This window comes from Kitasatospora sp. NPDC093550 (assembly GCF_044764985.1).
In the GTDB taxonomy this organism is placed as follows: Bacteria; Actinomycetota; Actinomycetes; order Streptomycetales; family Streptomycetaceae; genus Kitasatospora.
The window spans coordinates 171,769-227,497 of the sequence record NZ_JBIWJF010000002.1 but is presented as its reverse complement, the minus strand read 5'-3'; the positions used below and the strand labels follow the sequence as shown (position 1 = coordinate 227,497).

Annotated in this window: 51 protein-coding genes and 1 pseudogene (2 of these 52 running past the window's edge); 28 read left to right on the top strand and 24 right to left on the bottom strand. The window is 74.0% G+C overall.

The features are described from left to right. On the bottom strand, positions 1-71 hold the 5' portion of the coding sequence (locus tag ACIRD3_RS04200) for a bifunctional cytochrome P450/NADPH--P450 reductase (protein WP_402211320.1). 3,112 nt of this gene lie to the left of the window's left edge; the window shows 71 of its 3,183 coding nt (coding positions 1-71); its start codon is at positions 69-71; the stop codon falls past the left edge of the window. A 167-nt stretch (positions 72-238) separates the two neighbouring features. Between ACIRD3_RS04200 and ACIRD3_RS04195 the strand changes: the two genes are divergently transcribed. Together ACIRD3_RS04195 and ACIRD3_RS04190 are read left to right on the top strand one after the other, a co-directional pair. Beyond that, positions 239-901 carry a helix-turn-helix transcriptional regulator gene (locus ACIRD3_RS04195; RefSeq protein ID WP_402211317.1) on the top strand — a complete coding sequence of 221 codons (663 nt, stop codon included), beginning with the start codon at positions 239-241 and terminating at the stop codon, positions 899-901. A 136-nt stretch (positions 902-1,037) separates the two neighbouring features. Next, positions 1,038-2,126 carry a methyltransferase gene (locus tag ACIRD3_RS04190; RefSeq protein WP_402211314.1) on the top strand — a complete coding sequence of 363 codons (1,089 nt, stop codon included), beginning with the start codon at positions 1,038-1,040 and terminating at the stop codon, positions 2,124-2,126. A gap of 158 nt (positions 2,127-2,284) precedes the next feature. On the opposite strand, the gene ACIRD3_RS04185 is transcribed toward ACIRD3_RS04190, so the two are convergent. Next, a complete protein-coding gene (locus ACIRD3_RS04185) occupies positions 2,285-3,136 on the bottom strand; it encodes an SAM-dependent methyltransferase (RefSeq protein WP_402211311.1) in 852 nt (283 codons plus the stop codon). On the opposite strand from ACIRD3_RS04185, the gene ACIRD3_RS04180 reads away from it, so the two are divergent. The 4 genes from ACIRD3_RS04180 (at position 3,135) to ACIRD3_RS04165 (ending at position 7,376) form a co-directional block, all read left to right on the top strand. Then, positions 3,135-3,602, top strand: coding sequence for a MarR family transcriptional regulator (locus tag ACIRD3_RS04180; RefSeq protein WP_402211308.1), 468 nt, complete (start codon positions 3,135-3,137; stop codon positions 3,600-3,602). The two genes, ACIRD3_RS04185 and ACIRD3_RS04180, sit on opposite strands and share 2 nt — an antisense overlap. A 201-nt stretch (positions 3,603-3,803) precedes the next feature. Then, positions 3,804-4,505: a hypothetical protein gene (locus ACIRD3_RS04175; RefSeq protein WP_402211305.1), complete on the top strand. Its 702-nt coding sequence runs from the start codon at positions 3,804-3,806 to the stop codon at positions 4,503-4,505. Positions 4,506-4,737: 232 nt separating this feature from the next. Then, positions 4,738-5,952 (top strand): PP2C family protein-serine/threonine phosphatase, encoded by a 1,215-nt coding sequence (locus ACIRD3_RS04170; RefSeq protein ID WP_402211303.1) that lies wholly within the window; start codon positions 4,738-4,740, stop codon positions 5,950-5,952. Beyond that, positions 5,949-7,376, top strand: coding sequence for a phytoene desaturase family protein (locus ACIRD3_RS04165; protein WP_402211300.1), 1,428 nt, complete (start codon positions 5,949-5,951; stop codon positions 7,374-7,376). Before ACIRD3_RS04170 ends, ACIRD3_RS04165 begins: the two co-directional genes overlap by 4 nt. A 16-nt stretch (positions 7,377-7,392) precedes the next feature. On the opposite strand, the gene ACIRD3_RS04160 is transcribed toward ACIRD3_RS04165, so the two are convergent. From ACIRD3_RS04160 to ACIRD3_RS04140, 5 genes and pseudogenes are all read right to left on the bottom strand, one after another. After that, positions 7,393-8,070 carry a response regulator gene (locus ACIRD3_RS04160; protein WP_402211297.1) on the bottom strand — a complete coding sequence of 226 codons (678 nt, stop codon included), beginning with the start codon at positions 8,068-8,070 and terminating at the stop codon, positions 7,393-7,395. Continuing rightward, positions 8,067-9,379 (bottom strand): annotated as a pseudogene (locus tag ACIRD3_RS04155) (sensor histidine kinase). Before ACIRD3_RS04155 ends, ACIRD3_RS04160 begins: the two are co-directional and overlap by 4 nt. A 128-nt stretch (positions 9,380-9,507) precedes the next feature. Further along, entirely contained in the window at positions 9,508-10,356 is an 849-nt protein-coding gene (locus ACIRD3_RS04150) for an ABC transporter permease (protein WP_402211294.1), read from the bottom strand. Then, positions 10,353-11,318, bottom strand: a complete 966-nt coding sequence (locus tag ACIRD3_RS04145) for an ATP-binding cassette domain-containing protein (protein ID WP_402211291.1) — start codon at positions 11,316-11,318, stop codon at positions 10,353-10,355. The genes ACIRD3_RS04150 and ACIRD3_RS04145 overlap by 4 nt, the downstream gene beginning before the upstream one ends. 160 nt (positions 11,319-11,478) lie before the next feature. Then, the gene (locus ACIRD3_RS04140) at positions 11,479-11,883 is read right to left on the bottom strand and encodes a cupin domain-containing protein (protein ID WP_402211289.1); all 405 of its coding nucleotides are present in this window, start codon (positions 11,881-11,883) and stop codon (positions 11,479-11,481) included. A gap of 164 nt (positions 11,884-12,047) precedes the next feature. Between ACIRD3_RS04140 and ACIRD3_RS04135 the strand changes: the two genes are divergently transcribed. Then, positions 12,048-12,716 (top strand): TetR/AcrR family transcriptional regulator, encoded by a 669-nt coding sequence (locus ACIRD3_RS04135; protein ID WP_402211286.1) that lies wholly within the window; start codon positions 12,048-12,050, stop codon positions 12,714-12,716. Positions 12,717-12,838: 122 nt separating this feature from the next. Next, entirely contained in the window at positions 12,839-14,071 is a 1,233-nt protein-coding gene (locus ACIRD3_RS04130) for a serine hydrolase domain-containing protein (RefSeq protein WP_402211283.1), read from the top strand. Between the two features lie 88 nt (positions 14,072-14,159). On the opposite strand, the gene ACIRD3_RS04125 is transcribed toward ACIRD3_RS04130, so the two are convergent. The 3 genes from ACIRD3_RS04125 to ACIRD3_RS04115 form a co-directional block, all read right to left on the bottom strand. Beyond that, positions 14,160-15,131, bottom strand: coding sequence for a hypothetical protein (locus ACIRD3_RS04125; RefSeq protein WP_402211280.1), 972 nt, complete (start codon positions 15,129-15,131; stop codon positions 14,160-14,162). Between the two features lie 101 nt (positions 15,132-15,232). Beyond that, on the bottom strand, positions 15,233-15,610 hold the full coding sequence (locus ACIRD3_RS04120) for a hypothetical protein (RefSeq protein ID WP_350628471.1): 378 nt from the start codon (positions 15,608-15,610) through the stop codon (positions 15,233-15,235). 364 nt (positions 15,611-15,974) lie between these two features. Further along, positions 15,975-16,652 (bottom strand): TetR family transcriptional regulator, encoded by a 678-nt coding sequence (locus ACIRD3_RS04115; RefSeq protein ID WP_402211276.1) that lies wholly within the window; start codon positions 16,650-16,652, stop codon positions 15,975-15,977. An 80-nt stretch (positions 16,653-16,732) separates the two neighbouring features. On the opposite strand from ACIRD3_RS04115, the gene ACIRD3_RS04110 reads away from it, so the two are divergent. From ACIRD3_RS04110 to ACIRD3_RS04095, 4 genes are all read left to right on the top strand, one after another. Further along, a complete protein-coding gene (locus ACIRD3_RS04110; protein WP_402211273.1) occupies positions 16,733-17,617 on the top strand; it encodes an SDR family NAD(P)-dependent oxidoreductase in 885 nt (294 codons plus the stop codon). A gap of 178 nt (positions 17,618-17,795) precedes the next feature. Beyond that, on the top strand, positions 17,796-18,632 hold the full coding sequence (locus ACIRD3_RS04105; protein ID WP_402211270.1) for a PIG-L family deacetylase: 837 nt from the start codon (positions 17,796-17,798) through the stop codon (positions 18,630-18,632). A gap of 204 nt (positions 18,633-18,836) precedes the next feature. Beyond that, complete coding sequence (locus ACIRD3_RS04100) at positions 18,837-20,435, top strand: restriction endonuclease fold toxin-2 domain-containing protein (RefSeq protein ID WP_402211268.1); 1,599 nt, start codon at positions 18,837-18,839, stop codon at positions 20,433-20,435. 95 nt (positions 20,436-20,530) lie between these two features. Further along, complete coding sequence (locus ACIRD3_RS04095; protein WP_402211265.1) at positions 20,531-20,905, top strand: hypothetical protein; 375 nt, start codon at positions 20,531-20,533, stop codon at positions 20,903-20,905. Between the two features lie 59 nt (positions 20,906-20,964). On the opposite strand, the gene ACIRD3_RS04090 is transcribed toward ACIRD3_RS04095, so the two are convergent. After that, positions 20,965-22,512: a long-chain fatty acid--CoA ligase gene (locus ACIRD3_RS04090; protein WP_402211262.1), complete on the bottom strand. Its 1,548-nt coding sequence runs from the start codon at positions 22,510-22,512 to the stop codon at positions 20,965-20,967. 366 nt (positions 22,513-22,878) lie between these two features. Next, positions 22,879-23,727: an SDR family NAD(P)-dependent oxidoreductase gene (locus tag ACIRD3_RS04085; protein WP_402211259.1), complete on the bottom strand. Its 849-nt coding sequence runs from the start codon at positions 23,725-23,727 to the stop codon at positions 22,879-22,881. Positions 23,728-23,831: 104 nt separating this feature from the next. Here ACIRD3_RS04085 and ACIRD3_RS04080 point away from each other — a divergent pair, with 104 nt between their 5' ends. The 6 genes from ACIRD3_RS04080 (at position 23,832) to ACIRD3_RS04055 (ending at position 31,074) form a co-directional block, all read left to right on the top strand. Continuing rightward, complete coding sequence (locus ACIRD3_RS04080) at positions 23,832-24,437, top strand: CGNR zinc finger domain-containing protein (protein WP_402211256.1); 606 nt, start codon at positions 23,832-23,834, stop codon at positions 24,435-24,437. Between the two features lie 223 nt (positions 24,438-24,660). Further along, positions 24,661-25,278, top strand: coding sequence for a hypothetical protein (locus ACIRD3_RS04075; RefSeq protein ID WP_402211254.1), 618 nt, complete (start codon positions 24,661-24,663; stop codon positions 25,276-25,278). Between the two features lie 38 nt (positions 25,279-25,316). Further along, the gene (locus tag ACIRD3_RS04070; protein WP_402211251.1) at positions 25,317-25,604 is read left to right on the top strand and encodes a hypothetical protein; all 288 of its coding nucleotides are present in this window, start codon (positions 25,317-25,319) and stop codon (positions 25,602-25,604) included. 336 nt (positions 25,605-25,940) lie between these two features. Then, entirely contained in the window at positions 25,941-26,348 is a 408-nt protein-coding gene (locus ACIRD3_RS04065) for a hypothetical protein (protein WP_402211248.1), read from the top strand. Next, positions 26,348-27,805: a lanthionine synthetase C family protein gene (locus ACIRD3_RS04060; protein WP_402211245.1), complete on the top strand. Its 1,458-nt coding sequence runs from the start codon at positions 26,348-26,350 to the stop codon at positions 27,803-27,805. The genes ACIRD3_RS04065 and ACIRD3_RS04060 overlap by 1 nt, the downstream gene beginning before the upstream one ends. 74 nt (positions 27,806-27,879) lie before the next feature. Continuing rightward, positions 27,880-31,074 carry a lantibiotic dehydratase gene (locus ACIRD3_RS04055; protein ID WP_402211242.1) on the top strand — a complete coding sequence of 1,065 codons (3,195 nt, stop codon included), beginning with the start codon at positions 27,880-27,882 and terminating at the stop codon, positions 31,072-31,074. 76 nt (positions 31,075-31,150) lie between these two features. On the opposite strand, the gene ACIRD3_RS04050 is transcribed toward ACIRD3_RS04055, so the two are convergent. After that, positions 31,151-31,576, bottom strand: coding sequence for a hypothetical protein (locus ACIRD3_RS04050; protein WP_402211239.1), 426 nt, complete (start codon positions 31,574-31,576; stop codon positions 31,151-31,153). 147 nt (positions 31,577-31,723) lie between these two features. Between ACIRD3_RS04050 and ACIRD3_RS04045 the strand changes: the two genes are divergently transcribed. Beyond that, positions 31,724-31,927, top strand: coding sequence for a hypothetical protein (locus ACIRD3_RS04045; RefSeq protein ID WP_402211237.1), 204 nt, complete (start codon positions 31,724-31,726; stop codon positions 31,925-31,927). 194 nt (positions 31,928-32,121) lie between these two features. Here ACIRD3_RS04045 and ACIRD3_RS04040 read toward each other — a convergent pair whose 3' ends face one another. Together ACIRD3_RS04040 and ACIRD3_RS04035 are read right to left on the bottom strand one after the other, a co-directional pair. Next, entirely contained in the window at positions 32,122-34,605 is a 2,484-nt protein-coding gene (locus ACIRD3_RS04040; RefSeq protein WP_402211234.1) for an FtsX-like permease family protein, read from the bottom strand. Then, positions 34,602-35,336 carry an ABC transporter ATP-binding protein gene (locus ACIRD3_RS04035; protein ID WP_402211232.1) on the bottom strand — a complete coding sequence of 245 codons (735 nt, stop codon included), beginning with the start codon at positions 35,334-35,336 and terminating at the stop codon, positions 34,602-34,604. The genes ACIRD3_RS04040 and ACIRD3_RS04035 overlap by 4 nt, the downstream gene beginning before the upstream one ends. Positions 35,337-35,422: 86 nt before the next feature. Here ACIRD3_RS04035 and ACIRD3_RS04030 point away from each other — a divergent pair, with 86 nt between their 5' ends. Continuing rightward, a complete protein-coding gene (locus tag ACIRD3_RS04030) occupies positions 35,423-36,040 on the top strand; it encodes a DNA-binding response regulator (protein WP_402211230.1) in 618 nt (205 codons plus the stop codon). 153 nt (positions 36,041-36,193) lie between these two features. On the opposite strand, the gene ACIRD3_RS04025 is transcribed toward ACIRD3_RS04030, so the two are convergent. Further along, positions 36,194-38,392: a histidine kinase gene (locus ACIRD3_RS04025; RefSeq protein WP_402211227.1), complete on the bottom strand. Its 2,199-nt coding sequence runs from the start codon at positions 38,390-38,392 to the stop codon at positions 36,194-36,196. A 126-nt stretch (positions 38,393-38,518) separates the two neighbouring features. On the opposite strand from ACIRD3_RS04025, the gene ACIRD3_RS04020 reads away from it, so the two are divergent. Next, the gene (locus ACIRD3_RS04020) at positions 38,519-39,184 is read left to right on the top strand and encodes a hypothetical protein (protein WP_402211224.1); all 666 of its coding nucleotides are present in this window, start codon (positions 38,519-38,521) and stop codon (positions 39,182-39,184) included. Between the two features lie 99 nt (positions 39,185-39,283). Here ACIRD3_RS04020 and ACIRD3_RS04015 read toward each other — a convergent pair whose 3' ends face one another. The 6 genes from ACIRD3_RS04015 to ACIRD3_RS03990 form a co-directional block, all read right to left on the bottom strand. Then, positions 39,284-39,880, bottom strand: a complete 597-nt coding sequence (locus ACIRD3_RS04015) for a hypothetical protein (RefSeq protein ID WP_402211221.1) — start codon at positions 39,878-39,880, stop codon at positions 39,284-39,286. Positions 39,881-39,984: 104 nt separating this feature from the next. Next, positions 39,985-40,467: a hypothetical protein gene (locus tag ACIRD3_RS04010; protein WP_402211218.1), complete on the bottom strand. Its 483-nt coding sequence runs from the start codon at positions 40,465-40,467 to the stop codon at positions 39,985-39,987. A gap of 30 nt (positions 40,468-40,497) precedes the next feature. Continuing rightward, complete coding sequence (locus ACIRD3_RS04005; RefSeq protein WP_402211216.1) at positions 40,498-40,890, bottom strand: hypothetical protein; 393 nt, start codon at positions 40,888-40,890, stop codon at positions 40,498-40,500. A gap of 101 nt (positions 40,891-40,991) precedes the next feature. Then, complete coding sequence (locus ACIRD3_RS04000) at positions 40,992-42,563, bottom strand: hypothetical protein (protein WP_402211213.1); 1,572 nt, start codon at positions 42,561-42,563, stop codon at positions 40,992-40,994. Between the two features lie 236 nt (positions 42,564-42,799). Next, positions 42,800-43,525: a class I SAM-dependent methyltransferase gene (locus ACIRD3_RS03995; protein WP_402211210.1), complete on the bottom strand. Its 726-nt coding sequence runs from the start codon at positions 43,523-43,525 to the stop codon at positions 42,800-42,802. 560 nt (positions 43,526-44,085) lie between these two features. Continuing rightward, a complete protein-coding gene (locus tag ACIRD3_RS03990; RefSeq protein WP_402211207.1) occupies positions 44,086-45,108 on the bottom strand; it encodes a CehA/McbA family metallohydrolase in 1,023 nt (340 codons plus the stop codon). Between the two features lie 891 nt (positions 45,109-45,999). Here ACIRD3_RS03990 and ACIRD3_RS03985 point away from each other — a divergent pair. The 4 genes from ACIRD3_RS03985 to ACIRD3_RS03970 are packed head-to-tail and all read left to right on the top strand — an operon-like array spanning position 46,000 to position 49,977. Next, on the top strand, positions 46,000-47,046 hold the full coding sequence (locus ACIRD3_RS03985) for a glycosyltransferase family 1 protein (RefSeq protein WP_402211205.1): 1,047 nt from the start codon (positions 46,000-46,002) through the stop codon (positions 47,044-47,046). Continuing rightward, positions 47,043-48,107 carry a glycosyltransferase family 4 protein gene (locus ACIRD3_RS03980; protein WP_402211203.1) on the top strand — a complete coding sequence of 355 codons (1,065 nt, stop codon included), beginning with the start codon at positions 47,043-47,045 and terminating at the stop codon, positions 48,105-48,107. Before ACIRD3_RS03985 ends, ACIRD3_RS03980 begins: the two co-directional genes overlap by 4 nt. After that, complete coding sequence (locus tag ACIRD3_RS03975) at positions 48,104-49,135, top strand: glycosyltransferase (RefSeq protein ID WP_402211200.1); 1,032 nt, start codon at positions 48,104-48,106, stop codon at positions 49,133-49,135. The genes ACIRD3_RS03980 and ACIRD3_RS03975 overlap by 4 nt, the downstream gene beginning before the upstream one ends. Next, positions 49,132-49,977 carry a glycosyltransferase family 2 protein gene (locus tag ACIRD3_RS03970; RefSeq protein WP_402211197.1) on the top strand — a complete coding sequence of 282 codons (846 nt, stop codon included), beginning with the start codon at positions 49,132-49,134 and terminating at the stop codon, positions 49,975-49,977. The genes ACIRD3_RS03975 and ACIRD3_RS03970 overlap by 4 nt, the downstream gene beginning before the upstream one ends. A gap of 261 nt (positions 49,978-50,238) precedes the next feature. Here ACIRD3_RS03970 and ACIRD3_RS03965 read toward each other — a convergent pair whose 3' ends face one another. Continuing rightward, the gene (locus tag ACIRD3_RS03965) at positions 50,239-50,934 is read right to left on the bottom strand and encodes a sirohydrochlorin chelatase (protein ID WP_402211195.1); all 696 of its coding nucleotides are present in this window, start codon (positions 50,932-50,934) and stop codon (positions 50,239-50,241) included. Next, positions 50,934-52,058, bottom strand: a complete 1,125-nt coding sequence (locus ACIRD3_RS03960; protein WP_402211943.1) for a uroporphyrinogen-III synthase — start codon at positions 52,056-52,058, stop codon at positions 50,934-50,936. Before ACIRD3_RS03960 ends, ACIRD3_RS03965 begins: the two co-directional genes overlap by 1 nt. A 203-nt stretch (positions 52,059-52,261) precedes the next feature. Between ACIRD3_RS03960 and ACIRD3_RS03955 the strand changes: the two genes are divergently transcribed. The 3 genes in view from ACIRD3_RS03955 to nirB are tightly spaced (at most 31 nt apart) and all read left to right on the top strand, a layout consistent with a single transcriptional unit that may run on beyond the window. After that, entirely contained in the window at positions 52,262-54,376 is a 2,115-nt protein-coding gene (locus ACIRD3_RS03955) for a molybdopterin oxidoreductase family protein (RefSeq protein WP_402211192.1), read from the top strand. A 31-nt stretch (positions 54,377-54,407) separates the two neighbouring features. Then, complete coding sequence (locus ACIRD3_RS03950; protein WP_402211189.1) at positions 54,408-55,619, top strand: NAD(P)/FAD-dependent oxidoreductase; 1,212 nt, start codon at positions 54,408-54,410, stop codon at positions 55,617-55,619. Continuing rightward, positions 55,616-55,729 carry the 5' end (the start) of a nitrite reductase large subunit NirB gene (gene nirB, locus ACIRD3_RS03945; protein WP_402211186.1) on the top strand. The gene runs 2,490 nt beyond the window's last position, so the window shows 114 of its 2,604 coding nt (coding positions 1-114); the start codon lies at positions 55,616-55,618; its stop codon lies beyond the right edge, outside the window. Before ACIRD3_RS03950 ends, nirB begins: the two co-directional genes overlap by 4 nt.

The following is a 55,729-nucleotide window of genomic DNA, read 5'->3' as shown; positions in this document are numbered from 1 at the left end:
ACGGCTCCGGCTCCCTGCTCGGCGACGGCGGCCCCGGCCCTCGCGGCCCCGGTCATGGTGGTCTCGGTCATCGTGGGTCCCTCCCGCAGCTGAAGTTTCGGCTCCCCCCACTCTGTGCCCACCGGGAGGGAGGCCCGGCCGTGATCACTACATGATTGTGTAGTACGCGGAGCGTCCCCGGTCTTGCCCACGGACCGTCAGTTCTGGCTGCGCGGACGCCACGGGAGGAGAGGACACCATGGAAGCGACCGAGGGCTGCGGTCCGGTGCCGGGGAACGCCCAGGACGCGGCGGTGGTCTGGCGCAACCGGGCGCTGCGGCTGATGGACCACGTGCCGCTGCCGATAGCGGTGGTCGAGTTCGGCGGCCGGACCCTGATCGTCAACCGCGCGATGGCCGCCGAGTTCGGCCTGCTGCCGGGCCAGTTCCGCGACCGGAAGATCCTGGAGTTCTTCACCCTGCGGGACAGCGACACCCTGCAGGCGCTCGCCGAGGCCGTCCGGCTGCACCGCCGCTCGCAGTACCCGGCCCGGGTCTCCTGGCAGCCCGCCCACGGCGGCGAACGGTACGGCGTGATGACCGTCGACCTGGTCGCCGACACCCCCGAGCAGACCCCGAACCTGCTGCTCTCGCTGCGCAGCGTGGAGGCCGCCGGGGAGGAGCCGCCGCCGGGCCCTCGGGTCGAGGTCAGCCCGGTGGAGGCCCGGATCCTCGCCGCGGCGGCCCGGGGTGCCACCACCGCGCAGATCGCCCGGGAGATCGGCCTCACCGCGGACGGCGTCAACTACCACCTGGCCAGGCTCTCCCGGCGCTGGCGGGTGCCCAACCGCACCGCCCTGGTCGCCCGCGCCTACGCCACCGGGGTGCTGGCGGCCGGCACCTGGCCGCCGGAGCCGACCTGACCCGGGGAGCGCCGGGCCCGGAATCCGGCCGGATCCGGTGGCGAAACAGCCCGAAAGGGTGACGCTGTGCTTCGGCCCGGCTACCCCTGGGCAGCCTCCCCGGGCGAACGCACTGACCGAGGAGGAGGAGGACGGCATGCGCCAGGACGAGGACCGGACCGCCGGCGACCGGGTGGAGGACGGGCGGACGGTGGACGGGCGGACGGAGGCCGAGCGGGAGGACGCCCTCCGGCGCTCCGCCGCCTTCCTGATCGACGAAGCCCTCGGCTTCCTCTTCCCCGCCGCGCTGCGCGCCGCCGCCGACGTCGGGGTGGCCGACCACCTCGCGGACGGCCCGCGCACGCCCGCCGAACTCGCCGCCGCGACCGGCACGGACGCCCGCAACCTGCACCGGGTGCTGCGACTGCTCGCCACCCGGGGCGTCGTCACGGAGGACGGACAGGGCCGCTTCGCGCTGGCCGAGGCCGGGCAGGCCCTGCGCACCGGCGTCCCGTACTCCGCCCGGGCGGCCGTACGGATGCTCACCGACATCACCATGTGGCGGCCCGCCGGGGAGTTGACGCACTGTCTGACCGAGGGCACCACGGCCTTCGAGAACCTCTTCGGCATGCCGTTCTTCGACCACTTCGCCAAGGACGAGCGGACGGCCGACGTCTTCCACGTCGGCATGGCGGCGATGTCCGACCCGGAGAACGCGCCCATCGCGGCCGCGTACGCGTTCCCGTCGACCGGCACGGTGGTGGACGTCGGCGGTGGCCACGGCGGCCTGCTGCTGGAGGTGCTGCGCCGCAACCCGGGCCTGCAGGGCGTCCTCTACGACCACGGGCACGTCCTGGCCGGGCACGTGCTGGGCGCGCACGAGGAGGTCGCGGGCCGCTGGTCGCCGGAGGAGGGAGACTTCTTCGCCTCGGTGCCCTCCGGCGACGTCCACCTGCTCAAGCGGATCACGCACGACTGGGACGACGACGAGTGCGTGACCCTGCTCGCGCACTGCCGCCGTGCGCTGCGGCCGGGCGGCCGGGTGCTGGTCCTGGACGCCGTGGTGCCGTCCGGGAACGCGCCGCACCAGGCCAAGGCGCTGGACCTGATGATGATGGCCTCGCTGACCGGCCGTGAGCGCACCGAGGCCGATTTCGCGGAGCTCTTCGCCCGGGCCGGCCTGCGGCTGTCCCGGGTGATCCCCACGCCGACGGTGCTGTCGGTGGTCGAGGCGGTCGCGGCCTGAGCGGCCCCGGTCCTGCCGGACTCCCTCACTCGGGCGGCGTGCAGCGCAGCGCCGCCCAGAGGTCGAGCCGGTCCTGGCGCAACGAGTGGTCGCGCGCACCAGCCGGGAACGGCCGGACTGGACGATCGACCAGCGCATGGACATGCCGCAGCGGGGCGCTACGGGCGCCGGACGGCCTCGATGAAGCCCCGGGTGGTGGCGCGGGACAGCGGGCGGCCGTAGGTCTCGGCGATCCGGTCCAGGGTGGTGAGTTCGGAGGTCCAGCCGTGCCGGTCGAGCCACCCGTGGGTGTCGGGGCCGAGGCCGCCGCGCCACAGGTCGGTGATGTGGGCGAGGGACGGGTCCTGCGGGGCGGCGGCCGGGTCGCCGCCCTTCTCCAGCAGCAGGCGGCTGCCGGGGGCCGCGAGGTCGGCGACGGCCGTGAGCAGCCCGGCGGCCTCCTCGGCGGTGAGGTAGACCAGCAGGCCCTCGGCCAGCCAGGCCGAGGGCCGCGCCGGATCGAAGCCGGCCTCGACCAGCCGGGCGGGCCAGTCCGGGTCGCGCAGGTCGGCGGGCAGGGTACTGCGGTCGCTGCTCGGGCGGGCGCCGAGGCCGTCCAGGACCTGGTCCTTGAAGGCCAGCACGGGAGCCAGGTCGAGTTCGAAGACCCGGGTGCCGGCCGGCCAGTCCAGCCGGTAGGCCCGGGTGTCGAGGCCGGCCGCGAGCAGCACCACCTGCTCGGCGCCGGCGGCGAGGAGGCGGTCGTCGTAGAAGCGGGTTCGCAGGATGCCGTGCGCGACCAGGGACTTGGCGAGGGCGCTGCCCCGGTCCGCGGCGGGCGCCGGCAGGTCGGCGGCCGCGACGAACGCGGCGGCGTACGGGTCGACGAAGAGCGGCTCCGGGCGGGCGCTCTCGTGGGCCCGCACCCGGGCCACGGACAGGGCGGTGCGGGAGACCGGGCTGAGCGGTTCGGAGGTCGAGCCGGAGGCCTGGTCGGAGGTCGGTCCTGAGGCCTGGTCGGAGGTCGTCATGTCGGCAATCTACATCGCCACCGATGCATCGGTGAAGATGTATTCTGCGGTCATGGACGGCGTGCGACTCCTCAGACTCGGCAAGCGGCTGACCGACCTCGGCCGCACGATGATCACCGACCCGGCATCCGCGCGCTACACCGCCGGAGAGATCGCCGTGGTCTCCGACGTGTACCGCCACCCCGGCACCTCCGCGCAGGAGATCCGGGTGCGCACCGGCTTCGCCCAGAGCCACGTCTCCGCCTCCGTCGCCCGGCTGCGCGAGGCCGGCGTGCTCGACGCCACCGCCGACCCGGCCGACGGCCGGCGCACCCTGCTGACCGTCTCCGACCGCGCCCGCGGCGCCATCCGCGCCCGGGTCGCCCAGCCCGCGGAGCCGGTCATCGCGACGGCCGTCCCGGACCCGGCCCAGGCCCGCCGGGTCGCCGAGCTGCTCGACGAACTCGCCACCCTCCTGCTCCCCTGACCGCTCCGCCCCACCCCCGCCCGGCCGACGCTCCTTCACAACTCCGCTACAAAGCAGCCGCGTTGTTCCCCCGGGCGTCACGTCGCTGGAATCATCCCGACTAGGCCCTCTCTTTCGGATCTTGTCGTGCGCCCGGCAAGATCCGAAAGAGAGGGCCAAGGCACCGGGGAGGTGTCCGGGACCCGATCGACGGGGGTGGGGATGAACACGCGGATCAGGGAGGCCGTCAGGCCGCCCGGCAGGGCCCGACGGGCCGCCGTGGGGGTCGCCCGGGCGCTGACGCCGCTGCTGGTGCTCCTCGCGGGGCTGGCCACCACGGTGCTCGGCTTCAGCTGGTACGTCGACGCCTACCACCGGGTGGGCGCCCACCGCGTCGCCCCGGCCTGCGGCACTCCGGCGGCCACGCCCGGCACGGACTGCGTGTGGCACGAGACAGGCCGGGTGACGGCGCGGAAGACGGCCGGCGGCAGCGACTCCACCGACTACCACCTGACCGTCGCGCGCGAGACCGCACCCGAGGACACCTACCAGGTCGACCCGGACCTCTACTACGAGACGAAGGTCGGCGCGGATCTGGACCTGACCGTCTTCCGGAACCGGGTGGCCGAGCTCTCCTACCGCGGGCACAGCTCCGACAACCCCATCACGCCCTGGCTGACCTCCGTCGAGGTGGCCCTGCTGGTCGGTCTGGGGTCGGCGCTCACCACCAGCGGTCTGGTCTGGCCGCGGGTCGGCCCGCGGGTGAGCCCGCTCGCGCTCGGCTCCATCGTCACCTTCCTCTCCGCGATGGGCTGCCTCTTCCTCATCGGCATGCAGTGGCCGCTCGCGATCACCCTCGGCGTCCCGGTCGTCGGCTGGCTGGTCCTGACCGCCGTGAACGTCAGCGACACCCTGGACGGCTGACGGCTCCCGGGCCGGTCGGAGCGGCCCCCGGCCGGAAGCGGGGCCCTCCGGGCGCCCGACCCCGCGCGCTGATCCGACACGATCCGAAAGAGAGGGCCTAGCCTGGGGCGCGACGGCTCCGCCCCACGGCTTCGCACCTGGCGCGGGGGTGGAGACCAGGAACGCGACGTCCACGACCGCCGCGCCCTGCGGAGGGCCCCGCGCGACGTCGGGCCGAGGAGGGACGGCACGGGTGGGTTCCGAGCGACGTCGGGCCGGGCGGGGGCGGTTGCGGTCGGGGCGGTTCCCGGAACGGTGGCGCCCGGGGGCCGGCTCGGGATCCGTCGGCGCGACCCAGCCGTCCCTGCCGCTGCTGGTCCGGTACGGCCACCGCTCCTGGCTGGTGCCCACGGCGCTGCTCGGCGCGGTGGTGGGCGTGGCCGCCGCGACGCCCACCACCTTCTCGTCCGTCAGCTGGCTGGCCCTGGTGCCGGTGGTCGCCGCCGGGCTCTGCGGCCCGCCGCTCACCGCCGTGTTCGCGGGCGTCGCGATCGCCGGGTACCCCGTGCTGGACAGCATCTGGGCCAAGGACCAGGGCATCGAGGACTACCTGCTGGTGATCGCCGGCTCCGCGCTCGCCGTCCCGCTGAGCGTCAACCGCGCCCGGGCCGCCGCCTACGTCCACCGGCTGCAGGGCACCGCCGAGACCACCCGGCAGGTGGTGCTGCGTCCGGTGCCGCCGGGCTGGGGCGGGGTGGACTCGGCGGCACGTTACCTGGCGGCGGACGTGGAGGCCCGGGTGGGCGGCGACTTCTACGACGTGCTGTCCACCCCGTACGGCGCCCGGGTCATCCTCGGCGACGTCCAGGGCAAGGGTCTGCCGGCCGTCTCCACCGCGGCGGCCCTGGTCGGCTGCTTCCGGGAGGCCGCCTACCACCAGGAGGACCTGGCGACCGTCGCGTCCTGGCTGGAGGAGCGGCTGCACCGGCAGAACCTGCTGTCCGTCCGGCTGGGCGCGCAGGAGGAGCGGTTCACCACGGCCGTCGTGATCTCCTTCCCGAGGAAAGCGCCGGGGGAGATCGAGGTGGTCAACTTCGGCCACGACAGCCCGTACGTCCTCGGCCCCGGCGGCGTACGGCAGTTGCCGCCGGGCCACGGTGCGCCGATCGGCCTCGCCCACCTGGCGGGCGGTCTGCCGCCCGTCCTGCGGGTACCCCTGGGCGCGGACGAGACCGTCCTGATCGTCTCCGACGGGGTGACCGAGGCCCGCGACCGGCAGGGCGGGTTCTTCCCGCTCGGCGCCCACCTCGCCGGGCTGGTCGGCGTGCCCGGGGCGGGCGACCCGGAGCGCCTGGTGGACGAGGTCGCCGCCGCCGTCATGCGGCACACCGGCGGCCGCCTCGGCGACGACACCGCGCTGCTCGCCGTCCGCCGGCCCGCCGGATCACGGGCGGGAGCCGGCGCATGACCGATGCCGTCGTGGTCGGCTCCGGGCCCAACGGCCTGGCCGCCGCCGTCACGCTCGCCGGGCACGGACTCGCCGTCACGGTCCTGGAGGCCGCCGAGGAGATCGGCGGCGGCACCCGCAGCGGCGAGGCGACCCTGCCCGGCCTGCTGCACGACCACTGCTCGGCCGTCCACCCCTTCGGCGTGGCCTCCCCGCTGCTGCGCTCCCCCGACCTCGCCCGGCACGGACTGCGGTGGGCCTGGCCCGAGGTCGACCTGGCCCACCCGCTGGACGGCGGCGACGCGGCCGTGGCGACGCGCTCCCTCCGGGACACCGCCCGCGCGCTCGGGCCCGACGCCGACGCCTGGCTGCGGGTGTTCACCCGGCCGAGCTCGGACTTCGACGCCCTGGCCGAGGACGCCCTGCGCCCGCTGCCGCACCTGCCCCGGCACCCGCTGCCGCTCGCCCGCTTCGGCCTGCGGGCCGTCCGGCCCGCCACCCTGCTCGCCCGGCACTGGCGCACCGACCGGGCCCGGGCGCTGTTCGCCGGGGCGGCCGCGCACGCCTTCCAGCCGCTGGACCGGCCGCTCACCTCGGCCGTCGGCCTGCTGCTCCTCGCGGCCGCGCACCACCGCGGCTGGCCGGTCGCCCGGGGCGGCTCCGGCCGGATCGCCGCCGCCCTCGCGAGCCGGCTCACCGAACTCGGCGGACGCGTCGAGACCGGCCACGAGGTGCGCTCGCTGGCCGAGCTGCGGCCCTGCCCGCTCGTCCTGCTGGACCTCTCCCCCGGCGCGGCCGCGGACCTCTGCGGCGAGGAGCTGCCCCCGCGCGTCCGGCGCGCCTACCGGCGCTGGCGGTACGGGCCGGCGGCGTTCCGGATGGACTTCGCCGTCCAGGACGGCGTCCCCTGGCGCCACCCGGACTGCCGCCGGGCCGGCACCCTCCACCTCGGCGGCACCCTGGAGGAGATCGCGCACGCCGAACGCGAGGCCGCCCTCGGCCGGCTGCCCGAGCGCCCCTTCGTCCTGGTGGCGCAGCAGTACCTCGCCGACCCCGGCCGCTCGCGCGGCGACGTCCACCCCGTGTACGCCTACGCGCACGTGCCGCACGGCTACGACGGGGACGCCTCCGGGCCGGTCCTCGCCCAGCTCGAACGCTTCGCCCCCGGCTTCCGGGAGCGGGTGCTGGCCACGGCCGTCACCCCGACCCTCCGCCTGGCCGACCGGAACGCGAACCTCGTCGGCGGCGACATCTGCACGGGCGCCAACACCCCGCTGCAGACCGTGCTGCGCCCGCGCGCCGCCCTCGATCCGTACGCCACCGGCATCCCCGGGGTCTACCTGTGCTCGGCCGCCACCCCGCCCGGTGCGGGCGTCCACGGCCTGTGCGGGGTGCACGCGGCCCGCTCCGCCCTGCGGCACCTGGGGATCATGCCAGTGGGCTGAGCGGTCGGGCTCCGGCTCAGACCGGCGGCTGCGGGCGGGTCAGGCCGCGGTCGTAGGCGAAGATCACCGCCTGCACCCGGTCCCGGGCGCCGATCTTCGCCAGCACCCGGCTGACGTGCGTCTTGACGGTCGACTCCGCGAGCACCAGGCGCTGGGCGATCTCGCCGTTGGTCCAGCCCCGGGCGACGGCGACCAGGATCTCCCGCTCCCGTTCGGTCAGGGCCTCCAGCCGGGGGTCGGCGACGGGCTCCGCGCCGGGCGGGCGGACCGGCAGCCGGTGGGCGTACGCGTCGAGCAGGCGCCGGGTGATGGCGGGGGCGACGACGGCGTCCCCCTCGGCGACGGAGCGGATGCCGGAGAGCAGGTCCTCGGGGCGGGCGTCCTTGAGCAGGAAACCGCTGGCCCCGGCGCGCAGCGCGGCGTGGGCGTACTCGTCGAGGTCGAAGGTGGTGAGCACGAGGATCCGGGAGCGGCCGCCGGAGGCGACGATCCGGCGGGTCGCCTCGATGCCGTCCATGCCGGGCATCCGGATGTCCATCAGCACCACGTCCGGCCGCAGGTCGGCGGTCAGCCGGACGGCCTCCGTCCCGTGCGCGGCCTCGCCGACGACCTCGGTGTCGGGCTGGCTCTCCAGCAGCATGCGGAAGCCGTAGCGCTGCAGTGGCTGGTCGTCCACGATGAGGACGGTGGTCACGTCGGGCCGCCTGTCGGGTCGGGGGTGAGGTCGAGTACGGCCTCCACGGTCCATCCTGCCCCGGGGCCCGGGCCCGCGGTCACGGTGCCCCCGTACAGGGCCGCGCGTTCGCGGATACCGGTGAGGCCCTGGCCCTCGCCGCCGGGGTGGGCGGGCGGCCGGGCGCCGGGGGGCGGGCCGCTGTCCCGGACGCGGACCCGCAGCCGGTCGGGGTCGGCGCTCAGGGTGACGTGGGCGCGGGTGTCCGGGCCGGCGTGCTTGAGGGTGTTGGTGAGCGACTCCTGGACGATCCGGTAGGCCATCAGCTGCATGCCGCGGTCCAGGCGGTCCAGGTCCCCGGCGGCCGTGTACACCACCTGCGGCCCGGCGGCGCGGAACCGGGCGCAGAGCCCGTCGAGGTCGGCGATGCCCGGTTGCGGGGTGAACTCGGCGGCCTCGTCGCCCTGTTCGCGCAGCACGCCGAGCATCCGGCGCAGCTCGCCGAGGGCCTGGCGGCTGGTGTCGCCGATCAGCAGCAGGGCCTCCCGGCCACGTTCGGGGGCGGCCTGGGCCGCGTACGCGCCGCCGTCGGCGAGGGTGACGATGACGGACAGGTTGTGGCCGATGATGTCGTGCATCTCGCGGGCCACCCGGGTGCGCTCGGTGACCGCGGCCAGCCGGCTGCGCTGGTCCCGTTCGATCTCCAGCCGGGCCGCGCGTTCCCGCAGTCCGGCCAGCTGGGCGCGCCGGATGCGCACCGCGATGCCCAGGGCGACGGCCGCCGTGGCGGCGCTGAACAGGAAGAACAGCGCGTCCCCGACCGGCAGCCCGCCGCCGGAGACGGCGGCCGCGACCACGGCGACGGCCCGACCATCGCCGCGCAGGACCAGGCCAGGTGCCGCAGCCGGCCGTGCAGGGCCAGGCTGTAGAGGGCCACCAGCAGGGCGACGTCGGCGCGCAGGCCGACGTTCATCGACCACTGCAGGACGAACACCGCCATGATCGCGGCGAAGGACGCCGCGGGTCGGCGCCGCCGCCACAGCAGCGGGACGACCAGGCCCGCCTGCAGCGCCAGCGTGGCGGGCAGCGGCAGCCGGGTGAGGACGATCCGGTGCTCGCGCGCACCGCCCTCGCCGTGCCCGGGGACGAGGTCGGGCAGGCAGAACAGCAGGACGACGGCGGCGACCACGGCGACGTCCAGCACCCAGGGGTGGTCGCGGTCCGCCTCCCGGATCCGCTGGCCGATCCGGGCCAGCCGGGCGAACAGCGGGTGGCCGGACAGCGTCTCGGCCCCGGTGAACGGACCCGTGGCGGTGGCGTGGTCGCTCACCGGTGGCACCTCCCTGCTCGGCCATGTCGATCGGCTGTTTCCGGGATCACCGGTGTGTCCCGAGCACGTGCGTGCGGCGCCGGTCCGCCCGGCGCCGCACCCCGAGTGTCTCAGGCCTCCCGCCCGGCTCAGGCGTCGCTGCGCGTGAGGCGTACGGCGGCTCCCGCCAGGGCGAGCACCGTCCAGCCGAGGAAGACCAGCAGCCCGGCCGTCGGCGACAGCGTGCCGCTGTCGTGCTGGAGGGCGAACATCGCCTGGCCCGCGTGGCTGGGCAGGTAGGGCGAGATGTGGTCCTGCCAGGAGCTGGGCAGCAGGGCGGTCAGCCCGGGGATCAGCATCAGCGTGGCGACCAGGACGGCGATGCCGCCGGCCACCGAGCGCAGCAGCGCGCCGAGCGCGACGCCGATCACGCCGACCAGCGCCAGGTAGAGGCCGGCGCCGAACAGACCGCGCACCACCCCGGCGTCGGAGAGGCCCATCGCCGCCCGGGTGCCGGCCAGGATGCGGCTGTCGGCGAGGAAGGTGACGAACGCGCCGGCGGTGCCGAGCACCAGGGCGATCAGGCCGAACACCGCGGCCTTGGACCACAGCACCGGCAGCCGGCGGGGGACGGCGGCCAGCGTGGAGCGGATCATGCCGGTCGAGTACTCGCCGGCGGCGACCAGCACGCCGAGGACGCCGAGCGCCAGCTGGGCGAAGTTGGTGCCGAACAGCGACAGGCTCAGCGCGCCCGCGGCCGCGAAGTCGCGGTCCATCGGACGGCCTTCGGAGAGCCGCGACTTGAACTGGAACGCGGCGATCAGGCCGAAGCCGATCAGGAACAGCAGGGCCAGGCCCAGGGTGATCCAGCTGGAGCGCAGCGACCACAGCTTGGCCCACTCGGAGCGCAGCACGCGCAGCGCCGTCACCTTGTAGGCGGGGCGGTCGGGCCGGGGGCCGGCGGGCGCGGCGGTCGGGCTCGGTGCGGTCACGCTCATGCCGCGCTCCTCGGGGTGTCGGTGCCCTCGGCGGCGGTGATGCCGTCCGCGGTGGTGGTGGTGCCGTGGTACTCGACGGCGTCGCGGGTCAGGTCCATGAACGCCTCCTCCAGGGAGACCGTCCGGGGGGTGAGCTCGAAGAGGGCGATGCCCTGCTCGGCGGCGGCGAGGCCGATCTCGCGGGCGGTGCGCCCGGTGACCAGGAGCTCCTCCGAGCCCGCCCGGCCGGTGATCTCCACCCCCGGTCCGGCCAGCGCGGCGCGCAGCCGGGACGGATCGGCGCTGGCGACCTTGACCACGTCGCCGCCGGCCTGGCGGACCAGCTCCTGCACGGTGGTGTCGGCCAGCAGCCGGCCCCGTCCGACCACGATCAGGTGGTCGGCGACCAGGGCCATCTCGCTCATCAGGTGCGAGGAGACGAAGACGGTGCGCCCCTCGGCGGCGAGCCCCGTGAGGAGGTTGCGGATCCACAGGACGCCCTCGGGGTCGAGGCCGTTGACCGGCTCGTCCAGCATCACCGTGGCCGGGTCGCCCAGCAGCGCCGAGGCGATGCCGAGCCGCTGGCCCATGCCGAGCGAGAACGCCCCGGCGCGCTTGCGGGCCACCGACTGCAGTCCGGTCAGCTCGATGACCTCCTCGACCCGGCGGCGCGGGATGCCGTGGGTGTGGGCCTGGGCCATCAGGTGGTGGAAGGCGGAGCGGCCCGGGTGGATCGACTTGGCCTCCAGCAGCGCGCCGACCTCCTGCAGCGGAGCGCCGTGCTCGGCGTAGCGGCGGCCGTTGACCCGGACGGTGCCGCTGGTGGGGGCGTCCAGTCCGACGATCATCCGCATCGTGGTCGACTTGCCCGCGCCGTTGGGCCCGAGGAAGCCCGTCACCGTGCCCGGCCGGACCGTGAAGTCCAGCCGGTCCACGGCGGTCTTCTCGCCGTACCGCTTGGTCAGCTGGTGCGCCTCGATCATCGGTCATCCCTGTGGTCCGGGGCGCCGGGCCGTCCCGGCCGCCCTCGGTCTCCACGCTAGGGGCGGGTGCGGCCCGATCCGTGGTACCGGGGGCCGATCATCGACGCGTCCGTAGTACCGCGGTACCACGCGGCGCTGCGGCGACGGGCCGGTCGGGCGGTCAGCCGGCCTCGGTGCGGCGCTCCAGCCGGGTGCCGGCGCGCAGGGTGATCGACATCAGGTCGCTCGGCGCGTCGAGCTCCAGCCGGTGCCAGCGGCCGCGGGGCACCACCACGGCGGTGCCGGCCGCCAGCCGCACCGTCTCCTCCGGCTGGTCGGGGCCGGTGGGGCGGAAGTGCACGCGGACACCGCCGGCCAGGCAGCACACCGCCTCCTCGGCCTCGGGGTGCATCTCCCAGTGGTCGGCGTGGACGTCGGCGTCGGTCTCCACGTGGAAGGTGGCGATCTGCCAGGCGCCGCGCTCGCCTCCGGTCATCCGGCGCCCGGTGGCCCGCACCTCACCGTCGGGGCGGATGTGCAGGGCCGAGGCGAACAGGTCGACCGCGGCGATCGGAGTCGTCGTCATGAGCGGGTTCCTTCCAGGTGCTTCTCCGCCGGGGCGGCGGGGTCGGTGGAGCTTCCGGGGCGATGGGCGACGGTCGGGTCAGGGCGACCCCGTGCATTTTTGTACATGTAAGGAAAGTACCCCCGGAGGGCCGCCGCTGTCGAGGCCCGGGGGATGATGGGGGCATGCAGCAGCCCTCCGCACCGCGCAAGGCCACCGGCCGACCTCCCCGCATCTCCCGGGAGGAGGTCGTCGGCGCGGCCCGCCGGATCGTGACCGAGGAGGGCGTCGGGAAACTGACCATGCGCCGCCTGGCCGGCGAGGTCGGCAGCACGCCGATGGCGCTCTACCACCACGTCCGCAACAAGGAGGAGCTGCTCCTGCTGCTGCTGGACGACCACGCCGCGCAGGCGCTGCGGCCCCGCGAGCTGCCCACCGAGCCGCGCGAGCGGGTCGTCGCCGCCTCGGCCGCGATCCACGGGGCGCTGGTCGACTGCCCCTGGATCGTCGAGGTGCTGACCGCCGACGACCTGCTGTCCACCCACGCCCTCTGGTTCGTCGAGCAGATCGTCGACGGCCTGGTCCGGTGCGGGCTGTCGCTCGACCAGGCCGTCCGGGGCTACCGCGCGATCTGGTACTACACCGCCGGCGAGATCGTGGTCCGGGTGGCGGCCGCCCGCCGCCGCGGCGCCGACGACCGCCCGACCCACCGCGCGCAGGTCTTCGCCGGACTCGACCCGGCCGAGCTGCCCCGGCTCGCGGAAGTCGGCGAGCACTGGGAGCGACTGACCGCCGAGGACACCTACCGGGACGGGCTGCGCTCCCTGGTGGACGGACTGCTCAGCAGCCGATGAGCCGGCACCGCCGCCCGTCGGTTCGCCGCACCCGCCCGTGCGGGCGGGCCCGACGGGTGATGTTGGGGCGGGTCGGTGGCCGCCGTCCGGGTGCCGGAGCGGGCCCGGCCGATACTCCGGCCATGAGACCCTCCCGCCGGACCTCCCTGCTGCGCCTCGCCGCGGCCACCGCGCTCCTCGCCCTCTGCTCCCCGGTCACCACCGCCGGTGCCACGGCCGACGCCACCGAGCCACACCGCCGGCCCTGCGTCGGCTCCCCGCGGCCCGAGCGCGGTCCGGCGCTCGACGTGCTGCGGATCGCCGAGCAGGCCAAGACCGAACTGGACCTCGAATCCGTGATCCTGAAGGTCACCGTCGACGGCCGCGAGCTCCTCACCACCGCGCTCGGCGAGTCGATGACGGAGGTCCCGGCCCGGCCCGACATGCACTTCCGCAACGGCAACATCGCGATCAGCTACATGGGCACGGCGCTGCTGCGGCTGGTCGACCAGGGCAGGGTCGGCCTCGACGACCCGATCGGGCGGTGGCTGCCCGGCCTGCCCGACGACTACGGCCGGCGGATGACGCTGCGGATGCTCGGCGCCTCCACCACCGGCCTGGTGGACTACGTCAAGGTGCCCGGCTTCCAAGAGGCCGTCTACGCCGACCCGTTCCGTCAGTGGACGGCCGAGGAACTGGTCGCGCTCTCCACCGGTCGGGACCTGCTGTACGAGCCGGGCACCGACTGGAGCTACTCGCACGCCAACTTCGTCCTGCTCGGTGCCGCGCTGGAGAGGATCAGCGGCGAGCCGCTGGAGGTCCTGCTCCAGCGGGAGGTCCTCGGACCGCTCGGCCTGCGCGAGACCGCCGACAGCCACACCCCCGACATCCCGGCGCCCGTCCTGCACGCCTTCACCGCCGAGCGCGGCACGTACGAGGAATCCACCTTCTGGAACCCCTCGTGGACCACCGCCCCCGGCGCGGTGGAGACCACCGACATCTGCGACCTGGCCCGCTCCGCCGTCGGCATCGGCGCCGGCGAGCTGCTCTCCCCGGCCGGCTACCAGCAGTTGCTGAACCCGGGGACGGTGGGGCTCGGCACGCCGACGAAGGAGTGCCCGGCGGACATCTGCCTCGCGCAGACCGAGGCCACCCACTACGGCATGGGCGTCCTCGTGGTGGGCGGTTGGATCTCCCAACACCCGCTGTTCTTCGGCTACTCCGCCTCCCAGGACTACCTGCCCTGCGAGCACCTGGCCATCGCCGTCGCCACCACCAACGGCCCGAACGCCCCCGGGGGGCACAGCGCCCACGTCATCGCCCAGCGGATCGCCGCCGCCCTCAGCCCGGACCACCCGATCCCCGACTTCGGCTGAGGCCCGACTTCGGCTGGGGCCCCGTTCCGTGACGGCCGCCCCTCGGCCCCGGTCCCTCCAGGACCGGGGCCGACCGTCCTCACCGGCGTCAGGCCTTGCCCTGCTCCCGGAGGATCCGCTCCGCCGCCCGGACCCGGTCCTCGATCCGCTGCCGGTAGGCGGCCAGCGCCGGGCCGTGGCTCTCGATGTACCGGGTGTCGTAGGCCGACTGCACGGCCAGCGCGATGCCGACCAGGTTGGTCGACAGCTTGCACGCCACGTCGTCGGAGGCCTGCCGCAGCTCCCGCGGCGAGTGCTCGACGGACACCACGCCGTTCACCTCGGCCGTCCTCGGCAGCAACGTGGTGTCGGCGAGGACGTCCTGCGGCGTCGGATAGCGGTAGCCCTTGCCCTGCATGCACGCGCTCCACGCGGCGAAGGCGGCGCGGACCCGCGGATCGCCGGTGGCGACCTCGGGACCGTGGTCCGGCAGGGCCCGCGGATCCGGCAGCGGCAGCGCGCCGCCGGCGCCCCGGGTGCTCTCCCCCTTGCAGCCACCGTCCGGAACGGCCTTGCCGGCGTACGCGGGCACCGCCTTCCCCGTCGGGTCCACCCCGTGCTCCACCGCCAGCGTCTCCGGCGAGGGCGGCGCGGCCGCGGTCGCGGTCGCCGGCGAGGCCGGTACGGACTGCGCGGGAACCCGGTCGTACCCGCTCACGGCGGCCCGCTCCGGGTCGAAGAAGCCGTACAGCGGGGCGTGCGTGCGGTCGTACCGCAGCGCCTGCTCGTCGAAGCCGATGAGGTCGGAGGCCACCGGCGGCAGTCCGTACGCCCGCATGCACGTCTCGTTCAGGGCGTTCGCCGCCGCCTGCAGGGTGGTGACCTGCTGCGGGGTCACCAGATAGCGGTCGATCGGCCGGGCGATCTGCTCGACCGCCGTGATGGTCGCGACCGGGCCGGCGGCGGGCGCCGCCGTACCGCCGCCGGCGGCCGGTCCGCAGCCCGTCGCGGCCGCCGCCGACACCGCGACCGACACCGCCAGGGCCAGCAGCCCGGCCGCGCGTCGGGTCGTTCCGCGCATTGCGCTCATGGTGAACCGTCCCTGGGAACGGCGGCGGGCGCCGGCGTCGTGCCCGGCGCCCGCCGCGGTGAGACCGGGCGTGTGGCTCAGGACCAGATGACTCAGGACCAGATGTTGACCGAGTACGTGGTCGAGTTCATGTCGATGTAGGGCGTGATGCTCCACGGGTTGAAGCGCGCACCGGTGTCACGGCCGCCGCTGGTGTAGTAGTTGGTGTAACCGGTGTTCACGCCCGAGCCCACGGCGGAGGTGCCGGTCATCCAGACGCTGAGCGTCTGGGAGCCGCTGCCCGTGAAGCCGAAACACCGGACGGCGTGGTAGTTGTTCGGGCCGCCCGAGTAGACGGTCACCCCACGGCCCTGGGCGGCACCGCAGTCGATGGGCTTGACCTCGGCGCTGGCCGGCGCGGCGAGCGCGACGGTCCCTGCGAGGATGCCGCCGGCGACGGCGCTGACGACGAGCTTCCGGCTGATCTTCACGCGCGTTCTCCCTTGATCCGCTGTCCTGGAAAGTCCTGGAAGGCTGTTCATCGCAGGCCGGGCCTGCCGGAGGTGCGGTGGTACGGGGTCGGCGCCGCGGTGTGCTTCCCACCGGCGGTCTCCGGCCCGCAATCAGGGAATCGCATCGCCGAAGCCCTGGCGAGCGCGGTCCAGCGATCGTGAAGACCGGCTCCACGGGCCGTCCGGCCGATCGCCCGGGATCCCCGAGAGGTACCGCCCTGACCAGCGGTGGTCCGCTCCCGGCGCGGTCCTGAGCGTGGCGGGGTCGTGAGGGCGGCAGGCCCGTGATCGGGGCGGGCTCGGCAGGACGGCAGGCCCGTCAGGGCTCGGTCGTGGGGGCAGGTCAGCCCTGGGCGGGATCCGTCCCCGCGACCAGACCGGTGATCGTCGCGGTCAGGATGCGGGCCAGCCGGGGTTCGACCTCGATGACGGCGTGGCCGAGGCGGGGGTCGCTGCGGTAGAGGGCTGCGACCTCCGCGCCCGGGTTGGCGATCTGCCACAGCGCCCCGGCCAATGAGACGGCCGTGGCGATCAGGTCGATCACGCCCTCGTCACTCAGGGTGGGCAACTGCTCCCGGACGGCCTCGGTGATCGGTTCGCGGGCGGCGAGCGTGGCGAGCTTGAAGTCGCGCACCGCGTCGAGTGAGACGTTGCGTTCGAGGTTGAGCGGGGCGTGGGCGAGCAGGTCGCAGAACAGTCCGCGGGCGGCGAGGGTACCGGCGAAGGCCCGCGCCACGGCGGTCGGGCCAGGGTCCGGGGCGTCCCGCAGCCGCTCGGCCAGCGCACCCGACCACTCCTGCCAGCCCTCCGCGGTCAGCCGCAGGAAGATCTCCTCGCGCGTCTCGAAGTAGCGCAGCAGCGCCGACTTGTGCATCCCGACGGCGGCGGCGATGTCGGTCAGGGAGACGTCCCTGATGCCGCGTTCCCGGCCCAGCGCCCGGGCCGCCTCCAGGATCGAGGCCTCGCGCTGCCGCTTGGCCTCGGGCGACCGAGCCCGCCGGAACTCCGCTGCTGCTTCCACCCGCCCATCGTAGAGCAACACCGTTGCCGTATTACCGCAACACCGTTGCGCTATTACCGCAACGGTGTTTTACTAACGGCATGGAACAGACGTGGTTCATCACCGGTAGCTCCCGCGGCTTCGGCCGCACCCTCGTCCGCGCCGCCCTGGAGGCCGGCGACCGGGTCGCCGCGACCGCCCGACGGCCCGAGCAACTCGCCGACCTCGTCGAGGAGTTCGGCGACCGAGTCCGCCCGATCGCCCTCGACGTCACCGACCCCGCGGCCGCCCGTACGGCCCTCGCCGAGGCGCAGGCCCACTTCGGCCGGATCGACGTGCTGGTGAACAACGCCGGCTACGCCAACGTCTCGCCGATCGAGACCACCGAGGACGCCGACTTCCGCGCCCAGTTCGAGACCAACTTCTGGGGCGTCTACAACGTCACCAAGGCCGCTCTCCCGCTGCTGCGCGAGCAGAAGGGCGGCCTGGTCATGCAGTTCTCCTCGATGGGCGGGCGGGTCGGCGGCTCGCCGGGCATCGCCTCCTACCAGGCCGCCAAGTTCGCCATCGACGGGTTCAGCCGCGTCCTGCGGGCCGAGACCGCCCCCTTCGGGGTGAAGGTGCTGGTCGTCGAGCCCAGCGGCTTCCGCACCGACTGGGCCGGGTCCTCCATGACCGTCCACGACGTCCCGGAGGCGTACGACGAGACGGTCGGCGCCGTCCACCGGCTGCTGCGGCAGAACAGCGAGGGTGCCGGCGCGGCCGGTGACCCCGTCCGCGCCGCCGAGATCCTGGTCCGAATGGCCAAGCGGCAGGACGTCCCGCACCACCTGCCGCTCGGCGTCAACGCGGCCGAGGGCTCCATCGCGATGGACCGCCGGCTGCTGGCGGAGGACACCAGGTGGCGCGAGGTCTCCCGTTCGGCCGACTTCGCCGAGGCCTACCCCGTCCCCTTCCCGCCGGACACCGCGGAGGCCACGGACTGATCCCGCCCGGGGCGAAGGGCGCGAAACGGCCCGGCCCCCGAGCCCGACGCCCCGGATTCGGCGGAATTCCCCGAGCCCTCCCCTGGTTAACCCCCGGTCACCCCGATAATGCGGGGCGGTTGTCCACCGCCGTACCGCAGACTCGTTGCGAGCACTTACAGACCGGAGGATGGTTTTCATGGTTGACCGGCCGTTGACGCTGATGGCGGTGCACGCCCACCCCGACGACGAGGCCAGCGGAACCGGGGGTGTCCTGGCGCGGTACGCGGCCGAGGGCATCCGCACGGTCCTGGTGACGTGTACCGACGGCGGTTGCGGTGACGGGCCCGGGGGCGTCAAGCCCGGCGACCCGGGGCACGACCCGGCGGCCGTCGCCGCGATGCGCCGGCAGGAGCTGGAGGCCAGCTGCGAGGTGCTGAAGGTCGGTCACCTGGAGCTGCTGGAGTACGCCGACTCCGGAATGATGGGCTGGCCGACCAACGAAGCCCCGGGCTCCTTCTGGCAGACGCCCGTCGAGGAGGGCGCCGCCCGGCTCGCCGAACTGATGCGCCACTACCGGCCCGACGTGGTGGTCACCTACGACGAGAACGGGTTCTACGGCCACCCCGACCACATCCAGGCGCACCGCATCACCATGGCCGCGCTGACGATGACCGACCTGGCGCCCAAGGTCTACTGGACGACCGCGCCGCACTCGATGGTGCGGAAGTTCGGGGAGGTCATGCGGGAGTTCGGCGAGGACTTCGAGGAGGCGGAGCCGGCCGAGGCCGGCGACGACCTGCCCGGGATCGGCCTGCCCGACGAGGAGATCTCCACCTGGGTGGACACCACCCAGTTCAGCGACCAGAAGTTCGACGCCCTGGCCGCGCACGCCAGCCAGGGGGAGAACATCTTCTTCCTGCGGATGGGCAAGGAGCGGTTCACCGACCTGTGGGGCGTGGAGACCTTCGTCCGGGTCCAGGACTCCACCGGCGCGGCGCTGCCCGAGACCGACCTCTTCGCCGGACTGCGCTGACCCCCGGCGCTCCCCCACCGCCCACAGCCTCGATGCGGAGGACCCGCGCCGAGGGTGTGAGCACCGGGAGGAGCGCGTTCACCGGTCCTGACCCGTGCGGCACCGGAGCCCGCCCCGGCTCCGGTGCCTGCTCCGTTCCGAGGGCCTGTCACTGTCGGTGCCGCTTGCTACCGTGGCTGTGTCAGGACATTTCGGGGGTACGCCATGACGGACTTTCACGTCAAACCGACCGACATGCTGCTGTCGTCCGCCGGGTTCACCGACTTGCAGGGCGCCGCCGCCCAGATCTACCGCAGCCTGGTGTTCGCCACGGACGGCACCGCCGGCATGGCGGGAGACGACGAGGCGGGCAAGAAGTTCGCCGCCGGCTACGACCCCGCGGCGCAGAAGCTCGTCGACGCGATGGCCAGGGTGGTCGGCCAGCTCGGTGGCACCGCCAACGGCCTCTACACGATGGCGATCAGCTACCTCACGACCGACGCCGACATCGCCGCCTCGATGATGGCCCCGCAGAAGCTCCCGGAGTCGGCCAACCCGCAGTGCGACGAAGAGGTCGCGAAGGCCAAGCTCCACTCCGCGGCCGGCCACAACGACAGCGGCGCCATCCACGACCTGCTCAAGGAGTTCTGGCCGCAGGGCGATCCCAGCAAGCTGCGGCAGGCGGCCGCCGACTGGAAGAACTTCGCCCAACTGGTCAGCAAGCTCGGCGCCGAGGGCGACAAGCGGGTGCTGCGCGTCACCGCCTCCAGCACCTCCGGCGCCGTCACCTCCTTCGCGCAGAACTGGGCGAAGGTGCACGACGGCTGCGCCACCGAGGGCCCGCTGCTGAACAGCATCACCAACGCCGCGTACAAGCTCGGCCAGGCCTGCGAGTCGTACGCCCAGCACGTCGAGAACCTGCGCGACGAGCTGGAGGACCTCGCGATCGCGGCCGGCATCGTCGCCGGGGCGGGCATCCTGCTGACGGTCTTCACGCTCGGCGGATCCGACGTGGCGGCGGCCGGCGGCGAGGCGGCGATCGTCGCCGAGGCCGGCACCGCGGCGGCCGCCATGACCGCCGCCGTCGAGGGCAGCGCCGAACTCGCCGTGCTGGCCGAGGCGGCGGCCGTGGTGGACACCGCGGCGGCGAACCTGATCCCGGTGGGTGCGGCGGTGACGGCCGCCACGGCCACCACCGCCGTCGTCCTGGCCGGCGCGACCGACGCCGCCGCGGCTCCCGGGCCCAAGCCCCCGCCGTTCACCGTCACCCCCGGCATGCCGCCGCTGCCCCGCGATCCCAACAGCCCCTTCCCGGTGCTGTCCCCGCAGGACCAGGCCGCCGTCCGGGCCTGGATGACGCAGATGGAGCAGGGCGGCCGGACCTTCCCGGCGCTCGGCCCCTCCGCCAAGGGCGACCCCAAGATCGACGCCCGCCGGGGCTACCAGGTCCGGGTGGCCGGGTCGACGGAGTACCGGCTGTACACCACGGTGACCGACCCGGAGACGGGCCGCGAGCTCGGCATGGACGCCGATGGCGTCCGCCCCGAGGACGGCGCGGCGATCGACGCCAAGTACATCGGCCAGCAGAAGAGTTGCAAGTCCCCGTTCCGGCTGGACAACGCGGACGGCGTCTTCGACTTCGTGTACGAGAACACGATGGACGGCGAGGCGAAGAAGCTCGACAAGTACGCCTCGGCGCTGAACGACCCGCGCAACAAGGTCGACCACCTGGAGCTGATCACCAACGACGGCAAGGCCAGCGGCTACTTCCAGGCGCTGATGACCGCCAAGGGCGTCACCGGCAACGTCCGCGTCGTACCGTGACGGTGACGCTGTCCGAGTCCGCGTCCGCGTCCTTGTCCGAGTCCGTGTCCGGTGCGAGACCGGATCCGCACCACCGAGAGAAGCGAGAACACCCCGTGGGAGCCACCTTCTACGTCAGCGCCGACCGTGAGCAGGCCGGACCGTGGACCTTCACCGGCGAACAGCTGAAGGACTGCGTCCGCCGCCACTGGCCGGACGCCACGGTGAGCGGCGCCTTCGAGAACTTCCTGGAGATCCACGCCGAGGTCGAACCCGGCCGGTGGGCGGAGGTCTCGTACAACCTGCGGCACGCCGCCTTCTCCTTCGAGGACCGGGCACCGCACTCCGCGCCGCTCACCGTCATCTACCAGGCGCTGCACGAACTCGCGCCCACCGTCCCGGTGGTGTGGTGGGTCGACTACGACGCCGAACTCGAACCCCTCGACCTGGCCGGCGGCCGGGAGGCGTTCATCGACAGCTTCCCGGCCTAGGAAGTACCGACGGGTGGCGTGGGGCAGGGGGCCGGCTCCCACGCCTCCCGGTCCGCCGGTCAGCTGAGTTCGCGCTTGAGGATCTTCCCGGTGGCCGTCATCGGCAGCGTCTCGACGATCTCCACGATGCGCGGGTACTTGTGGCCGGCCATCTCCTCCCGGCCCCAGGCGACCAGTTCGTCCGGGGTGGCCTCGGCGCCGGGGTTCAGGATGACGAACGCCTTGACCTCTTCGCCGTGGCTCTCGTGCGGCACCCCGACGACCGCGGCCAGGCTGATCGCGGGGTGCGTCATCAGCACCTCCTCGACCTCGCGCGGGTACACGTTGAAGCCACCCCGGATGATCATGTCCTTGGCGCGGTCGACGATGTAGTAGAAGCCGTCCCCGTCCCGGCGGGCGAGGTCGCCGGTGCGGAACCAGCCGTCCCTGATCGCGGCGGCGGTGGCCTCGGGCCGGTTGTAGTAGCCCTTCATGACGACGTGGCCCTTGACCGCGATCTCACCGACGGCGCCGGGCTCGGTCACCTCCGACCAGTCCTCGTTGATCAGCTTCACCTCGACGCCCCAGATCGGCACGCCGATCGAGCCGGGGCGCGGCTCGCGGCCGGGGTCGGAGAAGGTCACCACCGGCGAGGTCTCGGAGAGGCCGTAGCCCTCCAGGATCCGGATGTGCAGCCGCTCCTCCAGCCGCGTCAGGAGCTCCACCGGCAGCGGGGCACCGCCGGACACGCCGATCCGCAGGTTGCGGGCGATCCGGTCGACGTCGACCGCGTCGGTGAGCGCGCCCTGCAGGGCCCACCACATGGTCGGGACACCGGCGAAGAAGGTGATCTCCTCGGTGTCCATCAGCCGCACCACCTCCTCCGCGTCGAAGCGCGGCACCAGGTGGAGGGTCGCCGCCGTCGAGAAGCCGGTGTGCATCTGGACGGTGGAACCGAAGGTGTGGAACAGCGGCAGGCAGAGCACGTGGCTGTCGGTGCCCGGCGTGCTCCGGAACATCCGGTTGCACGCCATCACGTTCATCACCGTGTTCACGTGGGAGAGTTCGGCGCCCTTGGGCTGGCCGGTGGTGCCCGAGGTGTACAGGATGACGGCCGTGTCGGTCGCCTCGGTGGTCACCGGGTCGAAGACCGGCGCCTGGTCGGCGAGCGCCGAGCCCAGGGTCTCCGCCCCCTCGATCGACGCGGGCGCGGCCGGGTCGGCGGTGATCAGGAAGAAGTCCTCGCAGGTCTTCACCTCGTCGAAGGCCTTCCGGCCCTCCTCCCCGATGGGTAGGGCCGGCGTCCCCTCGAAGCAGAAGTACGCCCGCACCTCGGCGTCGCGCAGGTGGTAGGCCACCTCGCGCGCCTTCAGCAGGATGTTGAGCGGGACGACGACCCCGCCGGCCTTGAGGATCCCGTAGTAGACGATCGGGAACTGCGGCAGGTTGGGACAGCTCAGCGCCACCCGGTCGCCGGGCCGTATCCCGCGCTCCACGAGCAGGTTGGCCACCTGGTTCGCGGCGGCGTCCACCTGGGCGTAGGTGAGCCGCGTCGAACCGAGGACCAGCGCGTCGCGGTCCGGGAACGTACGGGCGGAATCCTCCAGCAGGACCGACAGGTTCAGCATGGGCGCCTTCCGATGACGGGGTCCGGGCCGGGCCGAGGGGCCGGCACCGCGACATCATCGTCCCCGGAGCGGATCACGGCTAGGCCCTGGTCCGGGATTCTGCCGTACGCAGTCGATCGGGGCCGCCTCCGCGCCGCACACTGCCACCACCCCGAACACGGGGACCTGGCGATGACGGCCGACGTCGCCGTCGTCCGGACCGCCCGGCGGTCACGCCGGTGGCCCGGTGCACCGCGAGGTACACCGGGCCACCGGGCCCCGAACAACCATGGGGCGGCAGATCCTCGCCGGCATCGGCATCGGCATCGGCTTCGGCATCCGCACCGCCGCCGGCCTCAGCGCCTCGGCTCCCGGGAGGACTTGCGGTTACGCGTCGACGGCGTCGGTCACGCGCCGCCAGCTGTCCAGCTCGGCGATGCGTGCCTCCCATGCGGCGCGCATGCCCGTGGCACCGGAGGTGCCGAGGGCCAGGCGCAGCGGGGGGTTGGGGCTGTCGACCGCGGTCCGGATGCCTGCGGCGATCCGCGCCGCGGAGGAGAACGCGGATGCCGGCAGCTCTCCGATGCCCTTCTGAACCTCACGAACGGTCTGGTCGTAGTCGGTCAGTCCGTCCGCGACATCGAGGTTGGCCAGGAAGGGGGTTGCGGTCAGCCCGGGCTGGATGAGGGTGACCTTGATGCCGAGCGGCGCGACCTCGGCCGCCAGCGCGTCCGACAGCCCTTCGACCGCGTGCTTGGTCGCGGCCAGCAGCCCCACGCCGGGGTGGGCGGACTGCCCGTAGACGGACGAGCCCTGGAGGATGTGCCCGGATCGCTGGGCGCGGAGCACCGGCAACGTCGCGCGGAGCACGTTGAGCACGCCGAAGACGTTGGTGTCGAACACCGCGCGAATCTGGGCGTCGGAGGCCTCCTCGACAGCTCCGAACAGTCCGTAGCCGGCGTTGTTGGCCACCACGTCGATGCGTCCGAACCGTGCGAGCGTGCGCTCCACCGCGTCCCGGACGGCCTGTTCGTCGCGCACGTCCGCCTGGATGGGGAGGAGGCGCTCGCCGTGCGCTTCGGTCAGTTCGGCCAGGGAGGCGGTGTCGCGGGCGAGGGCCGCGACGGCGTCGCCGCTCTCGAGCGCCTGGAGCGCCAGTTCGCGGCCGATGCCGGACGTCGCGCCGGTGATCAGCCATGTGCGGGGGTGGGTCTGCCGGTTTGATGTTCCATTCATGTTGCGACCGTAACGAGTTAGCAAGCAACGCGTCAAGCACGCGGGCGCCCCAGGTTGCCCGTTAGGCGGGTTAGTGCCTCTTCCTGTTGAGGTAGGGTGAGGGCATGAGCAATGCGGCAGCCGGATCTCCCAGACTCAGCCCGCGCACCGTCACACCGGCGGTGGAGACCGTGCTCGCGTTCGTCAACACGCGCGCGGACGGGTCCGGTCGGCGGGAGCTGTTCGCGGACGGGAACTCGTTCGCCGCGTGGGTGGCGGAGCACGGCGAGTTCGGCGGCGAAACCGTGGCGACCGATGCCGATGCCGCGGTCGCGCGCGAGCTGCGCGACGCCCTGGTGACCGTGCTGCTCGCGCACTCGGGCGACGACGAGGGCCAGGGCGAGCCGCTGCAGCGTGCCGAGCGGCACCTGCGGCGCGCGGGTTCGCTCTACCCGCTGGCGCCGGTGGTGACGGCCGGTGGTGTCGAGCTGGCGTCGCCGCAGGCGGGGGTGGAGCGTGTGTTCGGGACCGTCCTGGCCGCGGTGACGACCTTCGCCCAGAGCAGCGACTGGGGGCGCGTCAAGGCGTGCCGGAACCCCCCGTGCCATTTCGGTTTCTTCGACCGCACCCGCAACGGGGCAGGGCTGTACTGCAGTCCCGGCTGCGGCTCCCAGGTGTCCATGCGCAACTACCGCCAGCGGCAGCGCCAGGGAAGTCAGCCCCCCGAGTGAGGACGCGCGCTTCCCGGCGGGCCTGGGACCCGCTGGGGCCGATGTCGCCGGACCTCTCCCACGCGGCCTGAGTCCGCGTGCCCGGGCGGGTGCCGCCGGCGGTTTCGTGGCCGGGCGATCGTCCGTCGACACCCCGCGGAGCTGCGGCTATCGTGAAAACAACGGGACAAGGACGCACGCATGCGCTCCTCGCATGGTCGGAGCGATCCCAGGAGGCGGCGGCATGAACCGCCTGCACGCGCTGTGGTGCCTGCGCAGGATGAACGCCACTCAGAAGTCCACGGAAGGGGACGCGGCAGCGGACAGGGCCACGATCGACAGGGCCGCGATCGACAGGGCCGCCGCTGACGCGGTCGCCGCGCGGGAGGCCGAGCAGGAGCGGGTGAAGCTGGCCTACAAGGTGGCCATGGACCTGTTCACCGCCCAGGACCGCACGGTCGGAAACCTTCGGACGAGGGCGACCGGAATCTTCGCGACCGCGGCCTTCGTGGTCACCTTCTCGTCGTCCGTCCACCTGGTCGGGAGCCGCGACTCGAACGAGTTCCCGCTCTGGGCGGCCGTCTCCCTGCTCTGCGTCGTCCTGGTGCAGGGCTGCTTCGTCATGATGGTGCTCTGGCCGCGGACCTTCCGTTTCGGCCACAGCGTGCTCCGTGTGTTGGACCCGCGGCCGGGTGCGGCGGACACCTCTCCCGTGGACCGGGAGCTGGTGCGGCAACTGGTGGACACCCTGCAGGAGAACAAGGCACAGATCATCAGGCTGGCCAGGTACTACCAGTGCGCCGTCCTTCTGCTGCTGGCCGAGGTCTCCCTCGTCCTCGCGGCGGTGATCTCCCAACTGTGACTGTTCGTGACTGTGACTGTTCGTGATGGGAGCGGGAAATGCCAGGTCCGCAGGGGAACGGTGGCGAACACGAGTGGCCCACGGTCGTGTACCGGGGAGGAGCACAGGGGCGGCAGATCCTGCGCGTGAACCTGCCCGAGGGCGCCGACGCCGCGGTGGTCGGCACGATCCTGACCCGGCACGGCATCGCCTACCTGAACGTCGCGGACATTCCCGGTGAGGAGCCGGCCGCACAGGTCGAGCTGGTCGGCGGCGACGACGTGGCGGACCGGGCCGTGGTCGCCCTGCGGGCCGACCTCGCGGGCCGCGGGGACGCCGCCGACTGACGAAGGCGGCGGGGGGAGAGCCCCGGGTGGCCTCCCCTCAGGAGCCGCCAGGCGACGGCTCGTGACGGCGGTCTTACGGCGGCGGCGTCAGGGCCCAGCCGGCCGACACCCGGATCGGCGTCCTGACCACGGACGGCACGCTGGTGGTCGAGGACGGCAACCTGTGGGCGCCCTGGACGGTCGAGGACCACGGCGTCGAGGACTGTGGATACGGAGCGTCACAATGTCACGGACAGTCGCCTCCTGCGGTGGCGTCACCCGTTTGCGGCCATCCGTCGCGGTGCCATAGTGGAAACGAGTGACCATACTCGGCAACCGGTCCCAGAGGGTTGCGCCATGAACGACAGGCAAGTAGACGCCAGAATCAGCGACGACCAGTTCGACCTGGACATCCGGGTCAAGGTGGTCACCAAGGCGGTCGACGGGTTCGCCGCCGAGGCGGGCGAGACGGCCAGTTGCGCCAGCACCTGCGGGGACGAGTGCACCAACAGCTGCGCCAGCACCTGCGGTGAGGAGTGTACCGTCGTCAGCCTGCCCGCGGGCGGCGCCGTCGGCGAGACCGAGACCTGCTCGACCTGCGGCTCGTGCACCTCGGAGTGCGACACGGTCCCCGTCCGGTTCTTCGAGGACCACTACGTCCTGGAGGTCAGCCAGGTCCGTGCCGACGGCATCACCCGCAAGGTCGCCGGGGAACACGTCATCCGCCGCGTCGAGCGGGAGTCCCGGCCGTCCCGGGACGGCTGATGGCCGTAGCGGCGCGGCGGGCGGCCGCCTGGGAGCCGGCGGTCCGGGACGCGCGGACCGCGGCACGGGTCCGCGCCGCGGCCGCGGACGTCCTGTCCCGGCTGCGCGATCCCGACACCGCGGAGGCTGCGGGCCGCAACGGTGCGCGCCGGGAACGGCCGCGGTGGACGCCGTACGGCACCGCGCAGGGCACCGGCGGCCTCGCGCTGGCCTTCGGGCACCTCGACCGCTGCCTGCCCGGCCAGGGCTGGGACCTGGTGGCCCACCGTCACCTCGCCCGCGCCGTGGAGGGCACCGCGCGCGACCCCGTCACGGGCGTCGGGCTCTTCTCCGGGCTCGCCGGGGTGGCGTTCACCACCGCCTACCTGGCCGACGGCCGGGGCCGGTACCGCACGCTGCTCGGCGACCTCGACGACAGCCTGTACGCGCGGATCCCCCATCGGCTCCCCGCCGTCGACGGACGGGGACTGGCCGTCGGCACCTTCGACGTCGTGTCCGGCTGGACCGGCGTGGCCGCTCACCTCCTCGCCCGGCCGCCCGGACCGGACCGGGACCGCGCCCTGGACTCCCTGCTCGGCTGGCTGGTCGACCTGTGCCGGGGCTGTCCGGACCCCGACGGGATGCCCGCCTGGCACACCCCGCACGCCCTGATCGCCGACGAGGGCATGCGCGCGAGGTACCCCGGCGCGGTCGCCAACTGCGGCCTCGCGCACGGCATCGCCGGTCCCCTCGCGCTGCTCTCCATCGCCCTCTCCGACGCCCGGGGTCCGGCGGTGCCGGGACACACCGAGGCGATCCGCCGGGCCGCGTCCTGGCTCGCCGCCCGGCACGTCGCGGACGCCCGGGGCGGCGGCTACCCGTCGGTCGCCGCGTACCCGGCAGTGGCCGCGTACCCGTCGGCGCTCGCGGACCCGTCTGCTCGCGCGGACCCGTCTGCTCTCGCGGACCCGGCGCTCGCGGAGCCCTCGGCCGCGGACACCCCGGCTGCCGCGCCCCGTGAACCTGCTCCCGCTCCGACACCGGCCCGCGACGCCTGGTGCTACGGCAGCCCGGGTGTCGCCCGCGCGCTGTGGCTGGCCGGCACCGCCCTGGGCGACCGCGCCCTCACCGCCGCGGCCACCGCCGCCCTACGGGCCGCACTCGCACGCCCGATCGCGTGGCGCCGCATCGACTCGCCCGGTTTCTGCCACGGCGTCGCGGGCCTGCTCCAGGTCACGCTCCGCTTCGCCGCCGACACCGGGGACGAGGCGATCGGCGCCGCGGCGCAGCGCCTCGTCGACCAGTTGCTCGGCGAGTACCGGCCCCGATCCCCCTTCGGCTACCGCAGCGTCGAACCCGACGGCACCCGCGCGGACCGGGTCGGCCTCCTGGAGGGCACCCCCGGGATCGCCCTCGCCCTGCTGGCCGCCGCCACCCCCGAACCGCCCTCCTGGGACCGGTTCCTCCTGCTCTCGTGACCGCCCACCCGTCGCCATGACCACGCACCCGCTGCCAGGCCTCCACCCACCCCCGTGACCACCCACCCGTCGCCATGACCACCGACGCCTCCTCCCCCACCCCGGGCGCCAGACGCCGACCGTCCACGGGAGCGCCGAGCCGCTACCGTGCCCTCGACTTCGTCATGATCCGCACCCCGATCCTGCCCGTCAGCCGCTACCCCGCGCCCGACACCCCCGCGCCCGACACCCCCGGGCCCGAACCCGCCACCGCGCGCGTACGGGCCGACGACCTGGCGCGGTGCGCCGTCACCGTCTCCTCGCTGCCGCTGGCGGCCGCGCTGCGGCGCCCGCCGACCACCGAACGCGATCGGCGACGGCTCGAGGCGAGCCTGCTCCGCTACCTCGTCCGGCTCAGCACCCGTCCCACCCCGTTCGGGCTCAACGCGGGCGCCGCCCTGGGGCGGTGGGGACCGGACACCGACGTCCGACTCGCCGACGACCGGTCGCCCGAGGTCCACGCCCGGCTCGACATGCACGCCCTGCTGCACTTCGTCACCGCCCTCGAATCGACCCCGCCGATCCGCCGGGCGACCCGGGTCATCACCAACCCGGCCGTGCTGCACCGGGCCGGCCGGGTCACCCTCAGCGGTGTCGAGGCACCGCGGACGGCGACCGGCGGCGAGAACGTCACCCTGCGCGCCACCGGCGCCGTCCTGCGCGCCCTCGCCCTCGCCCGCACCCCCATCAGCCACGCCGACCTCGCCGTCGAGCTGCTGCGAACCGTCCCCGGGGCGACCCCCGACAAGGTCGACGAGCTGCTCCACCGGCTGTGGCGGCACGCCTTCCTCCTGACGGACCTCCACCCGCCGCTGACCCACCTCGACCCCTGCGGCCACGTCCTCGACCACCTCGGCCGGATCCCCGCGGCCGCCGCCGCCCACGCCGACCTGGCCGCACTGCTCGCCGCCATCCAGGACTGGCAGAAGCAGCCCCCCGACGCCGGTGCCGACACCTTCCCGGAGCTGGCCGACCACGCCTGCCGCGTCACCGGCCTCGACACGGACACCCCCCTGCAGGTGGACACGGCCCTGCCCCTCGCGGTCGGGACGGTGTCCCACCGCGTCGCGGACGCCGCCGTCCAGGCCGCCGACCTGCTGCTGCGCCTCACCCCCTTCCCGGACGGGCCGCCGCACATCACCGCGTACCGGCGCGCGTTCGAAGCCCGGTACGGAACCGACCGCGACGTTCCCCTCCTCGAACTCCTCGACCCCGTCACCGGCCTCGGCACCCCGTCCCCGACCGCGACGATCGCCTCCCTCGACACCGACCGGTCCGACACCCTGCTGCGCCTCGCCACCGAAGCGCTCCACGACCACCTGACCGCCGTCGACCTCGACCCGGACACCCTCGACCGGCTCACCCTCCGGAACGTCGCCCCCACCCGGCTGCCCCTCTCGCTCGACCTCTACGCCATGGTCGCCGCCCCGTCGGCCGCCGCCGTCGACGCGGGCGACTTCCGGCTCGTGGTCGGCGCCAACATCGGCGCGGGAGCCGCAGGACGCAACCTCGGCCGCTTCGCCGGCATGCTCCCGGGCGCCGTCCCCGCCCTCGCCGAAGTCGCCGCCGCGGAAGGGGCCCTGGACCCCGGACGCGTCCTCGCCGAACTCGTCTACCTCCCCGAGAAGACCCGCTCCGCCAACGTCGTCGTGCGCCCCACCGTCCGCGACCACGAGATCGGCATCCGGACCAGCGCCGAGGACGGCCCGGCCCGCTCCATCCCCCTCGTCGAACTCGCGGTCCGGATCACCGACGGCAGGCTCACCCTGGTCTGGGACGAGGGGGCAAGCGGCGGCGGGCCTGGGGCGAAAGGCACCGGAGAACACGGCACACGGGCCGTCTCCCGGACCGCCCCACGGACCGTCCGGGAGGTCACCGTCTGCTCCGGGCACATGCTCAACCACAGCCGGGCGCCCGCCGTCTGCCGCTTCCTCGCCGACCTGAGCCACGACGGCACCGCGCAGCTCACCGGCTTCGACTGGGGCCCCGCCCGCCACTTCCCCTACCTCCCCCGGGTCACCCGCGGCCGGATCGTGCTGCGCCCGGCCCAGTGGCGCGTCGACCACCGCCTGGCCCAGCGGCTCACCGGGAGCCCGGACGGCTTCCCGGCCGCCTTCGACGCCTGGCGCCGCCACTGGCGCGTGCCCCGCCACACCTACCTGACCAGCAGCGACGACGCGGCGGACCACCGCCTCCTGCTCGACACCACCGGACCCTCCCACACCGAGGAGATCCGCCGGGCCCTGACCCGCCTGCCGCCCGGCGGCGCCGTGATCCTCCAGGAGGCCCTCCCCGGCCTCGACGACGCCTGGGCCACCGGGCCGGACGGCCCCCGCGTCGTGGAACTCGTCGTCTCCATGACCCGCCGCACCGCCGCCCCGCCCGCGCCACCGCCCCGCGCCCGCTCCGCCCCCGTCGCGCGGGCCGACCGCCTCCGGCCCCCGGGCAGCGACTGGACCTACCTCAAGCTCTACGGCGACCGGCAGGAGGAGGACGCCCTGCTCGCCGGCGCCGTCCGCGACCTCGTCGCCGACCTGGCCCCCCACAGCGACCGCCGCTTCTTCCTGCGCTACGCCGACCCCGAACCCCACCTGCGGCTGCGCCTGCGCGGCGACCCCGCCCTCCTCGTCCCGGCCCTCGCCGACCGGGCCGCAGCCCTCCTCGCCGCCGGGCACCTGACCCGGTTCGGCTTCGACGTCTACGACCGCGAGGTCGAACGCTACGGCGGCCTCACCGCCATGGACGCCACCGAGGAGCTCTACACCGCCGACAGCCAGGCCGTCCTCGACCTGCTGGCCCTGCGCCGCACCGGCACGCTGGCGCTCGACGACACCGCGCTCGCCCTGCTCAGCATCGACGACCTGCTGGCGGGCGTCGGCCTGGACGAACAGGCCAGGCTGCACCTCTACCGCCGACGGGCCCACCACGCCCACCTCGCCGGCGCCGAATTCCGCGCCCGCAAGGCCGAGTTCTGCACCCTGCTGAGCACCCCGCCCCCGCCTCCCGTCGCCGACGTCCTCGCCGAACGCCGCCGCCTCCTGACCCCCGTCGCCGCCCGGCTCACCGACCTGCACCGGCGCGCACTGCTCGGCCGCCCGCTCCTCGACCTCTGCGACAGCTACGTCCACCTGCACTGCAACCGCCTGCTGGGCCCGAGCCCCGCCGCCGAACACGCCGCGGTCGAGCTGCTCCACCGCACCCGGCAGACCCTGGCCCTGCGCGCCGGGTGACCGGCCCCCTGCGCGGCCGGGGAATGGGCTGGTCGCCGGCCCCCACCCCATGGCCCCGCCCCTGCACCCCTCCGGTCTACGGCACGCTCTCTGCTATCGCGAACCCGGACATCTCATCCCAAGGGGTTGCGCTCCAGAGGCGGGCCAGGGCCGTCCACAGGCGACTGACGAGCGTCCAGTCAGGGTTGTCCCCGCTCAGGGTGACCGTGGCGAGCAGGTCGCAGCCCCAGATGCCGTGTTCGTCGTCAGGCGAAGCAGCGATCACCGACTCCGCGATCCACGCAACTCCCACATGCACCTCAAGGGTCAGCCAGTCGGCTACGGGTTTGCCTGCGGGTCCTCTCGTCGCCAGCGAGCACACGGCAACCTCCGCCACGAACGGCCCGGACCGCTCGGTCACCAGCAGATCACCGGCCGGCAGGAGTTCGTTCAGGAGGCGGCTGACCGCGGCCTGCCCGTTCTCTTCGTCCGACCGGCAGAAGAACATGAGTTGGTATGCCACGGTCGGATCCCGCCTCTCCCGAACCAATCGACCCGATCATGGTAGAGGCCTCGTTCGATGCCCCTGGGGCGCCATGACGGCGGCACTCGCCACGGCGGCCGCGCGCCGACCGGCGCGCCGGAGTTCGGAGGATTCCGGCCCCGGCTCGTGGAAGGCCGGGACGGGACCGTCGCGGCGGCCCGCCACCTGCGGGGGATCCTCGACCACAGCCCGGCCGAGGCGATCGGCAGGCTGAAGGCGGCGAAGGCCGGGGACGCCCTCGGAACCGCCGTCGAAGTCGAAGCCGTCGTGCGGGCACTTCGCCGGGACGGTTACGCCTACGAGACGGTCGCCGCCGGATCGGCGGACTGAGCAACCGGATCCGCCGCGCGGCGGGGAGCACGCACACCCGCTGGCGAGGGGGCTTGATGCCCCGTTTCCAGAGCAGCCGACGGTGCTCGGCCGACGACCGCCGTCGCTCCTCCAGCGCCCTACGGCCCTGCGGGCCGATGCGCCCCCCGGGCACCGGGGTCGCATCGGCCCGCGGGGCCTCGCCGGGCCGCCGGTCAGGCGCGGGGCCGCAGGGTGCGCAGGGTGGTGCGGGCGGGGAGCCAGGTGCCGAGGGCGGCGAGGGCGGCGGTGCCGGCGAGGACGGTGGCGAGGGTGGTGGTGGGGGCGGTGAGGCCGGCGGTGCCGCGGGTGATGCCCTGGGCGTAGGTGCTGAGGACCGCGTAGGCGATGGCGAGGCCGAGGGCGGTGGCGATGGCCAGGGACGCGGCGGTCTCCCAGCCGAGCATGCGGCGGATCTGGCGGCGGGTGGCGCCGGTGAGGCTGAGCGCGGCGAACTCGTGCCGGCGGTCGGCGATGCCCATGGCCAGGGTGTTGAGGACGGCGATGGCGACGAACGCGATGATCAGGCCGAGGGTGACGTAGCCGATCTGGGCGCTGACCCGGTCCTGCGAGGCCTGGGCGGCGGCGCGGTCGAGCACGCCGAGGCCGGGTTCGGCGCGCAGGGCGGCGGTGAGGGCCTGCCGGGTGGGGCCATCGGGACGGCCGGTGCCGCGGACGAGCAGCTCGTCGTCGAGCGGCACGTCGACGTGGGCCGCGACCTGGGCGTGGGCGAGGGTGAGGTCGCCGAAGCCGAGGCCGCGGCTGTAGAGGGCGACGACGGTCACCTCGGCCGGGGTGCCGTCGGCGAGGACCAGGCGCACCCGCTGGCCGATTCGGTAGCCCAGCCCGTCGGCGGCTGCCGCCGTACCGTCCGTCAGGCGGCCCAGGTCGCCGGCGGTGACGCCGAGGTCGAGGGTGTCGGACAGGCGCTCGGGCGTGACGGCCTGGACGCTGCGCTTGGTCAGACCGTCCCGGACCTGGGTGTGCAGCACCCGGGTCACGGTGCGCACGCCCGGGACGGCGGCGAGCGCCTCGGCGGCGCTGCCCGGCGCGCGCGGCCCGACCACGAAGTCGGCGGTGCTGCCGCGTTCGCGCTGCGCGTCCGCCGCGCCGTCGATGGTGGTCTGGGTGAACAGGATGGTGCAGGCCATCGCGATCAGCAGGGTCAGCGGGGTGATGACGGAGGCCAGCCGGTGCGCCCCGGCGCGTAGGTTGTGGGCGGCGAGGTAGCCGCCGACGCGGGAGAGCCGCAGCGACGGGCCGAGGATCCCGAGGCCGCCGCGGGCCACCAGCGGGCCGAGCAGGGCGAGCGCGGTGCACCAGAGCAGGACGGCGATGAAGCAGACCGGGGTGGAGGCCTGGTCGGAGTGCAGGGCGGTGAGCAGGGCGGTGAGGGTGACGGCGCCGGCGGCGGCGAGCACGCCGAACACGATCCGGGGCCAGGCCAGGCGCGGCGGCTTGAGCTCGGCCTCGCCGAGGGCCTCGACCGGCTTGATGGCGGTGGCGCGCCGGGCGGAGACGCGGGCGGCCGCCCAGCCGGCCAGCACGGCGCAGGCCGCGGCGGCGACGGCCGGGAAGGGCGAGAGGACGACGGGCAGGTTCGCCGGGATGACGCGCAGGGCGACGAAGCGGCCGTGCAGCCAGTCGCCGAGCGGCAGGCCGGCGGCGGCGCCGAGGATCCCGGCCGTCAGACCGATCGCGAGCGCCTCGCCGCCGATCATCCTGCGGACCTGACGGCTGGTCGCGGCCACGGCCCGCAGGACGGCGATCTCGCGCTGCCGCTGCTGGATCGACAGGCCGAAGGTGCCGACGACGACCAGCAGTGCCACCAGCAACGCGGTGCCGGCCAGGACGGCGCCCATGCTGACCAGGCGGACCTGGGCGTTGGCGGCGTCGGGGAACTCCACCCGGCCGCGGTCGTCGCCGGTGCGGGCCACGGGGGCCGGGACGGCCGGGGTGGCGGCGAGCAGGGCCCGGACGTCGTCGGCCGCCGAGGGCGCGGCCGGGAAGACGCCGATCGCGGCGACCAGGCCGTCGTGGCCGGCCAGGCGGCGGGCCCGGTCGGAGGCGAAGAAGAGGGTGGTCTGGCTGTCGAAGCCCTGCGCGGTGACGCCGACCACGTGGAGGGCGAGGGTGCCCGAGGGTGTGCGGGCGGCAGTGGTGGAGCCGGGGGCCAGGTGGGCGCGGGCGGCGGTGGACGCGTCGACGACGACCTCGTCCGGGCCGGCGGGCGCGCGGCCGGCGGCGAGGGTGAGTCCGGCCAGCGGGGCCGACTCCCAGCCGTGGCCCCAGGAGCCGCCGGTGGGGCCGCCGGGCAGCAGCGCCGGGAAGGTCACCTCGGTGGCGACGGCCCGGACCGAGGGCAGGGCGGCGATGCGGTCGGCGAGGGAGGCCGGCACCCAGGCGTGGCCGGCGATCGGCTTGGCCTTCTCCTTGACCTTCCCCTTCCCCTTGGACTCCACGGCGTGCACGTCCTGGTCCCCGGAGACGACGATCGGCGCGGCCGCGTAGCGTTCGGGGCGGACGGTGCCGGTGAGGCCGGTGGCCAGCAGGGTCCCGCAGCCGCAGACGAGGGCGGCGGCGCAGAACAGGGCGACGAAGGCGCCCGCGAAGGCGGCCGTACGGTGGCGCACGGTGGTGAGGGCGAGGCTCAGCATCATCGGTTCCACGCTCCCAGGCGGATCATGCGGTCGGCGACCTTGGCGGGGGTCGGGCCGGCCATGGTGTCGGCGACCCGGCCGTCGGCCAGGAAGAGGACCTCGTCGGCGTAGGACGCGGCGACGGGGTCGTGGGTGACCATGACGATGGTCTGGCCGAGGTCGTCGACGGTCTGCCGCAGCAGGGTGAGGACTTCACGGGCCGTCATGGTGTCCAGCGCACCGGTGGGCTCGTCGGCGAACACCACCTCGGGGTCGGAGATCAGCGCCCTGGCGATCGCCACCCGCTGCTGCTGGCCGCCGGACAGCTGCCCGGGCCGGTGCCCGGCGCGCTCCCGCAGCCCCACCCGGCGCACGAGGTCGGCCAGCCGTGCGGCGTCGGCGCGTCGGCCGGCCAGCCGCAGCGGCAGGGCGACGTTCTGCTCGACCGTCAGGGAGGAGATCAGGTTGAACGCCTGGAACACGAACCCGGCGCGCTCGCGGCGCAGTTCGGTCAGCTTGGTCTCGTTCAGCCGGGACAGGTCGGTGCCGCCGAGGCGGACCGTGCCGGAGGTCGGGCGGTCCAGGCCGGCCGCGCAGTGCAGGAAGGTGCTCTTGCCCGAACCGGAGGGCCCCATCACCGCGGTGAAGCCGCCCTTGGGCAGCCGCACCGTCACCTCGCGCAGGGCCGCCACCGCGCCCCGCCCCTTGCCGTAGACCTTGCTCACGGCGTCCAGAGTGATCGCTTCGTTCATGTCCTCCAGCCTGCCGAGCCGCGAACTCCCCTCCCAGGGAGCCGATCACGGCGCACCCGTGACATCGTCACGGGTAGGGTCGGGACATGATCAGACTCCTGCTGGCCGAGGACCAGCACGTGGTGCGCGGCGCGCTGGTGGCGCTGCTGGAACTGGAACCCGACCTGGAGGTCGTCGCCCAGGCCGACTCGGCCGACGACGTGGTGGACCGCGCACTGGTCTTCACGCCCGACGTGGCGGTGCTCGACATCGAGATGCCGGGCCGGACGGACGGTCTGCAGGCCGCGGCGGCGCTGAAGGAGCGGCTGCCGGGCTGCCGGACGCTGATGCTGACCTCGCTCGGACGCCCCGGACTGCTGCGCCGCGCCCTGGACGCGAAGGTCGACGGCTTCCTGCTGAAGACCGCTCCCCCGGCCGAGCTCGTCGCGGCCATCCGCCGGGTCGCCGGCGGCGGACGGGTGCTCGACCCGTCGCTGGCCGTGGCGGCCTGGGACCTGGCGGACAATCCGCTCACCTCGCGCGAGAACGACGTGCTGCGGGAACTTGCGGAGGGAGCGGAGCCGCCCGAGATCGCCGCGCGGCTGCACCTGTCGACCGGGACGGTGCGCAACGTGCTGACCGCGGTCGTCGGCAAGCTGAACGCCCGCAACCGGACGGACGCGGTGCGGGTCGCGCGGGAGGCGGGGTGGCTGGCGTCCTCGTAGGGCGGGCTGGCGGGGGCCGCGTGATCGGCGCTCTCCGCTCGGTAAGGTCAGCTCGGTGCTCGGTGCGGTCAGGTTGGTACTCGGTACGGTCAGCTCAGTGCTCGGTACGGTCAGCTCGGCGCTCGGGTGCGGTCAGCTCGGTGCTCGGTACGGTCAGCCCAGCGGCAGTTCGGCCCGCAGCAGGTACCAGCCGTCGTCCGGGCCGGCGCTCAGGGTGCCGCCGGCCTCGGTGAGCCGGACGGTCAGGCCGCCGATCCCCGAGCCGGGCGCGGTGACGCCACCCGGGACGCCGTCGTTCTCCACCTCCAGACGCACCGAGTCCCCGGTGACGGTGGTGGCGATCCGCGCGTGACGGGCGGAGCTGTGCCGCAGGATGTTGGTCACGGCCTCGCGCAGGACCACGCTCAGCACGCCACCCGCCCGGGCCGGCACCGGGACGTCGTCCAGCTCCACCGTGATCGCGGCCGCCTCCAAAACGGCTGCGGCGGAGGCGAGTTCGGCGTCGAAGGACAACCGGGGGCTGTCGCCGGCCACGGCTCCCAGCTCGGCCCTCCCCCGCTCGGCCAGGCGCGCGATGTCGGCCAGCTCGGCCCGGCAGCGGTCGTCGACCGTGCCGTCCACGGCGCCCCCGGCGGCTCCGGTCCCCGTCTCCGTGTCCGCCGCCAGGCGGCGGGCGAGCTCCGCCTTGAGCAGGATCGCGGCCAGACCGTGCCCGAGCAGGTCGTGCAGGTCCCGGGCCGCCCGTAGCCGCTCGGTGACGACCGCGGCCCGGGCCAGGCCGGCCCCCGCCCGCTGCAACTCCCGCACCAGCCGCACCAGTCGCAGCACCGCGAAGACCACCACGCAGGTGATCACCACGTTGACGGTGGCCAGCAGCACCGCGGCCGCGCCGCCCCCGCCGGCCACCCCGGCGACCACCCCGGCCGCCACCGACAGGGCGGCGGCCAGGGCCGTACCCGCGCGCCGCGGCAGCGCGATCAGCAGCGAGCCGGCCAGGATGCCCGCCGCCCCGATCCAGTTCCGCCCCAGCCAGGGCAGCGGCGCGAGGGCGAGAACCGCCGAGACCAGCAGGGCGGGACGGGCGTGCCGCGTGGCGTCGTGGATCGAGAAGCGGACCTGGAAGGCGCAGAACGCCAACGCGCAGGCCGCGCCCAAGCCGAGGCCCGACACCGACGCCGGCACGGACAGCAGCGCCTTGCCGCAGAACGCGGCGAGGAGGAAGTAGTAGAGGCCGAGCGCGGCGCGCAGCTCGGGCGGGTCCGCGGCCGCCGCCGGCGCGGGGGTCGCGGCGACCACCGCCTCCACGGCGAAGCGCCCGTCCGGCTCCAGACCCGCCGTCAGCCGCCCGCCCACCGCGTGGACCCGCTCCGCCAGACCGTCCAGGACGTCCGCGCCGAGCGCCGCCGTCGGCACGCCGTCGCTGACCACGCGCAGCACCACTCGCCCGGCCCGCTCACCGGTGCTGACCTCGCACCGCCGGGCGTCGCCGACCCGCACGACCGCCGTGACCGCCTCGCGCAGCACGGTCGCCAGCACCGTCCCGGTCGGTCCGAGCGGCTCACGGTGCCCGATGCGCAGGTCCGCCGCGATGCCCGCGGAGGCCAGCAGCGCCCGGGCGCTGGCCGCCTCCGGGGCGAGCGAGAGGCTGCGCAGCTCGGCGGTGGTGGCCCGGGCGGCCGCCAGCGTCCCACGGGCCACGCCGATCAGCCGGCCGAGCACGGACGGATCCCCCGTCGCGGCCAGGCCGCGAATGCGCGCCAGGCCCTCGGACAACTCGCTGCGCAGGCTCGCCGCGATGCGCAGCCGCTCGTCGGTGACCGCGGAGGCCGCCAGGGTGAGCCGGGCGGTGTCGACGCGGGCCGCCAGCAGCGCGAGCGTGGTGACGGCGTACAGCATGACGCCGCCGAGCGCGACCGTCAGCAGCAGGTCGACCGTGTCGCGGACGGACCCGGAGCGCGCCACGCCGGCCCAGGCGGCGCCCGCCGCGAACGGCAGGAGCAGCGGCCTGCGCCGCTCCAGCAGCAGCGAGGCCGCGGGAAGGCAGAGCAGCCCGATCGACACACCGAGCGGACCGACCGCCAGGAACCCGGCCGCCAGCTCCACCACCGTCCAACCCGCCCACCCGGCGGCCTCGGAGGGCTCGACGGCCCCGGCGGGCTCGGCCCGCGTGTGCCGCAGCTGCACCGCCACCAGCACCAGGCAGAGCGCCACGACCACCGCCCCGGCGCCCGGCTCCGCCGGCACCCGCGCCAGCCCCTTCAACAGGTGCACCGCCACCAGCGCGACAGCCACCGCCACCACCAACGCCCGCGCAGGCCGCACCCGGACGTCCCTCCCCCACTTCCCCAGCACCGGAGCATCGTACGCACCGGCCGCCGGCCGGCAGACCGGGCGGGGTCACGGCCGTCGGCCCTTCTACTGCCGCTCGCCCCGTGGCCGCACCCCGTCGACGCTGCGAGACTGTCGGGATGCTTGTTGATGCCGCGTCAGGACCCGAGCAAAGAGGTCCCTGCCCCGCCCACCGCACCGAACCGGGTGACCGGGAGCCGCGACCGGCTCCTGGAGCGGTTCAACCAAGCGGTGCGCGATCCGGAGGAGTCCGGTGGTCTGTCCACTGTCGCCCGCCTGCTCGATCTGCTCGCGGCGGGTGAACCGAACCCGGAGGGCGCGGTGTGGCTTCCCGACACCAACGCGCGGCTCGCCGCCTCCGGCATACTGCGAGGTGCCTTCCCTGACGCCGATGTGCCCCTGATCGCGTCGCAGTACGGCGAGGACGCCCACCGTCGGGGCTGGTTGCGGCTCGACCGCACGCTCACGCCCGCGGAACACTCCGCCCTGGTCGACACCGCGCTGACCTGGTCGGCGGTCGACCGCGCCCTGCCCGACGTCCTGGCCGCCTTCGGCCCGCCGTCCGTGACGTTCGGCTCCCCCGACCCGTCGCTCCCCAAGACCCTCAGCTACGCCACCGCCGATCCCGAGGCCCCCGTCGTCGCCTTCCACCTCGGCACCGCGACGCCCCGGGAACCGGCCCCAGGCGCCGCAGGCCCGACTCCGGCGAACGCCGTCCTGCTCGCGGTCCGGATCCACGACGGTTTCCTCGACGGGTGCGAGCTCACGCCCGTCGGCCTGGAGCGCTTCCACTGACACCACCCTGCCGGGGTGAGGGGCGGCTCCGGCAGGGCCTGGCGTCATGGCGCCGGTCGTGTCACCCCGGCACCGCCCAGGGGGCCAGGCGCCCGTGGCTCAGCCGCCGAGGCGCCGGATCGTCACCGTCAACTCGCCCTCGTTGTCGGTCAGCACGGCGTCGTTGATCCTGAGGTAGAGTTCCCCCGCCGCGCCGCCGTTGTGGACAAGGCGCTTGGCCCCGACCGCGAACGGCTGCCCCTCACCGATCCGCCCGAGGAGACCGGCGTGCGGAATGCAGCAGATGTTGTTCGGCTGGCCGGGGTCCTGTGCGCAGACCTGGGGGTCGGTGCACCCATCCGGTCCGACGGCGTACCCGTTGCCGAAGGGACGCCAGGTTCCGGTGGCCGTCACGTCGAGTTCTCCGCCGGCCGCCATCGCCACGCCGCTGTCCTGCCACCCCCCGGCGGCCGACACCGTCCTGGTGGCGGTCGGGGGCTGCGGCGCCGTGGCGGTCGCGGGCTGGGGCGCGGTCGCCGTACCCGCGGTCGCCCAGGTCGTCACACCGAGGACGGCCGCGGAGAACGCCGCCGCGAGACCCAGCGAGAAGTTGCTGCGATCGGACTGTGAGGCCGATGGATGCCGGGGTACGCCCCATTTCCCAGTGGCCCACTGCGCGATGACGTAGGCCACGACGAAGCCCGCCGTGGTCGCCACGACCACGATCAGCGCCCGCAAACCAGTGGACAACCCGCCACCCGACCTTCTCGGAACGTGACCACGTCGACACGAAAAGTACAGCCCCTCGACGACCCCGCTGGTCAACGACTCGGGAAGGGCACCAGAGCAAGATCCCATTGGTCGGCAGCGTGAAGCAGCGCAGCCGTATCCAGCCGCACCTCCACGACGTACTGATGGATGTCCGCCCCGTCATCGCCCTGCAGCCACGGAGGTGCCGCCTCCAGGGACAGGTGAACCCGAATCTCCGCCTCACTGCCGCTGCGTTCGGCGAGGCTCACGGCCAGCACCGGCTCGACGAAGTCCGTGTCCGGATCCAACCAGCCTTCGGCATCAGGTCCGGTCACGGCCACCGCCCCCGCGGCCACCGCACGCAACCACGCGGACACCTCACGGGCTTCATCGCTCAGCAGGCACGGATCGGCGAAGGACCAGCTGCCCTCGGGCGTCGTCACCGTTCCGGCGACGACCAGCCAGTTGTCGTCATACGCGTCGCCCCGGACCCCGGAGAACTGATAGCGCAGGGGGCGCAGCTCGACACTGCTCGCTTGATCACTCAACAGCACGGCCACAGGATGTCACGGGCCCCCATCGGGTCACCCGCCCAGCAGGTGCAGAATCGGTTGCCCCAGGGCCCCGAGCCAGCCGGCGACGCCGGAGAGCGCCGAGAACAGTCCGGTGCCGGCCGCCACCGCGGCTCCGGCCTCGCGCAGCAGGCGGGTGACCCGGGCGAGCCGGGCGGCGACCGCCTCCCGATCGGGCTCGGGCCGGGCGGCCTCCTGGTCGATCGCGTTCAGCTCGGTCTCGACCAGCGGCGCGACGGCGGGCGGCAGCTGCTCCCGGCCGACGGCCTCCCGCAGGGCGCCGAGCAGTCCGGTCAGCTCCGGCGCGCCGACGGCGATCGCGCCGGACTGCCCGTCGTGGACGTGCTGGTCGTGCGCGACGTTGTTGACCACCCCGGCCTGTTGACTTCCGACGTTGAAGACCATGGCACTCGCCTCCCGTGGACACTGGCCACTGGAACTGGGGATGTGGGCGCGCGGATACCCTGCGCGAGCCGGCCACGACCGAGGAAGGGCGAAGCAAACGGCTACTGATGCCGTTCCTCGGGAAGGACCACAGGCCTGACACATGCGCTGCCCTCCAGCTCCTCCGTCACCGCGTCGGCCAGCTTGCCGAGACCGTCGGGTGGGCTGGTGAGTGTGCCCAGCACGGCGTTGCCCCCCGCCAGGGCCGCGGTGGCGGCTGCGGACAGGCCAGCCGCTGCTGCGGCACGAGCGACGAGGAAGTACTCCTCCGCCGCCCTGTGGCCGAGCTGGAGGCCACGCCACGTCAGGGTGCGCCGATCCTGCTCCGGAAGGTCGAGGTCAAGGGCTAGTTGGTCCATAGGGGGCGTGGGCAGAGGGCCGTCGAGCTCTGCGACGGCACGCTGCAACGAACTCCAGGCCGCTTCGACGTCGCCGGCCCGCCGCTGCAGCGACGCAAGGCTGAGTAGGGAAGCGCCGCGTTTCTGTGGGTCGTCCTGGAGGCAGGCATGCAGTTTCCGCGCGCGTGCGGCCTGGAAGAAGTCCCCGAGCCTCGCCAGATGCCAAGCGAGGTGCCCGAGCAGCGGTGCGTCACGCGGTCCTGCGTCGTCGAGCAGTCGGAGCAGGATGACGCGAGCCAGCTCGGTTCGTCCCTGTCGACGGGCCAACTCGGCCCACGTGAACTCATCCTCGTCCGCCGGTTCGAGCCCGTAGTTGGAGTCATCGAAACCGGACGCCCAACCACTCAAGTCCTCTGCTGCCTCCGGGAAGCCTCCCAACCCGTAGGAGACGTCCGGATTGGCCTGGCGCAGTGACTGGATCACCTCGTGGTCCTCGGCGTAACCCTGCAGACCCACGAGGACCGCCGCCAACCTCAGCTCCTCGGTGTGGCCGAGCGCGGCCTCGGCACGGAGCAGGCTGCGCAGGAACGGGAGGTCGGCAGTCTGCCGGTCGTACTGGGCCGCTCTCAGCAAGGTTGCCCGGCGTGCCGGATCGGCCGCGATGTCAGCCCAGCGCGCCTGGTCCGAGCGGACCATGGCGAGGTCGGCTTGTCCTGGAGCAAGGACAGCGTGCCAAAGTGGCGGGCGCGGGAGCCGGCCCAGCAGCGCATAGGCGCACCCCTCGTCCGCGTTGAGGAGCACGAAGTCCGGTTCCGTGCGTCGCAGCGACCGGTGCAACCGCTGGATCAGTTCCGCCTGTGGCAGCTGGCGCAGTCCGAGCCCGGCCAGGAGTCTGCTGCGATCGACGTCGAGCTGCGCGGCGTAGGAGCTGCGGATGCCGTCCTCGGTCCTGGCGACGACAGCCGTCATTTGGGCAGAGTCGGGTTCGAGGTCGGCGTCGATGTAGTCCCGCCAGCCAGGCAGCCCGATCAGTACTTCGAGGGCCTCGTCCACGCTGTCGCCGACCAGCCCGGTCTCCCCCTCGGAGCTCGCATGGAGCACTTCGCCGTTCGAGCACAGGAAGAAGGTCCCACCGGTATCGTCTCCGGCCACCGCCCGCAGAGCCGAACCGGATGCCAGCCGCACCGCCTCGCAGTGCTCGGCGCGACCGAGGTCGAAGTCGAACGGAAACGCCGCGAGCCCAGCCAGCTCCGGGTGTCGACGCAGCAGCTCCAGGGCACGATCACGGCGATTCATGGCAGGACCGTAACAGCCGGAAACGACCTCGATCACAGCGAGGCCGCCCAGCGCTCACCTGCAGGAACCCGGTCCGCGACGGCTTCCAGCCCCGCCCGGCAGGAGCCGCGCCGGGCGTGCGGGGATCCAGAGCCGTGGCCGACTCCGATGCCCGGCTACGGGCCGATGTCCTCGGTGGCGCCCTCCTCCCCCGCCTCGGCATCGCGCACGTAGCCCTTGATGTGGATCACTGAAGATCACGGGCGTCGTGCCAGAAAGACGAACTCCCTTCCTGGGCGGTCGGGTGCATCGCGAACATCCTCCACCACGTAGCCGTGGGTGATCAGATCGCTCTCGACCTCTTCTCGTTCTCGGAAACGCAGCGTCGAGTCCGATGTCAGCACCTGTCCGTCCGCGCCGAAGACGTAGGTCCAGCGGAAGTTCACCAGAGGCAGGTTCATCTCGAGAAGCTGGACCCAGCTCTCGACGGGGCCGACGTCCGGGATCTCCGTCACGCGGTAAGAAAGCTCGCGGGTCCACTGCTCCCAGGCGCGTCCGGCCGGATTTCGGGTTTCGAAGACCAGATGTCCGCCAGGCCGCAGTGCTCCGTAGGTTCCTTGCAACGTCTTGTGCCATCTCTGCGGCTCAGTGACAGCCTGGGCAACGTTCGCCGTCATCGTCGCCAGGTCGACCTGTAGCGACGGGAGGTCCGTCGCGTCGCCGCAGATCCAGCGCACTCGGCCACTGCCTGCTTTGGCCCGGGCGACGTCGATGGACGCCCGAGCGGGATCGACGCCGACGACCTCGATCCCGCGGTCAGCCAGGAGAAGTGCGAACACCCCTGTGCCGCAGCCGATGTCCAGCACTCGGCGCGCCTTGAACTTTCCCGCTATCCGGAGGTAGGCGTCAAGGTCGCTGCGCTCGGGGTCGAGTGGGTCGTAGATCGCGGCGAGCCGCGGATGCCCGAAACATTCGTCAGCCATGAGGCCGAACGTATGCGGGGCCAAGACGTCAAAGCTACCGATTCCGGTGCACGGAGCGGCACCCGTCCGAGGTTCGATGGCACACGCCCGCGCACACCCCGGCCCCAGCACCGCGTGCGGACAGATCCGTCCACGGACCGGCCCGCACCGACCATGGCGACTGACCGACGGCTTCTCACACCCGTACGACACCCCGCGGCTGGTCGAGCGACTCAACACGGACTGGTACGACCTCGCACTGCCCTGCCCCATGAGGCCCGGCTCCCACGGGGCCCGCTCGCGCCGCGCGTCTCCCTGCACCACCCCGCCCGGCGCTTGGTCGCCCTCGCCGCGTTCTACGCCTACGCCCGCCTCCGGGGCCGGCCACATCCCCGAACCTCCGTTCACAGGCAGATCCCCGTGGGCACCGTGGGAGAAGACGCGCGAGCCGGCAGCCTTCGGGCCTGCCGCTCTCGTCGACGAAGACGCGGTGGGCCACGCTTCCAGCGGCACCAGGCCCTTCCGTGCGGGGAACGGTGTGAGGTGCGGGGTTCCGACGAGCCACTGCACCTGGTTCGAGGTCAGGTCTCCGGAGGACAGTGCGCGCCGTACGGGCCAAAGCACGGGAAGACTTTGCTGTTCGGCCGTGGAACGGCGGCATGCGCCGTTGCGGCGGTCACCACACCCTGATGGCGGCGGCCGAACGAGTCCAGGTGGATCGGATTGCTCCAGGCGCGTTCGCCAGAGGCATCCTCGACGGTGACCCGGCAGTAGCCGTTGCCGAACATCTCCACCGGCAGGGAGCACTCCGTCAGGTCTTCGCCCTGCAGCACCTTGGCCCCCGGGGCGCCGCCGGTGAGCATCACCTTGCGAGCGGGCGAGCACCGCACGGTGACCAGCCCGTCGTCGAGCCGAATGTCGTGGATCTCCGGCCCTGTACTGGAGTAGTAGTACCCGGCCTTGAGCGCCGCCAGGAGCTGCTCCGGTTCAAGAGCCTCGGCGCGCACCTGCACCCAGGCCGCGCACGGCGACGGGTCCTGGGGCTGCAGGTGAGCGTCGTCGGCGGCATACGCGGTCAGCCGATGCCCTCGGTTGAGCATGACATCGGTCAGGTACCAGCTGTCGCCCCGGTGTTCGCGGTCGGCCAGGGCGTTGTGGACCTCGACCGCGTGGGCCGCGTCCAAACTCTCCGCGTCGGCGATGGTCAGCAGCGACGCGGCCGGATGAGCCATCCCGATGAAGGCACCCGCCGCCCTCGCCCTGCGCGCCAGCTGCGGCCCGGTCTCGCCGGGGCCGGGAGGGGCGAAACCCAGTGGCAAGCCGACCGCGACGATGTGCCAGGACTGCCCGGCTTCCGTCCGCGGAGCGTGCAGCTCGGCTCCCAGCAACGTGGTGAACCCGGCGCTGCGCAGCGAACGGGTGTCCGTCAGCGGGAAGTTGTACTCGGCTCGGAAGTGGTCCGTCACGGCCAGGAAGTCGTAGCCGGCATCCTGGTAGCGGCGGACGGTCTCCTCCGGGGACAGTGCGCCGTCGGACTGGTCGGAATGGGTGTGCAGATTGCCGCGCCAGAAGCGTCCGGGTCGGCTGAAAGGCAGGTCGGTCACACATACCCCCTCGTGATCGTGGGATCCCATCGCACGCCGATCACATCAGTGAACTGGGAGCTGTGTGTCTGCGCCAGCGAATAGTTGCTGCTTGTCGCCTGGCGCCGGTCGGCCGTGTCTGCGGGAGCATGCCCGCTCGGGTGGGGCTACGCGGCGTCGGGCTTCCGGACCGCGACACGGAAGGCTTCGAGGACGGCCGGGTCGAGCCTGTACCACAGGGTGCGCTGCCTGCCCACGATCTCCGGGTTGTACGCAGCACAACCTCAGCCGGCGCGATCACTCGATCCGCTCCAGCACCTCCCGGGCGAGCCGCGCGTAGCCGGCACGGGCTGCGGCGATTCGCTCGCCGGAACGAAGGCCCTCACGGTCGCGGGGAAAGCAGACCGCAAGCCCCTATCGCCGGTGCGATCACCCGCGGGGGAGCCACTGCCAGTGCAAGACACCTCGCTCCCTCCACCGGTCTGCGCACGTGTCTCGCACCGGTGGCTCCAGTTCGGCAGTGGCTCGCACCAAGCCGACCGTGACACGATGGACATAGATCCTTGACACCAGCCGGCTGACCCCCGCGGGTGCGGGGAGGACGGCCGCGCGACGCGGACCAGGCAGTCCTCCCCGCACCCGCGGGGGTCAGCGGCGCCCTCGGGCCGCGATGGTCCGACCCTGACCCACCGCCGTCGGGCACCGGCGCGGCACGGGGTTTCACGGCCACGCGGCCGGGCAGGCGCGCGGGCACAGCGATCCGCACGGCGGGCTCCAGCGCATCCGCGCGGTGCCCGCCGGGGATCCGGCCGCTGGTCCCGACGAGAGGTGACGGCTGTGCTGCCCCCCACCACCAGTCGCACGCAGACACCCGGAAGCGGCCACCGCGGAACCGGACTGGAGACCATCCGCGTGGCCTCCGTCCCGGCGGGCCACGTCTACGTCCGGCACCTCGGATCACTGCACGGACGGTGGCCGGTGGAACGGCTGACGGACCCGCGGCCGTGCGGCGCGCCCAGCGGGTCGCAGCGCTGGTGGCCTCCGGTCATGCTCGATCCGGCCTGGATACGCACCCACGCCGACGAGTTCGACGTCTTCCACCTGCACTTCGGGTTCGACGCCCAGACCCCGGAGGAGCTGGCGGACCTGGTCGAGGAACTCCGCCGGCAGGCGAAGCCGCTGGTGTACACCGTCCACGACCTGGAGAACCCCCACCACGAGGACCCCGGCCCCCACCGGCGCCAGCTCGACGTGCTCATCCCTGCCGCCGATCACCTCATCACCCTGACCCCGGGCGCCGCCCGGGCCGTCGCCGCCGGCTGGCGGCGCTCGGCCACCGTCCTGCCGCACCCGCACGTCGTCGACCCACCTGAGCTGGCGCTTCCGCGGCAGCGGCACGAGGTGTTCACGGTCGGCGTCCACGCCAAGAGCATCCGGCCGAACATGGCGGTCCTGCCCGTGGTCGAGGTGCTGGCCGAGACGGTGGCCGGCTTCCCGGACGCGCGGCTCCGGGTCGACATCCACCCCGAGGTGGAGGACCCGGGCAGCCACTGGTACTCCCCCGCCGTCCTGCCCCGCCTGCGGGAGCTCGCGGAGCAGCGGCGGCTCGACCTCCACGTGCACGACTACTTCGACGACGACCAGCTGTGGGGCTACCTCTCCGGCCTCGACCTGTCGGTCCTGCCCTACCGGTTCGGCACGCACTCGGGCTGGCTGGAAGCCTGCTACGACCTGGGTACTCCGGTGTGCGCGCCCAGCTGCGGCTACTACGCCCAACAGCGCCCCTGCCTGTCCTACCGGCACGACCGCCACGGTCTGGACGCCGGATCACTGGCAGCGGCGGTCACGACCGCGCATCGCCGCCGGCCCCGGTGGCGGGCGGTGCCGGCTCGACGGGCCGCGGAACGCGAGCAGCTCGCGCGCAGCCACTACGGCATCTACCGGGCCGTCATGCCATGAGAGCGCTGCGCATCGCGCTGGTCGCCTCGATCCGCTTCCCGATCCGCGAGCCCTTCGCCGGCGGTCTGGAGGCTCAGACCTGGGCCCTCGCCCACGGGCTGACCCGGCGCGGCCACCGTGTCACGCTCTTCGCCGCGCCCGGGTCGGACACCACGCTCGGTGTCGACGAACTGCCGGTCCACCGGCCGGTCCTGAGCGATGCGGCCCGCTCGGACCGGAGCATGCCGTCCGCGGAGTGGATGACCGAGCACCACGCCTACCTGCAGCTGATGCTCCGGCTGGCCGACGGAGTCGACGGCTTCGACCTCGTCCACAACAACAGCCTGCACCACCTACCGGTCGCGATGGCCTCGGCCCTGCCCATGCCCGTGGTGACGGCCCTGCACACTCCCCCGACCCCGTGGCTGGAGTCCGCGATCGAGGCGCCCGCCCGGTGCCCGGTCACGTTCACCGCGGTGAGCGAGCACACCGCGCGGGCCTGGGCCCACGTCGTCGACGGCGCGACCGTGGTACCCAACGGCGTCGACACCGCCCGGTGGACCCCGGGGCCCGGCGGCGGCCCACTGGTGTGGTCGGGGCGGATCGTCCCCGAGAAGGGGCCGCACCTGGCCCTGGACGCCGCGCGCACCGCGAACCGCAGCGTGCTCGTCGCCGGGCCCATCAGCGACCGCCGCTACTTCGAGCAGGCCGTCCGCCCCCGTCTGGGCGACGGCGCGCGCTACCTCGGCCACCTGTCCCAACGCGCGCTCGCCCGCCTGGTCGGCCGAGCCAGCGCGACACTGGTGACCCCCTGCTGGGACGAGCCGTACGGTCTGGTCGTCGCGGAGTCACTGGCCTGTGGGACCCCGGTCTGCGCATTCGCCCGCGGCGCCCTCCCCGAGATCCTCACCCCCGGCTGCGGCAGCCTGGTGCCCGCGGACGACACCACCGCCCTGGCCCGTGCGATCGCCTCCACCACCGGACTCCCGCGCGCCGAAGCCCGGCGGCGGGCCGAACAGCACTGCTCCGTCACCGCGATGATCGACCGCTACGAACGGCTGTACCGGGAGCTGACAGCATGACCGGCGACCGGCAGCACGGAGGCCTCCCGATGATCGGCTACTACGTCCACCACCAGGGCCGCGGACACCTCCACCGGGCCCTCGCCGTCGCCGAACACTGCTCGACACCGGTCACCGTCCTCTCCTCGCTCGAGCGCCCCGACCACTGGCAGGCGGAGTGGGTGGAGCTGCCGCGCGACGACACGCCCGCGCGCTCCGACGACACCACCGCCCACGGGCGCCTGCACTGGGTACCCGTCCACCACGCCGGACTCCGCACCCGCATGTCGACGGTCTCCGCCTGGATCGAGCGCCGGCGACCGACGCTCCTCGTCAGCGACGTGTCCGTCGAGGTCACGCTGCTCGCCCGGCTGCTGGGAGTACCCGTGGTCGCCGTCGCCATGCGCGGCGACCGCCGCGACCCCGCCCACGAACTGGCCTACGACATCGCCGACGCCCTCCTCGCCCCGTGGCCGGCCGCCCTCCCCGAACCCGGCTGGCCGGACCACTGGACGAAGAAGACCCTCTGGACCGGCGGGTTCTCCCGCTTCGACCACCGCCTCCACCGCCACCCGCACCACCCCCGCACCGTCCTCCTGATGCTCGGCGCCGGCGGCCACGACATCACCGAGGCGCAGATCGACGCCGCCCGCGACGCCACCCCGAACTGGCACTGGCAGGTCCTCGGCGGCCCGGCCGGATGGACGCCCGACCCCTGGCCCGTCCTCACCTCCGCCGAAGTGATCGTCACCCACGGCGGACAGAACGCGATCGCCGAATGCGCCGCCGCCCGCCGCCCCACCATCGTCCTTCCGCAGGACCGGCCGTACCACGAGCAGCACGCCACCGCACGAGCGCTCCAACACGCCGGACTCGCCGTGGTGGTCCCCGACGGGTGGCCCGCACCGGAGCGGTGGCCCGGTCTGCTGGCGCGGGCCGCCGCCCACGACGGGCGCCGCTGGGCCCGGTACGCCCCCGGCGACGGAGCCGAGCGCGCCGCTCACGCCCTCGAACGCCTGGCCTCCGACCGCGCCCCGGTCCCGGCATGACCGTGCGAACCGCCGTCATCACCCTGGCACACGGCCGGCACCGGCATCTGAGCCGCCAGCACGAGGCCCTGGCCGGCAGCTCGCTGCCCGCCGACACGTACGTCGTGGTCGCCGTGAACGACCCGCACATCGCCGACGGGCTTCCCGAACCGACGCCGCAGCCCCTGATCACTCACCTGGAGGCGGGAGCCGGGACGGGCCTTCCGCTCGCCGCGGCCCGCAACCAGGGCGCCCGCCGTGCGCTCCGCGAAGCAGCCGACGTCCTCGTGTTCCTCGACGTGGACTGCATCCCGTCCGGCGGACTGCTGCACCGCTACACCCGTTCCCTCGCACTGACCGGGGGCACGGGGGTGCACTGCGGGCCGGTCGCCTACCTGCCGCCCGCCCCGGCGGACGGCTACCCCGTCACCGGGCTCGCGGACCTGGCGCGCCCCCATCCGGCCCGCCCGGCTCCCCTCCCCGGTCACGTGCTCCTCGGCGGAGACGAGGACTACCTGCTGTTCTGGTCCCTCTCGTTCGCCCTCACCGCACGGACCTGGCGCACGGTCGGGGGATTCTGCGAGGACTACACCGGATACGGCGGCGAGGACACCGACTTCGGCCAGCTCCTGCGCCGGTCGGGCGTCCCCCTCTACTGGACGGGCGGCGCCACCGCCTTCCACCAGCACCATGCGGTGGAGGACCCGCCCGTGCGGCATCTCGACAGCATCCTCCGCAACGCCGCTCTCTTCCACCGGCGCTGGGGGTGGTGGCCGATGGAGGGATGGCTGCAGGCCTTCGAGGCCCTGGGAATGGCCCACCTGGAGACCCGTACGGGGGTGTGGACTCGGACGGCCGGGTAGCCGTGCAGGGTGCCGGCCCGGTGACGCGGGGCGTCGGTCTTCTGCCGGCGGCGTTGGTCGGGCGTGTGGTCACCGGGAGCGCCGACAGGGCGGTGGAGGTCGTCGCTGTCCTCGCCACTGCGACCAGCGGAGCCGGTGCCGGAAGTCGTGGACTCGTCGCGCGATCGGTGCGGTGAACAGGTGCTGGATCTCTTTGCTCATGAGCGGGATCAGGTCGTCTGGCGCGGGATGGTCGCGACGGGACTCGCGGAGAGCTCGGACTCAGGCGGCCCGGGGCAGTGCCGTCGCGGCGCGGGCCTCGTCGTAGCGGTGGAGGATGAGGCGGGCTACGGCGTCGTGGGCCGCCAGTGGAGGGCTCGTCCACCTGGCTTGCGTCGTGGCGGCTCGGCGGGCGAAGAAGCCGGGGGCCAAGAGGTAGGTGGCTACGGCGACGTCGGGGTGGCCGGCCGCGCGCAGGGCGGCCACTGCCTCGTGTGGGGTGGGGCCCGTGGCGGACAGGTGGGCGGGGGTCACCGGGCGGCCCAGGCGGCGTGCCAGGAGGTGTGCCATCCGGGTCGTGTCGGCGATGGCGGTCGGGTCGGACGAGCCCGCGCCGGCGAGGACCACCGGGGCTTCGGGCCTGGCGCCGGTCTCGGCCAGCCTCGCTGCGAGGGCTTCGGCGAGCAGCGGGTGTGGGCCGAGTGCGCGGGCGACCTGGGATGGGGGGAGGCCGGCGGCGGCCACTGCGGCCGGGATGTCCACGCGCACGTGGTAGCCGGTGCTCAGGAGCAGGGGGACCAGGATCGGCTGCTCGCCGCGTAGTTGGGACAAGGCGCGAGGAAGAGACGGGCGGTTCAGGTCCAGGAAGCCGTACTGGACCTGAAGTTCAGGACGGAGCGTGCGAACACGACGCAGCAGGGCGTGAATCGTGGCGGAGGAGGAAGCGTCCCGGCTCCCGTGTGCGACGGCCAGCAGCATCAGCCGGCCGCCAACCGGTAGCCCCGCTTGGGCACCGTCCGGATGAGCCCCGCGTGCGGTCCGAGCGCCGCGCGCAGCCGTCCGACGGCCGCCTCCACCGCGTGTTCGTCCGCGGTCACGTCAGGCCAGGCCACGCGCAGGAGATCGGCGCGGCTCAGTACGCGGCCCGGGCGTTCGGCGAGGGCGCGGAGGACAGCGGCGCCGCGGGGGCTGAGGACGTGGCTCCTGCCGTCGACCAGGGCCGCGTTGCCCTGGAGCGTCAGCACCACGTCGGACAGCGGGATCTCGCGTCTGCCGAGGGTGGGCAGGGTCTCCGCGAGCAGGCGGACGAGCGAGCCGAGCCGGCCGCGTTCCGGGTGGACCGTCGGCAGGCCGAGGTCCGCGAGCGGACGGGCGCACAGGGCTCCGACGCACACGGACAGGACGTCCCCGCGCAGGGCGTCGAGGACGGGTTCGCGCAGGCCCTCGGCCTCCGCCGTGGCGAGGAAGGCGGCGACGGCGGGTGCGCTGGTGAAGGTGAGCGCGTGCACCTGGCGCCTGACGGTCTGGTCGACGAGCCGTCGCACCGGGGCCATGTCGTCCGGCGGGGCCCACTGGTAGACGGGAACGGAGATCACCTCGGCGCCGCGCTCGCGCAGCGCCGCCGCGAAGGCGTCGAGCCGCAGGCCGTGTTCCTGGACCGCGATCCGACGGCCGTCGAGGGGGCGGCCGAGCAGCCAGGTGAGGAGCTCGCCGGTGGCTTCGGTGCTGGGAGAGAAGACCTCGGAGACGCCGCTGGCCCGGACCGCGCCGGTGGCCTTGGGGCCCCGGCTGAGGACGACCGCGCCCCGGCAGGCCTCCGCGAGGGCGGCGCCGCGGCCCCACCCCTCGGCGGCACTCATCCAGCCGCGCCAGCCGACGCCGGTAGTGGCGACGACGTAGTCGAGCGGGGCGGCCAGGCACCGCTCGGTGGCCTCGCGCAGGGCGAGGTCGTCGGCGAGCGGCATGATGCGCAGCACGGGCGCCTCGATCACCTGCGCGCCGCGTCGGGTGAGGAGCGCCACGAGTTCCTCGCGGCGGCGCGCCGCGGTCACTCCGACGGTGAAGCCGGTGAGTGGCCCGGGCCGGGTGGTGGGGTTTGCCATGCTCGCCATGCGGGTCAGCGTGCGGCGCACACGTTACGGGGGTGTTGCCCGCCCGTCACCCCCGGGTAAGCGAACCCGCTGCTCCGGTTACGGCCAATGTCCCCTGCTGCGCACACTGCGGCCCCACGGGCGTGAGGGAGGCGTACCGCGCCCGCAACACGCGTGACGCGGCGGCGAAACAGCGGAGGACGACATTCCTCGGCATGAACCCCACCGGATCACCGGCCCCGCCGCCGCCCACCGACACCCACTGCCCGTACTGCTCGCTGCAGTGCGGCATGCGGCTGGCCGGTGTCGACGGCGTGGCCGAGGTGCTTGAGCGGCCGGAGTTCCCGGTGAACCGCGGCGCGCTGTGCGGCAAGGGCCGTTCGGCGGCGGCGGTGCTCGCCCGGGACGTCCGTCTCGCCGGCCCGCTGCTGCGCGACCGCCCCGGCGGGCCGCTGCGGGCGGCGGGTTGGCCGGAGGCGCTGGACCGCGTGGCGGGCGGGCTCGCCCGGGTGCGCGAGCGGTACGGTCCGGACGCGGTGGGCGTGTTCGGCGGGGGCGGGCTGACGAACGAGAAGGCTTACCTGCTGGGCAAGTTCGCCCGGGTGGTGCTGCGCACCGCGAACATCGACTACAACGGTCGGTTCTGCATGTCCTCGGCGGCGGCCGCGCACCGCAGGGCCTTCGGACTGGACCGTGGCCTGCCGTTCCCGCTGGAGGACATCCCGCACACCGGCTGTCTGATCCTGGTCGGCGGCAACCCGGCCGAGACGATGCCGCCGGCCGTCCGCTACTTCCGTGAATTGCGGGAGAACGGCGGCACGCTGATCGTCGTCGACCCGCGCCGCACCCGGACCGCCGAGCTCGCGGACCTGCACCTGCAGCCCCGCCCCGGCGGCGACCTGGCGCTCGCGCTGGGCCTGCTGCACCTGGTGATCGCCGACGGTCTGGTGGACAGGGACTTCGTCGCCGGACGGACCGCCGGCTTCGAGGCGGCCCGCGAGTCCGCGATGGCGCACTGGCCGGACCGCGTCGAGCGGATCACCGGCGTGCCGGCCCACCACATGCGGGAGGCTGCAAGGCTGTTCGGCACCGCCGCGACCGGCATGGTGCTCACCGCGCGCGGCCCCGAGCAGCAGAGCAAAGGCACCGACACCGTCAGTGCGTGGATCAACCTGTGCCTGGCGACCGGCCACTCCGGCCGCCCGTTCAGCGGCTACGGCTGCCTGACCGGGCAGGGCAACGGACAGGGCGGACGCGAACACGGCCAGAAGGCCGACCAGTTGCCCGGCTACCGCTCGATCGAGGACCCGGCCGCCCGGGCGCACGTCGCCGGCGTCTGGGGCGTCCCGGCGGAGAGCATCCCCGGCCCGGGCGTGTCGGCGTACGAGCTGCTGGAGGGCCTCGGCCGACCGGACGGCGTCCGGGCGCTGCTGCTGGCCGGCTCCAACCCGGCCGTGTCCGCGCCGAATGCCGGCCACGTCACCGAGCGCCTGCGCACGCTGGACCTGCTGGTCGTCGCCGACCTGGTGCTGTCCGAGACGGCCCGCCTCGCGGACGTCGTGCTGCCCGTGACGCAGTGGGCGGAGGAGGACGGCACCACCACGAACCTGGAGGGCCGGGTCATCCTGCGCCGCCGCGCCTTCGACCCGCCGGAGGGCGTCCGCAGCGAGCTGTGGGTGCTGCACGAACTGGCCGCCCGCCTGGGCGTCGCGACCGGCTTCCCGACGGACGCCGAGGAGGCCTTCGACGAGCTGCGCCGTGCCTCGGCCGGCGGTGACGCCGACTACGCGGGCATCAGCTACCAGCGGATCGCGGCGGAGGACGGCGTGTTCTGGCCCTGCCCGTCCGAGGACCACCCGGGCACCAGGCGGCTCTTCCTCGACCGGTACGCGACGCCGGACGGCCGGGCCCGCTTCGCGGCCGTCACCCACCGCCCGGCCGGCGAGGAACCGGACGAGGAGTACCCGCTCTTCCTGACCACCGGCCGGGTGCTGGCCCAGTACCAGAGCGGCGCGCAGACCCGCCGGGTGGCCGAGCTGACCAGGGCCGCGCCCGGCCCGTTCGTCGAGCTGCACCCGCGGCTCGCCGAGCGGCTCGGGGTGGCCGAGGGCGAGCCCGTGGCGGTGACCAGCCGGCGCGGACGGGCGGTGGCCCCGGCGCGGATCACCGACGCGATCCGGGCGGACACGGTGTTCATGCCCTTCCACTGGCCGGGCGCGGGCCGGGCGAACAGCCTGACCAACCCCGCGCTCGACCCGGTGTCCCGGATGCCGGAGTTCAAGCTGTGCGCCGTCCGCGTGGAACGGATCCAAGAGGAGGCAGCCCGATGACCCCGGTGACCCAGAAGACCCCGGTGACCCGATGACCCCGAGGATCGCCGTCGTCGGAGGCGGCATGGCCGGCGCCCGCTTCGCCGAGCGCTACGGCGCGCTCGGCGGGCCCGGCAGTGCGACCGTCTACGGTGCCGAGCCACGCGCGCCCTACAACCGCGTGCTGCTCGCGGACGTCCTGACCGGGCGCTACGACGCCGAGTCGATCGCGCTACCGCTCGGCGGCGCCGAGGCCCGGCCCGGCTGCGAGGTGGTGGCCCTCGACCCGGCCGCCCGCACGCTGACCCTGGCCGACGGCACCGTCGAGCCGTGGGACGAGCTCGTCCTCGCGACCGGCTCCAACCCGGTGCTGCCGCCGGTGCGGGGGCTGCGCCGCCCCGACGGCCTGGGCCTCGCCGAGGGCGTCCACACCCTGCGCACGCTGGCGGACTGCGGGCGGCTCGCCGAGGAGGCCGTCACCGCGAAACGCGCGGTGGTGATCGGCGGCGGGGTGCTCGGCGTGAGCGCCGCCCGGGCGCTCGCAGCGCTCGGCGTCCGCACCGAAATCGTGCACCAGGGACCGCATCTGATCGAGCGTCATCTGGACGGCGGGGCGGCCGAGGTCTTGCGGGAGCGGCTGCTCGCGCTCGGCGTCGAGACCTACGCCGGCAACCGCGCCCGCGCCGTCCGCGGCGGGGAGAGAGTCGGTGCGGTGGAACTGGCCAACGGCTACCGGCTCGACTGCGACCTGGTGGTGCTGGCCTGTGGCACCCGCCCGCGCACCGCCCTCGCGTACGGCGCCGGGCTGGCGGTCGGCACCGGGATCCTGGTGGACGACCGGCTCGCCACCGCCGCCCCGCACGTGTCCGCGATCGGCGACTGCGCCGAGCACCGCGGCGCCGTGCACGGCCTGGCCGGCCCCGCCTGGGAGCAGGCCGACGTGCTCGCCCGGCGGCTGTCCGGCGCCGACCCGGACGCCCGCTACACCGGCAGCCTCCGGCGCACCCGGCTCAGCACCGGTGACCTGGAGTACGCGGCCTTCGGCGCCGTGGACGAGGCCCTCGACCCCGGACTCGACGTCCTGCGGATCGCCGACGCGACCCGCGGCAGCTACAAGAAGCTGGTCCTGCGCGGCGACCGCCTGGTCGGCGCGATCCTGCTCGGCGACTTGGCCACCGTGGACGCGCTGGCCGGCGCCTTCGAGAGCGGAGGACCGCTCGGCGGCCACCCCCTGCACCTGCTCACCCGAGGAGTATCGCGATGACCCCAGCCCCCCGGAGCATCCGGGACCTGGTCCTGGTCGGCCACGGCATGGTCGGCCAGCGCTTCCTGGAGGCGTTCACCGCGCACCCCGCCGCGGCCGACTGGCGGGTC

Bases quoted from the DNA above. Each gene is read 5' to 3' on its own strand.
- ACIRD3_RS04150 (WP_402211294.1), bottom strand. From the start codon at position 10,356: ATGAGCGTGACCGCACCGAGCCCGACCGCCGCGCCCGCCGGCCCCCGG.
- ACIRD3_RS04145 (WP_402211291.1), bottom strand. From the start codon at position 11,318: ATGATCGAGGCGCACCAGCTGACCAAGCGGTACGGCGAGAAGACCGCC.
- ACIRD3_RS04185 (WP_402211311.1), bottom strand. From the start codon at position 3,136: ATGACGACCTCCGACCAGGCCTCAGGACCGACCTCCGACCAGGCCTCC.
- ACIRD3_RS03960 (WP_402211943.1), bottom strand. From the start codon at position 52,058: ATGGCAAACCCCACCACCCGGCCCGGGCCACTCACCGGCTTCACCGTC.
- ACIRD3_RS04060 (WP_402211245.1), top strand. From the start codon at position 26,348: ATGGCCGTAGCGGCGCGGCGGGCGGCCGCCTGGGAGCCGGCGGTCCGG.
- ACIRD3_RS03995 (WP_402211210.1), bottom strand. From the start codon at position 43,525: ATGGCTGACGAATGTTTCGGGCATCCGCGGCTCGCCGCGATCTACGAC.
- ACIRD3_RS04070 (WP_402211251.1), top strand. From the start codon at position 25,317: ATGCCAGGTCCGCAGGGGAACGGTGGCGAACACGAGTGGCCCACGGTC.
- ACIRD3_RS04040 (WP_402211234.1), bottom strand. From the start codon at position 34,605: ATGATGCTGAGCCTCGCCCTCACCACCGTGCGCCACCGTACGGCCGCC.
- ACIRD3_RS04175 (WP_402211305.1), top strand. From the start codon at position 3,804: ATGAACACGCGGATCAGGGAGGCCGTCAGGCCGCCCGGCAGGGCCCGA.
- ACIRD3_RS04165 (WP_402211300.1), top strand. From the start codon at position 5,949: ATGACCGATGCCGTCGTGGTCGGCTCCGGGCCCAACGGCCTGGCCGCC.
- ACIRD3_RS04125 (WP_402211280.1), bottom strand. From the start codon at position 15,131: ATGCGCGGAACGACCCGACGCGCGGCCGGGCTGCTGGCCCTGGCGGTG.
- ACIRD3_RS04190 (WP_402211314.1), top strand. From the start codon at position 1,038: ATGCGCCAGGACGAGGACCGGACCGCCGGCGACCGGGTGGAGGACGGG.
- ACIRD3_RS04140 (WP_402211289.1), bottom strand. From the start codon at position 11,883: ATGACGACGACTCCGATCGCCGCGGTCGACCTGTTCGCCTCGGCCCTG.
- ACIRD3_RS03980 (WP_402211203.1), top strand. From the start codon at position 47,043: ATGAGAGCGCTGCGCATCGCGCTGGTCGCCTCGATCCGCTTCCCGATC.
- ACIRD3_RS04180 (WP_402211308.1), top strand. From the start codon at position 3,135: ATGTCGGCAATCTACATCGCCACCGATGCATCGGTGAAGATGTATTCT.
- ACIRD3_RS04030 (WP_402211230.1), top strand. From the start codon at position 35,423: ATGATCAGACTCCTGCTGGCCGAGGACCAGCACGTGGTGCGCGGCGCG.
- ACIRD3_RS04085 (WP_402211259.1), bottom strand. From the start codon at position 23,727: ATGAATGGAACATCAAACCGGCAGACCCACCCCCGCACATGGCTGATC.
- ACIRD3_RS04005 (WP_402211216.1), bottom strand. From the start codon at position 40,890: ATGGTCTTCAACGTCGGAAGTCAACAGGCCGGGGTGGTCAACAACGTC.
- ACIRD3_RS03970 (WP_402211197.1), top strand. From the start codon at position 49,132: ATGACCGTGCGAACCGCCGTCATCACCCTGGCACACGGCCGGCACCGG.
- ACIRD3_RS04105 (WP_402211270.1), top strand. From the start codon at position 17,796: ATGGTTGACCGGCCGTTGACGCTGATGGCGGTGCACGCCCACCCCGAC.
- ACIRD3_RS03955 (WP_402211192.1), top strand. From the start codon at position 52,262: ATGAACCCCACCGGATCACCGGCCCCGCCGCCGCCCACCGACACCCAC.
- ACIRD3_RS03950 (WP_402211189.1), top strand. From the start codon at position 54,408: ATGACCCCGAGGATCGCCGTCGTCGGAGGCGGCATGGCCGGCGCCCGC.
- ACIRD3_RS04075 (WP_402211254.1), top strand. From the start codon at position 24,661: ATGAACCGCCTGCACGCGCTGTGGTGCCTGCGCAGGATGAACGCCACT.
- ACIRD3_RS04090 (WP_402211262.1), bottom strand. From the start codon at position 22,512: ATGCTGAACCTGTCGGTCCTGCTGGAGGATTCCGCCCGTACGTTCCCG.
- ACIRD3_RS04130 (WP_402211283.1), top strand. From the start codon at position 12,839: ATGAGACCCTCCCGCCGGACCTCCCTGCTGCGCCTCGCCGCGGCCACC.
- ACIRD3_RS04065 (WP_402211248.1), top strand. From the start codon at position 25,941: ATGAACGACAGGCAAGTAGACGCCAGAATCAGCGACGACCAGTTCGAC.
- ACIRD3_RS04100 (WP_402211268.1), top strand. From the start codon at position 18,837: ATGACGGACTTTCACGTCAAACCGACCGACATGCTGCTGTCGTCCGCC.
- ACIRD3_RS04000 (WP_402211213.1), bottom strand. From the start codon at position 42,563: ATGAATCGCCGTGATCGTGCCCTGGAGCTGCTGCGTCGACACCCGGAG.
- ACIRD3_RS04020 (WP_402211224.1), top strand. From the start codon at position 38,519: ATGCCGCGTCAGGACCCGAGCAAAGAGGTCCCTGCCCCGCCCACCGCA.
- ACIRD3_RS04080 (WP_402211256.1), top strand. From the start codon at position 23,832: ATGAGCAATGCGGCAGCCGGATCTCCCAGACTCAGCCCGCGCACCGTC.
- ACIRD3_RS04035 (WP_402211232.1), bottom strand. From the start codon at position 35,336: ATGAACGAAGCGATCACTCTGGACGCCGTGAGCAAGGTCTACGGCAAG.
- ACIRD3_RS03975 (WP_402211200.1), top strand. From the start codon at position 48,104: ATGACCGGCGACCGGCAGCACGGAGGCCTCCCGATGATCGGCTACTAC.
- ACIRD3_RS04110 (WP_402211273.1), top strand. From the start codon at position 16,733: ATGGAACAGACGTGGTTCATCACCGGTAGCTCCCGCGGCTTCGGCCGC.
- ACIRD3_RS04055 (WP_402211242.1), top strand. From the start codon at position 27,880: ATGACCACCGACGCCTCCTCCCCCACCCCGGGCGCCAGACGCCGACCG.
- ACIRD3_RS04135 (WP_402211286.1), top strand. From the start codon at position 12,048: ATGCAGCAGCCCTCCGCACCGCGCAAGGCCACCGGCCGACCTCCCCGC.
- ACIRD3_RS03965 (WP_402211195.1), bottom strand. From the start codon at position 50,934: ATGCTGCTGGCCGTCGCACACGGGAGCCGGGACGCTTCCTCCTCCGCC.
- ACIRD3_RS04195 (WP_402211317.1), top strand. From the start codon at position 239: ATGGAAGCGACCGAGGGCTGCGGTCCGGTGCCGGGGAACGCCCAGGAC.